The following is a 50,263-nucleotide window of genomic DNA, read 5'->3' on the forward strand; positions in this document are numbered from 1 at the left end:
CCCACAAACCTCTCCCCCCCCCCCCCAAACCCCCTCCCCCCCCTCCCCCCCCCCCCCCCCCACGACCATCTCTCAGCCGTCTGCGTCAGCTGGCGACACCCTGGAGGCACTTGAGCAGTTCCTGGGCTTCGTCACCGGTGAGCTCAACAACCAGCCGACCGCCGCCTTCGACTGGAACGCGCATGATGATGCCACGGCCCTCCTTCGTGACCTCCATGGGACCGTCTCCGGTACGGGGCTTCATAGCTGCCATGTCACTCTTCCTCAATCACTGGGCAGTGGTGCAACTCCTATTATTCCGTATCCGGGGCCTTTCCGTTAAAGGTGCGCTCCTCAGAGTCCGCAGAACCCTCCTTCTGGGATGCCTCCACCTGTGCTGCCATACGGTCGAGCAGCTGATCCACCTGAGACATGGAATAGCCTCTCGGCACCACCGCGAAGCGGGCCGAACGCAGGTCATCGGCGCTCAGATCGCCCTCGGGCAGATCGGGGACGGGACGATCATCAACGACCGCTGGCACCTGCCCGAACTTGCCAGATGCTGCCAGCACCGCCAGCCCGATGATGACGATGACGAGCCCGCACAACGCCCACACCATCAGTGGTCTCCTTCCGAACGTTCACACAACCACGACTCGAGCGCTCGGGCACAATCGTCGAGGCTGGACAACTTGCAACACTCATCGGCCTTGTGGGCGTACATCGCGTCGCCAGGACCGAAGTTGAGGGCTGGCCGCCCCATTTCGAAGAACCGAGCCACATCCGTCCAGCCGTATTTCGGCATCGAGGTCGTGCCGACCGATTGGGCGAAGGACTGGGCCAGAGGCTTGTCCAGGCCAGGTCGCGCCGGGGAGGACAGATCGAGGATCTCCATCGTCCATCCGGCGAACATGGTGCGCATCATCTGTTCGGCCTGCGGGGCGGTCTTGTCAGGGGCGAACCGGTAGTTGATCTGGACCGTGGCCTCCGGGGGGACGACGTTGCCGGCCAGACCACCCTGCACCATCGTCGCGTTGAGTCCCTCGTGGTAGGTCAAACCGTCGACCTCCACGAGGTGGTCGCCGTCGGCCTGCCAGTCCTGCAGGATCTGGAGGATCGGCAGCAGGTCATGAATGGCATTGTGGCCCGCCCAGGATCGGGCGGAGTGGGCAGCTTGCCCCTCGGTCGTCAGGGTGAACCTCATCGTTCCCTGGCAGCCTCCCTCGATGACGGCGTCGGTGGGCTCCATGAGGATGGCCAGGTCGCAGTCGAGCAAGCTCTCGTCATGGGACCGCAACTTGAGCAGCCCGTTGTGTTCGGCGGCGATCTCCTCGGCCTCGTAGAACACCCAGGAGACGTCGTGGCTGGGCGCGGCGAGGGTCGCCGCCAGATGCAGTGCGACGGCCACTCCCCCCTTCATGTCGCAGGTTCCCCTGCCGACCAGGTAGTCACCGTCGTCGCGGGTTTCGATGCGGCTGGGAAGGTTGTCGGCCACCGGAACGGTGTCCAAATGACCAGCGACGAGGACGCGGGAGCCCCGGTGCAGGTTCGTGGCCGCCACGATCGAGTTTCCGATCCTGGTGACCGTCAGATGGTCGAAACCTCGCAGGGATTCCTCGACGGCGTCGGCGAGCTGATCCTCATGGAGGCTTTCGGAGCGAATGTCCACGATGTCGCGAAACAGGTCGCGGAGATCACCGGCGAGATCGAGTTGCATGGTCTTCACTGTACTGAACCGTCTGGCATCCGGGTCTGGACCACCTCGGTGCCGGTGCCGCGGGGATGAGTCTGATCGGCAAGGCTCTCAGCCACGTCGAAAACCTTTTCGGTGTCCAGGGACGGCGTCGGCTCATCGGCCAGGAGGGCGAGGACCAGACCAACCGCCAACCCGACGAGGACCAAGACCATGAGCGGCACTTGTCCACGATGTGTCACCCCACGTGGACGGCGCTGACACCTCCAGGTCGTCGGACCTTGCAACTAAACTCATGGTCATGACGCAGACGACGACTTCACAGACCGTCCAGGCCGACCGTCAGGCATGGGGTTGGGGACTGGCCACCGTCCACGAGGGCGGCGACGTCCTGGACACCTGGTACCCCGAACCCAAATTGGGCACCCCCGACGAGTCCAAGGCCCCTGACGACCTGTACCGGGTCACCGAAACCGGTCGCGACGCCATCCGCAACGTGCACACCGAGGTGGTGCGCACCGTTATCAATCTCGACGAGGCACCGGCTGACGTCCCCGACGCCTACCTGCGGCTGCATCTGCTGTCGTCGCGCATGGCCCAGCCACGCACCATCAACCTCGACGGTATCTTCGGTGTGCTTCCCAACAACGCATGGACGACCATCGGTCCGATCCGGGTGGCCGATCTGGACAGGGCCCGCATGCAGGCGCGCATCGCTCATGCCCCTTTTACCGTCCTCCTCGTCGACAGGTTCCCACGTATGGTCGACTTCGTCGTTCCCACCGGGGTCCGCATCGGTGACGCCGATCGCGTTCGCCTGGGAGCTCACCTAGCCGAGGGAACCACCGTCATGCACGAGGGGTTCGTCAACTTCAACGCCGGTACCCTGGGGCACTCCATGGTCGAGGGACGTATCAGCCAGGGCGTCGTCGTCGGCGACGGCACCGACATCGGCGGCGGAGCGTCCATCATGGGCACCTTGTCGGGCGGTGGTAAGGAACAGGTGACGATCGGTAAGGGTTGCCTGTTGGGCGCCGAGGCCGGAATCGGCATCTCCCTGGGCGACAATTGTGTCGTCGAGGCGGGCCTGTACGTCACTGCCGGGACCAAGGTGACCCTGCCCGACGGCAAGACCGTCAAGGCCTCAGAGCTCTCTGGTGCCGACGACATCCTTTACATCCGCGACTCGACGACCGGCGTCGTCAAAGCTCTCGGACGTGGGGACCACAAGATCGAGCTCAACACGAATCTGCACCAGAACTGACATGACGAAGTCCTCCCCGCGCCGGGCCCGGTCTGCCTCCACACGACGACCCCGGGGTCGACGTAAGCGCCTTTCCACCAGTCCGGCCAGGTCGACAGCTGCACTCGTCGTCGTGTTGGCGATCCTGGCGGGACTGGGCTGGGGAGGCCACGAGGTGTGGAAAGCCGTCGACCCATTCGGCACGGTCGAGCCGGAGGGCTGCCGGGTGACGGTGTCCGGCCAGTCCTACGACCTCGATCTGGAACAGTCCCAGAATGCCGCCATCATCGCCGCCGAGTCGATTCGACGCGGGATGCCGGTCCGCGCGGCCACCATCGCCCTGGCGACCGCCATGCAGGAATCGAGGCTGCGCAACATCGACTACGGCGATCGCGACTCCCTGGGGCTCTTCCAGCAGCGTCCTTCCCAGGGGTGGGGAACTCCCACGCAGATCATGGACCCGTGGTACTCCTCCGGGAAGTTCTACGAGGAGCTGGTGAAGTTCGGAAACTGGAAGGACATCAGCGTCAACGACGCCGCCCAACAGGTGCAACGCTCAGGTTACCCGGAGGCCTACCGCAAGCATGAGCCTCTGGCCGAGGCGTGGGCCTCAACGCTGACAGGGCACTCCCCCTCGGCGTTGTCCTGTGTCAACAGGTCGCCCGAGAAGGCGATCATCAACAAGCTCACCCAGACCGTGCGCACGGGGTTGGCGGACAAGATCGCCATCCAGACCAAGGGATCAACGGTGTCCTTCACCGCGACGGATCTTGTGCTGGCCCGAGCGGCAGTGGCTCTGACGATGGCGAGTACGAATCTGGGGCCGATTGATCGCGCTACCGTGGCGACGACGAGTTGGACCGCTGACCCGGAGCACTACGCCTCGTGGCGTGCAGCCACCGGCCCGTCCGCGAGTCCCGCTACCAGCGGCGCGGGCCGAGTCACCGGCACCGTCACCGCCCACAGCTGACTCTCAGCGAGCCTCGGACAACCTCTCGGCCGCGGCGTTGATCCTCTCGTCGGTGGCCGTCAGCCCGATACGGACGTGGTCAGAGCCACCATCGACGTAGAAATCACCCGGTGAACACAGGATGCCAAGATCAGCCAACCTGTCCAGGGTGGCCCGACAGTCCTCGCCCTCGGTCGCCCACAGGTAGAGCGAACCCTCGGAATGATCGATTCGGAAACCGGCCTGCTCGAGGGCTGGCTTGAGCACCTCACGACGCAGTTGGTAGCGCTTCACCTGCTCCCACACGTGGGAGCGGTCGGCCAGAGCGACCTGCATGGCCGCGGCGACCGGAGCCGACAGCATGAGTCCGGAGTGCTTGCGAAGGGTGAGCAACTCGCTGGTGAGAGCGGAGTCACCGACGACGAATCCCGCACGGTATCCGGCCATGTTCGACCGCTTGGACATCGACAAGCAGGCCAGCAGGCCGGTGACGTCCCCGCCGTTGACCCTCTCGTTGAGGACGGAGACGCACTCCCCCTCCCAGACGAACTCGCCATAGCACTCGTCGGAGGCCAGAACGGCTCCGGTGCTGCGGGCGAACTCCACCCAGGCCTTCATCTCGTCGAGGTCGAGGATGCGTCCTGACGGATTGGCCGGAGAGTTGATCCAGATGAGGTCGGGATGGCCCTCGACCTCATCAGGCTCGTTCACGGCTTGCACGGTGGCTCCGGCAAGCTGGGCGCCAACCTGGTATGTCGGGTAGGCGCAGGCCGGAATGACGATCGTGGAGTCCGGGCCCAGACCAAGCTGGCTGGGCAGCGAGGCCACCAATTCTTTGGTTCCGATGACCGGCAGGACGCTGGTCTCACCAAGCTGCGCGGGCGCCCCCCAGACCTGCTTCATGTGGTCCAGGATGCCGACTCGCAGTGCGGGTGTCCCCCACACCTGCGGGTAGCCGTGGGCGTCACTGGTGGCAGTCAGGGCCTCGGTGACGATCTGGGGAGTTGGATCGACCGGGGTGCCCACTGACACGTCAACGATGCCACCGGGATGGGACTGAGCCTTGACCTTGGCGCCGGCAATGGTGTCCCAGGGGAAGGTGGGCAAACTCTCCGAGACGATTCGGCGGCTCATTCGCCCTGAGGGGGCAGGGCCTCGACGGCCGGGTGGTCCTTGTGGGTCGGGCCGAGACGGGCAGCGCCGCCCGGGGAACCCAGTTCGTTGAAGAACTCGGCGTTGATGTCGAGGAACTGCTCCTGCTCACCGGGCAGGTCATCCTCGTAGTAGATGGCCTCGACGGGGCAGACGGGTTCGCATGCACCACAGTCGACGCACTCCTCAGGATGGATGTAGAGGCTCCGCTCGCCCTCGTAGATACAATCGACGGGGCACTCCTCAACGCAGGCACGATCCTTGACGTCCACGCAGGGCAGACCGATGACGTAGGTCACGTCTTCTCCTTGTTCCGGCCCTGGCAAGGGGCCTGATAGACATTCACCGTCATCATAGTGCCGCGCCGCGACATGCATCCCTCGACATGCACCGGCGCCCACGACCGTCGGACGGCCGTGGGCGCCGGAATCAGGTTGTCAGCGTGCCTCAGAGAGCGGCGACCAGGGCGTCAACACTAGCCTTGGCGTCACCGAAGAGCATCCGCGTGTTGTCGGCGAAGAACAGCGGGTTCTCGACGCCGGCGTAACCAGGCTTCATGGAGCGCTTGAAGACGACGACCTCGTGGCCCTCCCACACGTGGAGAACGGGCATGCCCGAGATCGGGGTGCCGGGATCCATGGCAGCCGGGTTGACGGTGTCGTTGGCTCCGATGACCAGGACGACGTCGGCGTCAGCGAAGTCGTCATTGATCTCGTCCATTTCCATGACGATGTCGTAGGGCACATGAGCCTCGGCAAGCAGCACGTTCATGTGACCGGGCAGACGTCCGGCAACCGGATGGATGGCGAACTTGACGTCCACCCCCTTGTCGCGCAGCTTCTTGGCCAGTTCGGCCACCGGGTACTGGGCCTGGGCCACGGCCATGCCGTAACCGGGAGCGATGATGACCGAGGAGGCATCGGACAGCTGGGAGGCCAGCTCGTCAGCCTTAATCTCGGTGATCTCACCGTCAGGGCCATCACCCTCAGCAGCCGGGGCATCGCCGAAACCGCCCAGGATGACCGACGCGAACGAGCGGTTCATGGCCTTGCACATGATGTAGGACAGGATGGCGCCGGAGAAGCCCACAAGGGCGCCGGTGACGATGAGCACCGGGATGTGGAGGCTGAACCCGGAGAAGGCGGCCGCCCAACCAGAGTAGCTGTTCAGCATTGAGATGACGACCGGCATGTCCGCACCACCGATGGCAGCAACGAGGTGGAAGCCGAGGAACAGCGAGGCCAGCGTCAACAGGGCCAGCGGCAGCCAGGCGATACCGCCGGAGACGTTGGAGAACCAGATGCCGCAGCCGATGATGACGACCAGCAGACCGAGGTTGATCCAGTTGCGGCCCGGCAGGGTCAGCGGCTTCGAGGGAACCTTGCCCGACAACTTGCCCCAGGCCACCAGGGATCCGGTGAAGGTCAGGGCACCGATGAAGATGCCGATCCAGATCTCCGAGAGCTGGAAGGTGCTGGCTCCGGTCCCCTCCTCGGCGAAGGCATTGAAACCAATGAGGACGGCGGCCAGACCGACGAAGGAGTGCAGCTGAGCGATGAGCTCAGGCATTCCGGTCATCTCGACCTTGAGGGCCTTCCACACACCGAAGGCACCACCGATGAGCATCGGGACGAAGAGCAGGACCATGGACACCGGCGAGTATCCCGGCAGCTTCACCAGCGCGACGATCGTCGCGACGATCGCGATGACCATGCCGAGGATGCCGTAGGCGTTGCCCTTCTTGGAGGTCTCGAATTTGGACAGACCGGCGAGGGCGAAGATGAACAGCAGGCCCGCGACGATGAACGAGGCGTTGACGAAGTTCACCAACGACCCGGCCATCGGGGCAATGAGAAGTGTTGACGTCATGGATCAGGCCTTCCTGAACATCTTGAGCATGCGCTGGGTGACTGTGAAACCGCCGAAGATGTTGATACTGGCGATGAGCACGGTCACCGCAGCGACGATCCGGATACCCCACGACTCGCTGCCGAGCTGGGTGATGGCGCCGACGATGATGATGCCGCTGATGGCGTTCGTGACGCTCATGAGCGGGGTGTGGAGGGCGTGGGTGACGTTCCACACGACGTAGTAGCCGACGACCACGGCGATCGCGAAGGTACCGAAGAGGGCGACGAACTCGGTTGGGGAAAAGGTCAGCAGGGCGATGAGGGCGATCGACAACGCCGCGACGATGCTGAAGGTCTGGGGCCACGGACGCGGCTCCTTCTCCGGAGCCACCGGGGTGGCCGGTTCGGCCTTGGCGACCGGTTTGGGCGCAGCGGCGACCTGCACCGGCGGCGGTGGGAAGGCCACCTGACCTTCGTGGCAAACCGTCATAGTGCGGATGACCTCGTCGTCGAAGTTGAGGACGAGCTCACCGTTCTTCTCCGGGGTGGCCAGCTTCAACAGATTGACGAGGTTGGTGCCGTAGAGCTGGCTGGCCTGGCCCGGCAGACGGGACGGCAGGTCGGTGTAGCCGATGATCGTCACGCCGTTCTCGGTGACGTAGGACTCACCGGGATGAGTGAGCTCGCAGTTGCCGCCACCCAGGGCGGCGAGGTCGACGATGACGCTACCGGGCTTCATGGCAGCGACCATCTCGGCGGTGATGAGTTTGGGAGAGGGCTTGCCAGGGATGGCTGCCGTGGTGATGATGACGTCGTCCTTTCCAGCCTGCTCCATGTAGAGCTCGGCAGCGCGGACGTTGTAGTCGTCGCTGGTCTCCTTGGCGTAGCCATCGGAACTGACGCCCTGATCGGAGTCGCCGGTGCGCACGTGCAGGAAGGTGGCACCCATTGACTGGACTTGCTCGGCGGTCTCGGGACGGACATCGGTGGCGTACACCTCGGCGCCCATCGAGTTGGCGGCGCCCAGGGCAGCCAGACCGGCCACACCGGTGCCGATGACGAAGACCTTGGCTGGCGGAACCTTGCCAGCAGCGGTGACCTGGCCACCGAAGGTGCGACCGTACGCGAATGCAGCCTCCACGACGGCCCGGTAACCCGAGATGTTGGCCATTGAGGACAGAGCGTCCATGGACTGCGCACGCGAGATGCGCGGGACCATGTCCATGCTCAGGCCAGTGATACCGGCAGCAGCAAGCTTCTCGGTGAGGGCAAGGTCCTGACGCGGGTGAAGGAAGGTGACGAGAACGGCTCCGGTGTGCATGAGGGCGATCTGGTCGTCGGTGGGCTCGTTGACGGCCAACACGAGGTCAGCGTTCCACGCCTGCCCCGGTCCGACGATCTTGGCACCAGCCTCTTCGTACACGTGGTCAGGCAGAGCGGCGTGCTCGCCGGCTCCGGACTCGACGACCACCTCGTAGCCGAGTTTGAGTAGGGCGGGAACAGTCGTCGGAGTCGCGGCGACCCGATTCTCACCCGGGAGTGATTCCCGTGGGATTCCGATGATCATGATGGTGACTTTACGGCCAAACGTCCTTGGATACGACATCGGGGTTGCACGTTTCCCCATGTTGGGGGTCATCTCTGACGAGAAATGGGGCACCGCCGATTGGCAGTGCCCCATCAGGTCGTCAGTTGCCCGGATGAGGCCCGTTCGGGCCAGGAGCAGGATTCCAGGGCTGCTGCGCGGGGGGTTGCCCCCATGGCCCCTGAGGCGGACCTGCAGGGACTCCGGGCTGTCGGTAACCAGCGATGCCAGACGTAGCCCTTAATGTCAGAACGAGTTGCCACACCTGCGCTGCTGCGGTCAACAGCACGAAGACGAGGAAGAACCACACCCCCGCCCTTGAGTTACCGTTGTTGCCGGTCGAGTTGATAACCCCCCCAGATCATGAACAGGACAAGCACCGCCGCCAGTACCGTCAGCACGATCTCGTAGGTGCGCGAGCGGAGGTGATCAGCCATCATCGCTATGACGGCCATGGCGAGGTACACCACCATCAGCAGGACCGTCAGCCGGACTCTCACCGCCCACTCGCCCATACCGTCAGAGGTGACACCGTTGAGATTCAGCGTTCCGAGACCATTGAGCGATATTTCGAGGCCGGCTCCGAGACCGAGACTGACCCACGGGGCCAGAAGAGCGACGAAGCTCAGCAACAGCCCTACGACAACCGCAACGCGACGCACATTGCCCAACGTGCCTCGAATCAGCCCGAGGATGGGATCAGGTTGCCTCGGCTGGGACGCAAATCCCGGCGGCGGGTATGCGGAAAATCCCTATTGGGGGTTGGGGGTGCACGGGTTGGGATTGTGGGGAGGGAATGGACCTTGTGGTGGATATCCCTGCCCCTGTGGTGGAACAGGCCCTTGCCGAGGAGGTACCGGTCGGCCCCATTCGGGGCCTTGAGGCGATGTGGTGTCCGTCATTCTTGAACCTCTCTGGCTACCGTCGATCGTCACGGCACCCGAAAACGTAGCGATGGTACCCCTCCCGTCGCAAGCGGCATCTACAACGAACACACGGTGGCAACGACGGTGGGTCACGCCACTTGCCACCGTTTCCGCGGGGCGGCGGGTATGACGTCACAGCGGAGGCGACCATCTGGCTCGACACCTCAGCAGGGGGGGAGCAAGGGGTAGGGCGCGCACTCATGACCGAACTCATGCGGCAGGCTCGCCGCGATGATCAGCCTGTCCCTCAACGGTCACGGGAGCGGATGCACGCCACCACCAGGCTCGCGGCGAGGCAGACGATCCCGAACTCCTGAATGAGAACGACGAAGTTGGTGAAGACCTCGGAGAACACCGTCACCCGAATGCCCCCTCTGTGCGCAATCAACTGGGCCGCGGCGGACTGGACAACAAAACCGGCGACAAGACATGTCGCACCGACGATGACCGGAGCCCGCAGCGACCGGGGACCGAGAGCAAGCCGTGGTCGCCCGACACCACAAATGGCAAGAACGAAGGAACCAGCCGAGAACCACAACAGGAGCGTGTAGAGGGCCGCTCCGACGATGCCAACCGCCTGAGAGTAGTACTCGAGCCGGACCCAGGAAACCAGGCATGCCACCACGAAGAACCCGATTCCTGCCAGGATCGCCCGTCCCGTCCAGCTCGGCCTCTCGTCGCGTTTCTGCCCACTGGGCTCAGCCATGATGTCTCCCCCGTTGAAGCGTACCTTCAGCTTGTACTCGGACGCGGGTTCTACGGGGTCGCTAGGGTTGCTCCATGACCGCGTACCATGCTGACGCCAGTGACCTTGAGTGCAAGGAAATCCTCACCTGGGAAACCTTCGGTGCCGCCACCGACGAACTCGCCACCCAGATCCACGATTCGGACTTTGATCCCGAGATCGTGATCGCGGTGGCTCGCGGCGGCATGATCCCGGGCGGAGCTCTCACCTACTCCCTCGGCGTCAAGCTCACCGACGCCATCAACGTCGAATTCTATACCAATGTCGAGGAAACCCTGCCTGATCCGGTGCTGTTGGCCCCGATGCTCGACACCGACTCCATCCGCGGCAAGCGAATCCTCGTCGTCGACGACGTCGCCGATTCCGGCCGCACCCTGGCACTCGTGCTCAAGCTGCTGCGCGGATTCGGCGCCGACGTCCGCTCGGCGGTGCTCTACGCCAAGCCGACCACCGTCATCAACCCGGACTTCGTGTGGAAGGCAACTGACAAGTGGATCGTGTTCCCCTGGAGTGTGAAGCCTCCTGTCGGTCAACGCTGAGTCAGAGCATCGACCCCGCCGCGACGACCACGTCATGGAAGGACACCGCTCCCGGATCGGGCGTGCCCAGGGACTTCTCACCCAATGGGCGCGCCCGACCGACCTTGGCGGTCACCTCGGAAGTGGCCTGAGCCCCTTTCTTCGCAGCCTCACATGCGGACTTCCATGCCTGCGGCAACGGATCCGTTGACGATTCCAAGGTCGCCACGAAGGGATCCATGGCGTCGACCATGGTCTTGTCGCCGACCTTCGCCCCTCCCAACCTGGTGACGGCGTCGAGGGCAGCACGAGCAGCCTGACGAATGGTGCCGTCACTGGCAGGATCCTCGTCCCCCAGGACCGCACCGAATGCGGTCAGCACTGCTCCCCACAGCGCACCCGAGGTGCCGCCAGCGTGCTCGGCCCAGGCTGAACCGGCAGCGTTGAGAGTGGTGGCGGCGCCGGCGCCATCCCCTCTCACCCGCTTTGCCTCGGTGAGTGCAGCCTGGGATCCACGCGTCATGCCGATGCCGTGGTCACCGTCACCGGCAACCGAGTCGAGTCGGCCGAGCTCATCGGCGCGCTCCGACAGGGTCCTCCCCACTTCTTCCAATCCCCTGACGACGACGTCGGCAAGCTCCTGGGACTCTTGCGATCCGGGAGCGGCAACCAAGACATGTTCTGCCTCCTGGGGCAACGCAGTGGTGTCGAGATCAACCTGACCGACAGCCCCACGACGATAGGCGGGGGTGTCGCACGCAGCCAGCCACAGCGGTTCGATGACTTCGTCGAGCCACACCAAGGTCAAGGAGACACCTGCCATGTCGAGGCTGGTGACGAACTCCCCCACCTGCGGGTCGACGATCGTCAGTCCGGCCTCCTCGAGACGACGGCTGATGTCATTCCACAACACGAAGAGTTCCTCGTACTTGGTGGACCCGAGACCGTTGACGATCGGGACGACGCGGGATCCGGAGTCCTCGGGGCGGTCGGCCAGCAAGCCGTCGACGAGCATGGCGGCCACCTCGTCAGCCGTGCCGAGGGTCTCGTCATGGATACCCGGCTCACCATGGATACCCATGCCGACACCCATCTGTCCGTTCTCGACACGGAACAGCGGGTCGTCAGCTCCCGGCAAGGTGCAGCCAGCGAAAGCCACCCCGAAGGAACGGGTGCGTCCGTTGACACGATCGAAGACCTTGACGACCTCGTCGATGTCGCGGCCTTCCTCACAGGCAGCCGCCGTCACCTTGAAGACCGGGAGATCCCCGGCGATGCCACGACGCTTGAGGTGGTCCTCCGGGCCGGCGGAGGCGATGTCGTCGGTGACGAGCAGGCATCGGGTGTCGATGCCCTCGCTGCGCAACCGTTCAGCCGCTTGTCCGAAGTGCAGGACGTCGCCGGCATAGTTGCCGAACCCGATGAGGACTCCGGCCCCCCGATCCGCTGCCTTGCAGACTGAATAGGCCTGTGAGGCCGAGGGCGAGGAGAAGATGTTGCCGCAGACGGCGCCGTCGGCGAATCCCGGGCCGACCCAGCCAGCGAAGGCCGGGTAGTGACCTGATCCGCCGCCCACGACGAGGGCGACCTTGCGATCTGTACGGACGGCACGAACGACTCCACCGAAGACCGGCCTCAGGTGGTTCGGGAAGGCGCTGGCGAGTCCAGCGACTGCCTGGGACGGAAAACCATCGGGGCTGTTCACGAGTCGGGTCATGGTTGGAACTCTCCTGTCATCGCATCATCGTTGATGGTGTTTTCCCATAATCCATGATAATTGGTGTCACCACAGAGTGCCCGGTGTGCCGAAAATGGGACAATGGAGCCGATGAAGGAGATCACATGCCTCACACCATGCCTGCCCTGGTCCTCAACGGCCCCGGAGACGTTCATCTGGCCCAAAAACCCGTTCCTGAGCCGGGCCCCGGCGAGGTGGTCCTGGCCGTTGAGGCGACGACGATCTGCGGCACCGATCTACGCATCATCTCCGGCGAGAAGACCACCGGGGTACGCTCTGGGGTCACCCTCGGCCACGAGATCGCAGGACGTATCGCCTCCCTCGGCGAAGGAGTGGAAGGACTGACCGTCGGGCAGCAGGCGACCGTCTCCATCGTCGTCTCCTGCGGCACCTGCCGAGCCTGCCTGGCAGGACGCGAACATCTGTGCAGCCGCTGCGAGCTCATCGGCTACCGGATCGACGGCGGGTTGGCTCCCTGGCTGTGCGTGCCGGCTCGAGCCGTCTCTCGCGGCAACGTCGTCCCGGTGGCTTCCGAGATGCCAGCCAACCGGCTGGCTCTGGCCGAACCTCTCTCCTGCGTCCTCAACGGGCATCGTCGCCATGGAGGGGTCAATCCCGGAGAGACGGTGGTCATCATCGGTGGCGGAGCCATCGGCCTGCTTCACGCCCAACTCGACCTGGCGTGCGGAGCCGGACAGGTCATCCTCTGCGAGAAGCACGCCGATCGACGCGACCGGGCCACTGCCTTGGGAGCTGTGCCGACTTCCCCCAACCACCTGGTTGAGGACGTTGCCGAACGCACCGACGGTCTTGGTGCCGACCTCGTCATCGTCGCCATCGGACACAATGAACTGGCCGAGCAGTCCCTTGACCTCGCTGCGCCCGGCGGACGGGTGAGCTGGTTCGCCGGCTTTCCCAAGGAATCGACGGCGACGATCACCCCCAACACCGTGCACTATCAGGAGCTCACGGTCTCGGGAGGATCAAATGCCCGACGCGCGGACGTCCACCGAGCAGTCGAGATGCTGGGGCGCGGAAACATTGACGAGACCCCGATCGTCACTCACACCTTCGGCCTGTCCCAGTGGGCTGAGGCCGTCAACGCGGTGCGCGGCCACGCCGGGGTGAAGATCGCCATCAATCCGCGGCACTGAGCCGCATCACTTCACAGCTTCACCGAGCCGGCCCCGGTGTCGGGGTTGCCGAATCGGTGGGTCGCCACCGAGACCGAGCGCCCCCGTGGGAACGGCGGCAGTTTGCGGTACGCTGGTGACGTCGTCGGCCCGCACAGCCAGACTGGTCGCGGTTCATCCGTGCTTCGACACTCCATTGATGTCCTGTTGCCAGGTGTGGACCTGTTAGACGGCCTCGGTGACCAGCTCAGCAGGGCGCGGGGATGCCCAGGTATCAGCGTCGATACTCATGGCACGACCATATTCTTGTCAGGGCAGCAACACGCCGCTCACAAGGGCGTGCAGATTCACCGATCTTCTGATGGTGCAAGAATGCCGCCGCAAAATATCCGAGAGGGCAGCTCATGACGCACACCGCCACCGAATCGAGCGCGGCGACCCACAAGGGCATCGAAACCACCGGAATCGAGGTTGTCGAGGAGTCTCAGCGCACCGCGCGCCCACGGGACCTCTTCCTCCCCTGGTTCGCCTCCAACGTGTCGGTCTTTGGCATGAGCTACGGAGCCTTCATGCTGGGGTTCGGGGTGTCGTTCTGGCAGGCCATGGCCGCCACCCTCATCGGCGTCATCGTCTCCTTCGGTTTCTGCGGGATCATCGCCGTCGCCGGAAAGCGAGGCTCGGCCCCGACCATGGTCCTCTCGGGGGCAGCCTTTGGCACCCAGGGAAACAAGATTCCCGGCGTCATCGCATGGATGACCTCGATCGGCTGGGAGACCTCCTTGGCCATCACGGCCGTCCTCGCGACGACCACGATCTTCCACCGGCTGGGGTGGAGTTCCGGGAACTCCGTCAAGATCGTCGCCGCCATCGTCGTGGCCCTGCTTATCGTGGGCGGTGCTGTGGCCGGCTACCACATCATCATGAAGCTGCAGGCCATCCTGACGTGGATCACCGGCGTCCTGACCGTCATCTATCTCATCATGGCCGTCGGACACATCGACTGGCATGCCGCGATCTGTCTGCCCTCAGCCTCCTTCCCGGCCTTCATCGGCACCCTCACCCTCATCATGACCGGCACCGGTCTGGGATGGACGAGCATTGCCGCCGACTGGTCTCGGTACCAGTCGCGCAAGTCCTCGGGATTCTCCATCGCCTTCTGGAATGTCTTCGGGGCGTCGTTGCCACTCATCATCCTCATCACTGGTGGCCTGCTGCTGGCGGCCTCCTCCAAGGACCTGTCTGACGCCATCGGTGACGACCCCATCGGCGCCCTGGCGACCATCCTGCCGACGTGGTTCCTCATCCCATTCCTGCTGGCGGCGATCCTCTCCCTGCTGGCCGGTGCGATCAACGGCATCTATTCTTCCGGGCTGACCCTGCTGACCCTGGGTATTCGCGTTCCGCGCCCGGCTGCCTCTCTCATCGACGGGACGATCCTCACAATGGGCACCCTCTACGTCGTCTTCGTGGCACCCAACTTCATCTCCCCGTTCCAGTCCTTCCTGGTGACCCTGGGTGTGCCGCTGTCAGCCTGGACCGGCATCATGATGGCTGACATCACTCTTCGCCGTCGGCCCTATGACGAGGCCGATCTGTTCGACGGGGCGGGGCGATACGACCGTTTCGACCTCACCTCGATCATCACCTTCATCGTCGTGACGATCTTGGGCTGGGGCCTGGTCGTCAATACCTATGAGGGAGTCAACTGGAACAACTGGCAGGGTTTCCTCCTCGGCCCTCTCGGCCTGGGAGGGCGTGAGGGTGACTGGGCCTATGCCAACCTCGGCGTGCTCGAGGCCCTCGTCCTCGGGTACGTCGTGACCCTCATTGCCCGACGCGGCACAGTGCGTCGCCAAGAGTCACGATGAGCAAGCCATAGCTGGAACAGCCGACCACCGACCCCATCACCTTCGGCAGGGGCCGCTCGGTGGAAAACCGCGAGTCAGCCTTGACGGTGATGGATCTGTACTCTCCGCGGATTCGGGGCGCCACCAGTCGTGAGGTGCTTTCAAGCCGCTCCCAATGCTCTGTATCGTCCTTTTGTTTGGGTACCCTGCCTTGTTTATGCACTCCCCGGAGACGACAATGGTTCTCACTTGCGTACTGGAAAGGGGAACACCACATGCACCGTCGTCTTCTGGCCATCGCAACCATCAGCGCCTGCGCCCTGGGCATGGCTGGTTGCTCCGGCAACTCTGGTCCCGGATCCTCCACCTCGGGCGCTTCCTCGGCCGCCGCTGCGACTGACAAGGTTGACATCGTCGCCTCGACCAACGTCTGGGGTTCGGTCGCCAAGGCCATCGGTGGAGACAAGGTCAACGTCCACTCCGTCATCGACAACCCCAATCAGGACCCGCACGACTACGACGCCACCGCCAAGGACAAGCTCGCCTTCTCGAAGGCCGAGATCGCCATTGCCAACGGTGGCGGTTACGACGACTGGGCTCCGAAACTCCTCAAGAGCACCGGTTCCAAGGCAACCCTCATCGACGCCGTCGAGACGTCTGGCCTCAAGAAGCCCGGCCAGGAGGAGTTCAACGAGCATGTCTTCTACTCGATCGACAGCGCTCGCAAAGTTGCCAAGGCCGTCGAGTCCGACCTGGTCAAGGCCTCCCCGAACAACAAGGCCACCTTCGAGTCGGGCCTCAAGAACTTCGAGTCCACGCTGGACGATCTCAAGGCTCACGCTGCCAAGGTCGGCGAGAAGCACCCGAACAGCACCGCCATTGCCACCGAGCCGGTGGTTGGCTACCTGCTCGAGGACATGAAGATCAAGAACATCACTCCTGAGGAGTTCATCGAGCAGTCCGAGACCGAGGCAGGCCCGTCGACCAAGGTTGTCCACGAGACCACCAAGCTGATTGCTGACAAGAAGGCCTCCATCCTCCTCGTCAACGGCCAGACCAGTGACGCCGTCACGAAGGAGCTGCAGAAGGCTGCCACGGGCGCCGGAATCCAACAGGTCGGCGTATGGGAGACCTTCCCGGAGGGTGTCGTCACCTACCAGGACTTCATTGGCAAGGCCATCATCGACATTGACAATGGCCTGGCCTGACACCCGTGGCATCACATCGCTGTGACAACTCCGGGACGACGAGGATCGAGCCTGCCAGACTCACCGACGCCAAGGTCGCCTTTGGGGACCGGGTGCTGTGGTCGGGGCTCGACCTCGTCGTGGAACCCGGTGAGTTCATCGCCGTTCTGGGGCCCAACGGGGCGGGAAAGACCACCCTGCTGAGGGTCCTTCTCGGGCAGACTCCGCTGACGGCCGGCACCGCGATGGTGGCCGGTCGTCCGGTGCGTCGTGGCTCGACCCGCATCGGTTACATTCCGCAGCAACGCTCCTTGGAGACGACGGCTCCGATTCGCGGCCGCGATCTGGTGGGCATGGGGATCGACGGCCACAAGTGGGGATGCGGCTGGTTCAGTCGCTCTCGACGTCGTCGCATTGACGAGGCCATCGCCTCAGTGGGTGCCACCGCGTTCGCAGACACCCCGCTGACGATGACCTCCGGTGGCGAGCAGCAACGCCTGCGCATCGCCCAGGCCCTCGTCACCAACCCTGAGTTGTTGCTGTGTGATGAGCCGTTGTCCAGCCTTGACCTGCGTCATCAGCAGGAGGTCACCAAACTCATCGACAACGCGCGTCGAACCCGAGAGCTCGGGGTGCTCTTCGTCACCCACGAGATCAACCCGGTTCTGCCCTATGTCGATCGAGTGGTGTATGTCGCTGGCGGCAAGGTTCGCGTCGGCACCCCCGACGAGGTACTGCGGTCCGAGGTCCTCACCGAGCTCTACGGCTCCCCCGTCGAGGTCTTCCGTCACGACGACCGGATCATCGTGCTGGCCGACGACGAGGGACCGTCGCACCTGCACGGTCCGCAGACCCCCGAGGACGAGAAGATGATCTGACATGGATTTCTCCACCATCATCAACTTCGACAGTTTCAGCCAGCTCATTCCCCTGGTTCACGGCTCGATCATCGCCGGTGTCATCCTCGGGGTCCTGGCAGGTCTCATCGGGCCGATGATCCATGCCCGCGACCTGGCCTTCGCGATTCACGGCACCTCGGAGCTCTCCTTCGCGGGCGCCGCAGTGGCCCTGTTCTTCGATGCATCGGTCACCCAGGGTGCTGTCGTCGGATCCCTGGTAGCCGCCCTCATCCTGGGGCTGTTAGGCGTCAAAGCCGCCGAGCGCAACGCCTCCATAGGCATCATGCTGCCCTTCGGCATGGGCATTGGCGTGCTCTTCCTGAGCCTCTACAAGGGCAGATCGTCCAACAAGTTCGGCCTGCTGACCGGACAGATCGTCGCCGTCAACACCACCGAGCTGAGCACCCTGGTCGCCGTCGCGATCTTCGTTGCAGTGTGCCTGGGCATCATATGGAGACCGCTGTTCTTCGCGTCGGTGGATCCCGAGGCAGCCAAGGCTCGCGGGGTCCCCATGCGGTTCCTGTCGATCGTCTTCATGCTGTTGCTCGGTCTGACCACCGCTATGGCAGTACAGCTCGTCGGTGCCCTGCTGGTGCTGAGCCTGCTCATCACTCCGACAGCTTCCGCCGCCAAGGTGACGGCACATCCGCTGGCCATGTCCCTGCTGTCGATCATCTTCGCGACGGTCTCCGCGGTGGGCGGCATCCTGCTGTCCCTGGGGCCCGGCCTGCCGATCAGCCCCTACGTGACGACGGTGAGCTTCCTCATCTATCTGGTGTGCCTTGTCCTCGGCGCGATTCGTCAGCGCCGCGGTTGGAGCCGTCGGGTCGCTTGAACCGTCGTTCCTCGCACAACGTCTTGTCGACGACTGTTGTCGACAAGACGTTGTGCTGTCATCTCGACGTCACCGTGATATCAACTGGGCACTGTGACCTGGTGCGGTACGCCGTCGAGAGGATGATTCATGCATCGCCACCCGGCCCGAGGCCTGGCCGCCACCGCCTGCGCCGCTGCCCTGATCTGCCCGCTGGCACCAGGGGTTGCTTCCGCCGGACCGATCACGGACGCCATCGAGGTGTACACCGGAGGCGCTCCGGTGCTGTCCACCACGCCGAATGGCGTCAAGATCACCGACAGCGGATTCGGTTCGGCCTTTGCCCATCGCAGCGGCGATCCTGACGACGTCTACTACGGTCTGACCGACCGCGGCCCGAACACTGACTCCGATGCCGACAATGAGAAGATCGAGCCGGTCAAGTTCCAGCCCTCGATTGCCAAGCTCCGTCTGGTCAACAGCCACATGGAGCTCGTCAAGAGGATTGGTCTGGCGACCAAGGACGGCACACCGATGAACGGTGCCGTCAATCCGGAGGCCTCCACCGGGGAGGCGATCGTCTACATCAACGGCTGGACGATCGCTCCTTCGAAGGCCGGCATCGACTCCGAAGGTCTCGTCGTCGCCCCAGACGGCAGCTTCTGGGTCTCCGACGAGTACGGCCCCTATGTCGTTCATTTCGATGCCCAGGGACGCGAGATCTCCCATCTCAAGCCCTTCGACGGCACCCTCCCTCGCGAGCGCACCCCGAGCCGTGGCATGGAAGGTCTCACCCTGACCCTCGACGGCAAGACCCTGGTCGGAACCATACAGTCGGCCCTGGAGACCCCGGATCTGTCCGACAGCTCCAAGAAGGTCCCCTTCGTGCGCATCGTCACCATCGACGTCGCGAGCGGCAGGACCACTGGGCAGTACCTGTACCAGCTGCACCTGAGCCAGGCCAAGACCTCCGTCTCAGAGATCACCGCCCTGGGAAACCACATCCTGCTCGTCGACGAGCGTAACGGCGACCCGGGCAAGGGCACCTTCAAGCGCCTGTACAAGATTGACCTGTCGAAGGCGACCACTGTCAACGACGCGAAGTCGGTCCCGGGGGGCGACCTATGACGCCGCCAAGGGTGGCCTGTTCATCAACGGCGAGTCCCTTGAGGGATTCTTCTCGGCTTCAACGGCTGTTGCTCCGAGCACTTCAGCCCCGGTTGACAACAACGGTCACGGCTTGCCGCACACCGGCGTCTGAACGATGGCGTACCAGACGAAGGTTGCCGGAGCATCGATGGCGGTTTGAGCAGCCAGCCGGATGGCTATCACTCCTTTGTCTACGTACTATCCCTCAAAACCGACAACCGAAAACGGGGCGCACCGGTCGCAAGAGCAGTGACTGTGATGGCGAGCACACTGACTGCCCACATGGCGACGGGTAGCGCCGCAATGGAAAGGTCGAAGGATTGATTCGCGTCGGTCGATCCGATCGCGGCATTGATCGCCCAACCAGCCAGAACTCCAACCACCAGTGACATCGACTGGGCCGGCAGGATCGTGACGATCATCTGCACCAAGAAGGACCTTCGCAGGATATGGGCGGGGGTACCCACGGCTTGTTGAGCAGCAATGGTATGTCGCATTCCCCATCGCAGTTCGACAAACGCGACAGTACATGCCACCAGGATCAGCAGGAATCCGGCCGCCAGGCCGCTACGCACGATTCCATGCTGTTGGATAAACGCCTGTAGGGTGTCGGGGTTCTCAGCCCCGGCATGGGCCGCATAGGACGGCGCGGCGGCGTGGAGTTGATCCACTAGCCGATCAAGATCGCCAGTTGTGGAGTCTGCGGTGAACTCCAAGAAGTCTGGAGTGAGGCCTGCCAGCCTCGGGTCGCTGCGAGCGAGGAGAGCGTCATCACCGTAGGTGACGGGTAGGTAGCTGACGGGCTTGATGGTACGGGCCGTAGTGTGTTTGTCGTAACCAAAGGTCCATGTCGATGGCGCGTCTCGCCTCATTGCCGGCATCCTTGGACAGGGTTGCGGATCGGGATCGAAGGCGGCCAAGTCGGCGCAGGATGCGGCAACAAGGGTATGGCCATCGGTGGTCATGTAGATCATGCGTCGGGGCCGGGTGATGCGCCGGAGGGCTTGCTGTTCGGTGGCGGTCCGATCGGTGAAAGGGACCTGGACGAGGACATGGCGGGGATCCCCCTCGGTGTCGTGGGTACCAGAAATGAGGAATCCCGATCCAAATCCGGCCAGGCCGACCATGATCGTCAATGCGACCACCATCGCAGCGGAATCCGGATAGTGGGCCCGGGCCAGGGCCAAACCGAGACGAGTGGGCAGTCTCAGCTGCTCACGACCGGCGCACCACACGATGACGAGGTGGGCTGACATGACGGCGCCGAGAGTTCCAAGCACAGCCCCACCCATGATGTATCCAGCGCCTCGGTCCCCCAGGCGCTGGCCGTCGTGAGCGAACGCCATCATCAGGCAAATCCAGCCTTCCAGACCGATCGCAGCCACGACGAGGAGAAGACCAACGATCCCGAGCAGATGACGCACCGTCCCAAGCCGGGCGCAGCAGCGCGGGGGGCGGCGTGAAGCCAGCAACCTTCGCAGGGTGCGACGGGCTAACCGACCACTCACGATCACCATGATGACGACGATAGCCAGCCACGCCGGCCATCTCAGCCTCGCCTGCCAAGGCCACCAGGTTAGCCCGAGCACCCCGCTGGTTCCGAGGACGTTTTGAACGGGAACGAACAACGCCAATCCGAGCAGAGCACCCAGGCCAGCGGTCCCGGAAACCTCGGCGGCGAAGACCTGGCCACACCAGTCGGGGTCGCATCCCATGCGCACCAACGTCGTGAACCGGTCGCGACGCGAGGCGGCCGACAGACTCAGCGACGTCCACAACAACATGGCTGCCGGCAGCCCAACCAGTCCGATCACCTCGATCCACGCAGTACGTGACGACACCCCAGAATCATCTATCCCGGTCAAGCCGAAGCCCTTCAGCTCGCGGCAACCAGCCTGATCGGGGGTGGTCGTAACCGAGAACAACTCATCGGGTGAAGCCAAGGCAGCCCGATCCACCACCACCGGATCGACCGTGCCTAAGCTGGAAACTTTCACGACCCCGGCGTCCATCAGCGACTTCAGACGCGGGGAAACGATGGTGTGACCCGGTTGGGGCCAGTGCTTCAGCCCCGGAGGCAGCCAGTCAGCGGGGTGGTTCACCACGAAACTCGTCCAGGGCGTGCCGTCGACCTGTAATTCCTGCACCTTGAAACCGGCATGCCCGCTTGCCGGCCTACCCGGAGCAAGGATAGGGGTCCGCGCATCACGTACCTCCTGCTGCTGGACGGTGACGCGGGGCAGGGTGATACCCACCGCTAACCCCAGTGTTGCCAGGGCCACACCCACAACCATCACCACTGATCGAATCAGCTCATGACGGCTCGCTCCACGGCTCAATCGCAACGCCAGACGCAAGCCTTTCACGCCGCGCCTCCCACGATCCGTCCATCGGCCAGGCGAATGATCCGGGCATTTTCCGGCAACGTGTGCTCATCATGGGTAACCATCACCAAAGTGGAACCTTCAGCGCGAACCAGATCATCCAGCAGACCGATCACGGCATGGCGGTTCGTAGTGTCCAAGGCTCCAGTAGGTTCGTCGGCCAGAACGACCGTCGGATGGTGGGCGAGGGCACGCCCCACGGCAGCACGCTGCGCCTGGCCTCCTGACACTTCGCTGGGCCGTCGCTTGCTGCTCTCACCGAGGTCAAGGATCTCGGCAAGGCGGTCGGCGCGCCTCAGTGCGTCCCGACGCCCAGTGCCAAGGAGCTCAAGAGGCAGGGCAATGTTGTCACGCAACGTGAGCTCGGGAACCAGCCCAGAGTTCTGAAACACCAAGCCGATCGTTCGCAACCGCCACGCCGCACGTTGTCTGTCATCCAGCCCGTACACATCGACATCCCCATGTACGACCCGCCCTTTGGTCGGCGCCTCCAAACCGGCAAGACACATTAACAATGTCGACTTGCCCGAACCAGAAGCACCGACGACCACGTTCACCGATTCCGGAGACATGACCAGCGAGACATCGTCCACTGCGGGTCGACTCGAATGGGGGAACTGCATGAACAAGCCATGACAAGCCAATGAACATCGATTAACCATCAGGTGTCCGATCCATGGGCGCCAGAGCGCGGTCATCACTCGCGGTACAGTCTTTCGACGCAGTGGTCACGATACCAATGTTCGGCGCACACTTGGACACGAAGATCTGCTGCACGCAGAGTATCCCCAGGGCTCACATCAGAATTGACACCCACCTTGCCGCCAATGTTTACGTGCCCGATTCTCCTCCACGAGTACCCTTGCTGGCGAGCATTGACATGGCCTGAGTTAGAACCAGTTGACGCCAAGGTTCCGGTGACCCTCACAGCCTTGCCAACCCAGCCCCGATGTGTCACTCCGTAGGTGTATCGACCATGAAAACTGACATTTTGTCCCGTATCGATCCCTATATTCCCACTAGTGGAAGCAAACGCACCAACAGCCATTCCGAATGTCAATACCACAGTAACCCCGACGACACCTGCAAGTCGCTTCACCACAGCCCCTCCGTTGTCAATTCCACACACCACTCTTGATTCGACTACTCACTATATTCAGCGCATATTATTATAACTCTCATAACCCAAACACAAACAAGTTCTTCGATATTGAATTCCTTCGTCTGCAGCACATTGTCCATTCGTACAACTGACCCCAGAGAACCCCATCTACAGATAGCCTCTCGCTTCTAGCGCCCCTACCCCCTCGACTTGAACTTATGCTCTGATATGCATAATTATGTATCATGCGGTGTTGACCGACACCGCACCTGCGAAGGAACGTCACATGAAATCTCTGCGTCACGCCGCCGGCACTTCACTGGCCGTCGTCGCTCTAGCGGTGAGCGGCTGCACCTATGCCTCTGAGGAGTCCGCGTCCCCCACGGCGGATTCCAGCAAATCCGACACCCCGTCGAATGCCCAGCTCATCGACTCCATCAAGACTGATCCCACCATCGCCGCGATGGTCCCTGACGACATCAAGGAGTCGGGCACCCTTCGCAACGGCGCAGCCGCCAACTACGCACCCGCGGAGTTCATCGACACCGACGGCTCCACCGTTGTCGGCCACGACGTCGACTACATCACCGCTGTCGGAAAGATCCTGGGCCTCAAGGTGACGACCGCCAAGGCAGCCTTCCCCAGCCTCATCCCCGCCGTCGGCTCCAAGTACGACGTCAGCGTCTCCTCCTTCACCATCACCCCAGAGCGTCAGAAGCAGGTCACGATGACCTCCTACTTCAAGGCCGGATTCTCCATGGCCGTCCCGAAGGGAAATCCGAAGAAGGTCTCCCCCGATGACCTGTGCGGCCACTCCGTGGCGGTGCAGACCGGTACTGCCCAGGAGTCCGCTGCCCAGCAGAAGTCGAAGGAGTGCACCGAGGCAGGCAAGAAGCCCATTGACCTGTTGTCCTACGCCTCCCAGTCCGACGCCACCACGAACGTCGTCGGTGGCAAGGCCGACGTCCTCTACGCCGACTCAGTGATTACCGGGTACGCCATCAAGCAGACATCCAAGCTCGAAGCCCTCGGCAACATCACCGATGCATCCATGTTTGGCGTCGTCACCGCCAAGAATGACGGCGGACTGTCCAAGGCCATCCAGGCCGCAACCCAGAAGCTCATCAACGACGGGACCATGAAGAAGCTGCTGGCCTCGTGGGGCACCGAGGACGGTCTCACCGAGACCTCCGAGGTCAATCCCGAGTCCTGATACAACCAACCGAAAGGCATCCAAGGTGGCCAACCACCACGCCGACATCCCCAATCGCATCCGGACCCGCGATGTCGCTCATCCGGGCACCTGGATCGCGGCCGTCATCGTTGCCCTCCTGGTACTGATATTCGTCCAGGGGCTCGTCACGAACCGCAACTACCAGTGGTCGATGGTGTGGCTGTACCTGCGTGATGTCAAGGTCATCACCGGTATCGGTTACACCATTCTGCTGACCTTCTCAGCAATGCTGTTGGGAACGGCGGTGGCACTCCTCATGGCCATCATGAGGCAGTCACGCAACCCGGTGTTGCGCGGTGTCTCCTGGGCCTACATCTTCGTCTTCCGTGGCGTCCCGGTGTACACCCAGTTGGTGTTCTGGGGGCTACTCGCGGTCTTGTACCCCACCTTGTCCGTCGGGGTGCCTTTCGGCGGCCCAACGCTGGCCAGCGTCGAGACCGAGAAGGTCGTCACCGCCCTGGCCGCGGCCATCATTGGTCTGGGCCTCAACGAGGGCGCCTACCTGGCCGAGATCATCCGCTCCGGGCTGGAATCCGTCGACGTCGGCCAGACGGAAGCGGCAAAAGCCCTGGGCATGAAGCCATCGCTCATCATGCGCCGCATCATCATCCCCCAGGCCATGAGGGTAATCATCCCGCCACTGGGCAACGAGACCATCGGCATGCTCAAGACGACCTCCTTGGTGTTGGCCGTACCCTTCACCCTCGACCTCCAGTACGCGACGAACGCGATCGCGAACCGCATTTACGCACCGATTCCGCTGCTCATCGTCGCCGCCTTCTGGTACCTCGTCATGACGAGTGTCCTCATGATCGGGCAACATTTCCTAGAGCAGTACTTCGGACGTGGTGTCAACGGGAAGTCCTCGTCGAAGCGACTGCGTCGCCAGGCCGCCATCCAGGCAGCCGACACCACGCACAAGAACATCGCCCTGGAGGTCGAGCAGTGAGTACATCCGCACCAAAGTCTGCACGCACCGAACCAATGGTGCACATCAAGGGATTGCACAAGGAGTTCGGGCCACTCCACATTCTCAAGGGGATCGACCTCGACGTCGGCTCCGGCGAGGTGTGCGTTCTCCTCGGCCCCTCCGGTTCCGGAAAGTCCACGCTGTTGCGCTGCATCAACCAGCTGGAGACCTTCGAGGCTGGTGAGATCTGGGTCGGCGGGGAGCGCGTCGGCTACGAACACGACCCTCTGCCGGACGGCCGCCTCAAGCGACTTTCTGACAAGGACATCGCTGCTCAGCGGGCACGAGTCGGCATGGTCTTCCAGCGATTCAACCTCTTCCCTCACATGACTGCCCTGAGCAATGTCATGGAAGCACCCATCAAGGTGTCCGGGCTGTCCAAGGAGGAGGCCGAGCCGCTGGGCATGTCCCTGTTGGAGCAAGTCGGAATGGCTGATCGCGCTGACCACTACCCCGCCGAGCTCTCCGGCGGTCAGCAACAGCGCGTCGCCATTGCCCGCGCGATGGCCATGAAACCCGAACTGATGCTTTTCGACGAGCCGACCTCAGCACTCGATCCCGAGCTCGTCGGTGAGGTGCTCAGCGTCCTCAAGGATCTCGCCCGCGATGGTATGACGATGATCGTCGTCACGCACGAGATGGGGTTCGCTCGGGAGGTCGCCGACCATGTCGTCTTCATGGATGGCGGCGTCGTCGTCGAAGCCGGATCACCCGATCAGGTCATTGACAACCCGAAATCTGATCGGCTGCGCGGGTTCATCGATTCAGTGCTGTGAGATGTCGCGGCTTCATGACACAGTGACAGCGTGAATGACGATCAGATGATCAGGCTCGGCCAGTATCTCAAACTCGCCAATCTCGCCGAGACTGGTGGGCAGGCCCGCGATCTCATCGCCTCGGGGATGGTCAGCGTCAACGGCGAGGTGGAGACCCGGCGGGGGCGTCAACTCCATCCCGGAGACGAGGTGAGCGTCACCAGCGGTGGCCAGACCGTCACCGAGACAGTCGATCTCACCGAGCCCGACGTCCCCTGGTAATGCGACGTGTCACCATGACGGGTGGCCTGAACTCATGCTCAGGCCACCCGTCATGTAGGTATGAGCTTTCCTGGGCCGATTTCGCCGCTTCGACCGTCATGCGAGCATCAACGATGCCAGTGCCGCATGCGGATATGCACTTCGCCGGGTTCACCGAACTCTTTAATCTTCGCGGGCGTGAGAGCAACGACACCCGACACGTACGACGTGATGCCACAAAAGTCCATTCCTCTCGCTCTGCTAAAGACAAAACGAACCTACGGCGACGAAGGGTCACTGCCTAGACATGACTCGAAAGCCTCTCACATAGCGATGATGAAACATCCCTGAATCAGGACCAAATTAGTAGCGAAGTGATTGAGTCCGGGACAGCGAGGTCAGGAAGATTCAATGTCCCGTCGCCCTCACTCACACTCATGACCTGCTGGTCATCTCCCCCTGCGCCCATGGCAGCGTGGGAACGGCATGAGCAAAGGCTCGCAAAATCTCCTCAGCACCTTCCAAGGCGTTGGTGGCCTCGGTGCCCAGGCCCGCCTCAATCCGTGCGGCAGTCTGCTGGACGCTGGAGTCGGTATCCAACGACTCCAAAATCTCGTTGCGCACCATGTTCCACAGCCACTCCCGTTGCTGCTCGGTACGACGCACCTGGAGGGAACCATCCTTCTCCAGGTAGGCGCGGTGGTCGACGACGGCCTGCCAGACGTCGTCCAGCCCCTCCTTGGTGTACGAGGAGCAGGTGAGCACCGGAACCCGACGCTTGTCTGCGTCGGAGGAGACAAGCTTCATGGCAATGGAGAGATCCCGAGCCGAGACTCGCGCATTACCCTCGTTGTCGCCATCGGCCTTGTTGACCGCGGCGACGTCAGCAAGTTCCAGAATGCCCTTCTTGATGCCCTGGAGCTGATCGCCAGTACCAGCGACGGTGAGCATGAGGAAGGTGTCAACCATCCCGGAGACCGCAACTTCGGACTGCCCGACGCCCACCGTCTCGACGAGGACGACGTCATAGCCGGCAGCCTCCATGACGATCATGGCCTCGCGTGTGGCTCTGGCAACGCCACCGAGATGACCACCAGAGGGCGACGGACGGACGAATGCCTCGTCACGGTTGCACAGGTCTCCCATCCGGGTGCGGTCGCCGAGGATCGAGCCTCCGGTGCGGGTCGAGGAGGGATCGACAGCGAGGACGGCAACCTTGTAGCTGAACTCGTCGATGAGCTTGGTGCCCATGGCATTGATGAAGGTGGACTTACCGGCACCGGGGACACCCGAGATACCGACGCGGATGGCGTCACCGGTGTGAGGAGCCAACAAGCGCAACATCTCGCGCGCCTTCTCGCGATGCGCCGGTTTGCTCGACTCCACCAGAGTCAGCGCCTTGGCAATGTGCTGGCGGCTCCCGGCCAGGACTTGCTCAACCAGTTCGGGGACGTCGATCGGCATGATCACCATTTCCTTCATCGGGTGGGTATGTCCACCGTACCGTCCACGGACGACGTTTACGCCTGAGGGCTCATACCCGGTGGATTTTGGTAACGAAAACGTTGGCCCCTGGAACCTTGCAAGGTTCCAGGGGCCAGACATCAGGCTCGTGGCCTGCCAGACTCAGTCGTCGTTGTGAGCGGCGAGCAGCTTCTCCATCAGCTCAAGGGCAGCGTCCGGAATGACGGTGCCAGGCGGGTAGATGGCGGCCGCGCCGTCGTCCTGGAGCTCCTGGAAGTCCTGGGTCGGGATGACACCACCGACAACGATCATGATGTCGGAGCGACCGAGCTTGTCCAGCTCCTTGCGCAGGGCGGGCACCAGGGTGAGGTGTCCGGCGGCCAGCGAGGAGACACCGACAACGTGAACGTCACCCTCAACAGCCTGTCGAGCAGTCTCCTCAGGGGTCTGGAACAGCGGGCCGACATCGACGTCCATGCCAAGGTCCGCGTAGGCGGTCGCGACGACCTTCTGGCCACGGTCGTGACCATCCTGGCCCATCTTCGCGATCATGATTCGCGGACGGCGACCTTCCTTCTCCTCGAACTTCTTGATGAGCTCGTGGACCTTCTCCGTCGACTCGGAACTACCGGCTGCCTTGCTGTACACGCCCTCAATAGTACGGATCTGGGCGGTGTAGCGCCCGAAAACCTTCTCCATCGCGTCGGACATCTCGCCGACGGAGGCGTTGGCACGACCGGCGTCGATGCACAGCTTGAGCAGGTTGCGATCGGGATCGCTCGGATCGGGGTTGGCGGCAGCCCAGGTCAGCTTCTCGAGAGCGGCCTGGCAGGCCTCCTCGTCGCGGTTGGCACGCAGCTGCACCAGCTTGGCCTTCTGCTCCTTGAGCACCTGGGTGTTGTCAACCTTGAGGACCTCGAGATCCTCTTCCTCGTCCAGACGGTACTTGTTGACGCCGATGAGGGGCTGACGGCCCGAGTCGATGCGTGCCTGGGTGCGGGCAGCGGCCTCCTCGATGCGCATCTTCGGGATGCCCTTCTCGATGGCCTTCGCCATACCGCCGGCCTTCTCGACCTCCTGGATGTGGGCCCAGGCCTTGCGGGCCAGCTCCAGAGTGAGCTTCTCGACGTAGGCCGAGCCGGTCCAGGGGTCGATGACGCGACAGGTGCCCGACTCCTGCTGGATGAACAGCTGAGTGTTTCGAGCAATACGAGCGGAGAAGTCGGTCGGCAGGGCGATGGCCTCGTCGAGGGAGTTCGTGTGCAGGGACTGGGTGTGCCCCTGGGTGGCCCCCATGGCCTCCACACAGGTGCGGATGACGTTGTTGTAGACGTCCTGGGCGGTCAGCGACCAGCCGGAGGTCTGCGAGTGGGTACGCAGGCTCATCGACTTCGGGTTCTTCGGCCCGAACTGGTGCACGAGCTTGGCCCACAGCATGCGGGCCGCGCGCATCTTGGCGACCTCCATGAAGAAGTTGGTGCCAATGGCCCAGAAGAACGACAGACGCGGGGCGAACTGGTCGACCTGCAGACCCACCGACTCACCGGCACGGATGTAGTCGACACCGTCGGCCAAGGTGTAGGCCATCTCGATGTCGGCGGTCGCGCCAGCCTCCTGCATGTGATAGCCGGAGATCGAGATGGAGTTCCACTTCGGCATGTTCGCACTGGTGTAGGCGAAGATGTCGGAGATGATCCGCATCGAGGGCAGCGGCGGGTAGATGTACGTGTTACGAACCATGAACTCCTTGAGGATGTCATTCTGGATCGTTCCGGCGAGCTGCTCGGGCTTGGCACCCTGCTCCTCGGCGGCCACCACGTACAGGGCCAGAATCGGCAGCACGGCGCCGTTCATCGTCATGGACACAGACATGCGATCCAGCGGGATGCCGGCAAAGAGCTCACGCATGTCGAGGATGGAGTCCACAGCCACGCCGGCCATGCCGACATCACCGGGAACACGGGGATTGTCAGAGTCGTAGCCGCGGTGGGTCGGCAGGTCGAAGGCGACCGACAGACCCTTCTGGCCGGCGGCCAGGTTACGGCGGTAGAAGGCGTTGGACTCCTTGGCGGTGGAGAATCCGGCGTACTGACGAATCGTCCAGGGTCGGAAGGCGTACATGGTGGCGTACGGGCCGTGGGTGAACGGAGGCAGACCGGCGTAGGTGTCCAGCCAGTCCATGTCGGCGTAGACGTCCTCGGAGTACAAATGACCAACCGAAATCTGTTCCGGAGTGGTCCAGGGCTCCTGCTCAGCGGAAGCGGCAGCCAGCTTGGCGAACTGCTCCTGAGCGTCCGCGGGAACCGGAGCGTCTCCCAGGTTGATGGAATCGAAACGGGGCAGGGTGGTCACTTGGCAACTCCCAACGTGTCCAGAGTGGTGGTCAGGACGTCAACGACGTCCATCCCGAGGTAGATGCGACCGTCGATGACCTTCTCGGCCTCGGCAGCGTCATCACCAAATTCCTTGAAGGCACCCGACAGGTAGACCAGCTTGGCGCCGGCCTCCTTGAGGGCCTTGGCGACCTCGAGGCCCTGGGCCGCGTAGGTCTTGGCGTTCGAGCACAGGTCTGCGACCTCGGCACCGGACTCCTTGAAGGCCTTGACGACCTCTTCCGTGGTGCCGCCCTCGCACTCGGGGGTCTCCATGCCGGCGATGTGCCACACCGGGGCGGAGAATCCCTCGCGGGGACCGAAGTCACGACGGGTTCCCAGGCAGGCCAGGAACACCTTCGGACGCTCGGAGCAGGTGGCGGAACGATCGACGAGGGCCTCGAAGACCTCGGCGTCACGGTGCTGTTCGAGACCGTTGCGCTTGGGAGCTTCGGGGTAGGGCCTGGTCTCGACGGTCTTGGCGTCGAGCAGCGGGAACTCGCTGACGGCCGTGATCGGCTGCTTGCGGGTGGCCAGACGCTTGGCGCGCTCGGCGTTGAGCTTGTCGAGCTCGGTGCGAACGTGGTCACCGGTGAGGGCGGCAACCATGCCACCGGCGGCCTCGACAGCCTGGAACTCGGCCCAACCGGCCTCCTCCAGCTTCTTGGTCAGGGCCTCGACGTAGAAGGAACCACCCGCCGGGTCATTGGCGCGGCCGATGTTGGACTCCTCGGCGAGGATAATGCCCGTGTTGCGGGCGATACGACGGGAGAAGTCGCTCTTCGGCAGGCCGATGGCGGCATCGAAGGGCAGGGTCGTGACGGCCTCGGCGCCACCGACAGCAGCACCGAAGGTCGAGATGGTGCCACGCAGGATGTTGACGTAGGGATCATCGCGGGTCAACTCACGCCAGCTCGTCACGGCCTCCTGACGGGCGCCACGCTTGGCAGCCGGAACCTCGAAGACCTCACCGATGCGGTTCCACAGGGTACGCAGGGCACGCAGACGGCAGATGGTCAGGAACTGGTCGTGGGTTGCGGAGACCCGGAAGTTGATGGAATCGAAGGCCTGCTCGGCAGTCAGCCCCTGTTCCATGAGCGCACGGACATACTCGACGCCGGTGGCGATGGCCCAGGCGAGCTCGTGCACGTCGCCGGCACCAGCGTTGTGGTAGACCGTCGCATCAACGACGAAGGCACGAGAATTCTTGTACTTGTCGGTCTTCTTGGCCCACTCGGCCATCGTGGACAGATCCGGGGTGCCGCCGTTGAGAGCGGCGAAACCGATCGGGTCCAGACCGAGATTGAACGACAGCTTGTCGGGATCGATGTCGGAGTCGACATAGACGTCAAGGAGGGCCTGTGCAGCGGCCTCCTGGTCGTCACGGCTCGAGACCTCAACCTTGGCCAGGTCGAGCAACACGTCCTTGAGGTCCCCGGCAATGTCCTCCGGCTTGATGGCGTCGGCACCGACGCGCAGCCACAGGGACATCACACCACGCTCGAGGTCGGCGATGATCGCCTTCCTGGTGAACTGCGGATCCGGATCCTCGTGAAGGGCCCGCACATCCCATGCGTCCATGACGCCAGTCCGGATCGTGGCGCCACGGGTGAAGGGCGGCACACCCGGGGCGCCGAGCTTCTCAGGGGCATCTTGACGCCGGTACATCGGCTCGATCTTGATGCCGTCGACCGTGCTCGGCTCGAGGCGCTTCATTCCTTGCTCAATGTTGAGCTCCTTGCCCTCGGGACGTCCCCGGTTCAAGACCTTGAGGACCGCGTCCTCCCACTGTTCGTGGGTGATCTTCGGAAAGTCCCCGGCCAGGCTCAACTCCTCGGGCATCCTGTCCTCGACGGACTTGGATGCGAGGTTGTCAGCATCAGTCATTCGTCAGACTCCTGCTTCGCTGCGGATGGGTGGACGACCTCGGTCGGCCCTCGAGACCTCGGACGCTGCGGCGCACGCAGGGTACGTCGCAAGCTCTGGCAGGTATTCGGACTCATGGGCACCTCGTCTGCCGACAAGTCCTACGTCACCGCTTCCCAGACCGAAGCCCAGTGCTTGATCGCCATCCGGTCGGACCTAAGACCAACTGGACGTCGATGGTGATGTCGTTCCCACTCACCGCTGCGGGGCAGTTCCGGAATTGCACCGGATTCCCTCTTACCGCCTTGAAACCCCCGGACGGGATTCCTTGGCACCAGCACCTATGATACTAGGCTGCGCACGATCGACTTGGCACAGCGGGGGTGCATGTGCACGATTGTGCGACCGTGCTGTGAACAGACGTTTACCGTGCCTTGCGGACCTGGGGGATTTGAGGCCGGTTTGCGACAGAGTCGATCCACTCTCGTAGGTCGGCATGGACGTGCCTGCGATTGACCTCATTGAGAACCTCATGGCGCCCACCCGGGTACAGGATGACGTCCACCTCCTGGGACCCGGCATCGCGCAATTGGCAAGCTGCGCGACGCACTCCCCTACCGGAGTCGCCCACCGGATCCTTGGCACCGGCCATGAGCAAAACAGGCAGAGCAGGCGGAGTGGCACGTAGAACCTCGGTGGAATTGGCGAGTTCGATGAGTCGTACCAATTCGCGGTAGAAGGCTGCGGTGCAGACGAAACCGCACAGCGGGTCGTTGTTGTAGGCGTCCACGACGCGCACGTCTCGAGACAACCAGTCGTAGTCGGTGCGAGCCGGCTGGAAGGCCCGGTTGAAGGACCCGAAAGACAAGGTGTTGAGCAACGGACTGCGGGAGTCCTCCCCCAACATGAGCACCTGGGAACGGGCAAGCCCGGTGGCGACGGTGCTCAACGGCCCCAAGGAGGAGCCTGTGCCAATGATGACCAGGCCGGTCATCTCGCGTCCCCGGCGAGCGGCCAGAACACGGGCGAGGAACGATCCCATCGAGTGTCCGACGAGGAACCACGGCTTCCCCTCAACCTCGGCCATGAAGTGGTCAGCAACCGCGGAGAGATCGTCGAGCAGTTGGTGGTGGCCCCGATCAGGGGTGGTCCCAAGTTGTCCGGTGGCAGCAGCGCGCGGTCCGTGACCACGGTGATCATTCGCCACGACGAGCCAGCCGTCGTCCGCCAGCGCCCGGGCCACCTCGTCATAGCGGGCCGCGTACTCGGCCATGCCATGACACAACTGCACCAATCCCTTGGTGGGGCGACCCGGCGCAGCCTCCGGACGCCAGACAAGGACGTCGAGGTCGGCTCCGTCGTCAGCGGTGATCGTGATGGTGTCCATGAATCCTCCCGGGGTCGTAGTTCCAGCATATTGAGGTCTCCCAGCCAGCATCTCGGCATCGCGGAAGAAGCGCCCACATCACCATGATCCTGTTCTCGCTCAGGGAGAACACGAGCAGAACAACGAGCCTCTTCAGGCCCGACGCTGTGTAGTGAGGTCAACGCCATGCCCGCGACGCGCCGCGTTACCAGGTTCGCGAGCATCACGTCACCGTCTCGTAAGGTCACCGCCCTAGACTCATGGGGACCCACCGAAAGGACGTCTCGTGAAGATCGCCGTCGCAGGACTGGGCTATGTCGGCATGGCCAATGCCGTGTTGCTTGCCCAGCACAACAGTGTCGTCGCCATTGACATTGACGCCGAGAGGGTCGAGATGGTCAACACCGGACACACGACGATCGTCGATCCCCTCATCGGGGAGTACCTGGCCCACCACGAGCTGGATCTGACGGCCACGACTGATCCGCACAAGGCCTATGACGATGCTGACTTCGTCGTCATCGCCACCCCGACGAACTATGACCCTGACCAGAATTATTTCGACACCTCGAGCGTGGACGGAGTGCTCGACCTGGTGCAGGAGCTCGCCCCCGAGGCGACGATCGTCATCAAGTCAACGATCCCGGTGGGCTTCGTCGAGGGGATTCGCAAGGAGCGCCCCGGCCTTGACGTCATCTTCTCTCCGGAGTTCCTCCGCGAGGGCAAGGCTCTCTACGACAACCTCCATCCGTCACGGATCGTCGTCGGGTCGGACTCGGCCAAGGCCCACCTCTTCGCCGATCTCATGGCCGCCGGGGCGGTCGACACCGGCATCCCGGTGCTCTTCGTCGGGGCCACCGAGGCCGAGGCCATCAAGCTGTTCGCCAACACTTACCTGGCGATGCGGGTCTCCTTCTTCAACGAGCTCGACACCTATGCCTCTCAGCGTGGGCTGTCCACCCGTCAGGTCATTGACGGGGTCTGCCTGGACCCCCGCATCGGCAGCCACTACAACAACCCGTCCTTCGGTTATGGCGGCTACTGCCTGCCCAAGGACACCCGTCAGCTGCTGGCCAACTACCAGGACGTCCCCCAGACCCTCATCCAGGCCATCGTTGACTCCAACACGGTGCGCAAGGACTTCATCGCCTCGGACATCATCGCCAAGGATCCGAGGCGAGTCGGCATCTTCCGTCTGGTCATGAAGGCTGGCTCGGACAACTTCCGCTCCTCGTCGATCCAAGGGGTCATGAAGCGCATCAAGGCCAAGGGCATTGAGGTCGTCGTCTACGAGCCGACCTTCGAGGGCAACGAGTTCTTCCACTCGAAGGTCACCAAAGACCTCGAGACGTTCAAGGCCGGCTGCGACGTCATCATCGCCAATCGAATGTCGCTCGAGCTGGCTGACGTCGCCGAGAAGGTCTACACCCGAGACCTCTTCGGCGGTGACTGAGCCTCAGGCTCGGCTGGACCAGATGACCTCACCAGCCTCGCGAATGAGGGCCGAGCAGCCATCACGCACGTCGAGCTCGACGATGAGGGGCTCGGCCCCGGGGACACCGCTACGGTAGACGTAACGCTCGTTGGTCAGGTCAAGGGACTCGGTACGCGCGTCGACGAGCCAGGGATGACGGCGGCGCAGGCCGAGCAGGTCTTGGTGGGCACGCAGGGTCTCGGCGCCCAGGTTGGACAGCTCCGCCGGGCTGGCCGGGAACACCGGACGGATGTCATCGTCGCCTCCGAGCCTCTTCTCCTTGATCCCGCGGTAGGCCAGCTCGTCCCCGTAGTAGATGAGCGGGATGCCGCCAGTAGTGGCCAGCACCGCTGTCGCGACGATCGCACCATCCTGCTCCACCTTCGAGGCGATGCGGGTGACGTCATGATTGCCGACGAAGGTCATCGGGGTGAAGGAATCGGAGAACTCGTTGTGACGCCCCAGGGCATGATCAAGTTCGAAGAAGTTACGGGATTCGATGGACGACCACGTCGCCTTCCACAATTCGTACTGGGTCACCGAATCCATGCCGGAGGCCTTGACGATCCCCGCGTAATCGCCATGGATGACCTCACCGAAGATCCACACGTCGGGGTGCTTCTTGTGTACCGACGGCAGAACCTCTGCCCAGAACTCCGGAGTGACGGAGTAAGCGGCGTCGAGACGCCAGCCATCCACGCCCCGGTCGCACCAATGGTTCATGACCCGGGCAACGAGGTCACGCACAGCGGGGTCCCCGTGGTTGAACGCGACGAGGTCATCGTGGCCCTCGAACACGTCGAGTTGGCCGTCACACCACCGGACCATCCGTCCAGCATCGGTGTCCGGGCCAGCAGTCAAGGCATCCTGCACGATCTGACTACGACGTGAGACGTGGTTGAACACTCCATCGAGGAGCACCGACAGACCGTGGGAGTGGGCGGCCTGAACAAGATGGTCGAAGTCGGCGTCGTCTCCAAGGCGAGGATCGATGGCGAAGTAGTCCAAGGTGTCGTAACCATGGCTGGTCGAGGCGAAGATCGGCCCCAGGGCCAGGCCGGAGCACCCGAGCGACACCGCATGATCGAGCCAGGCCTCCAGATGTCCGAGACGATGCCTCACCTCGTCGGACTCGAGTCGCATGGGAGCCCCCACGAATCCCAGGGGATAGACGTGCCAACCAATGAGATGGTCAACCCATCCGGGACGTTGAGCCATGATGCCTCCGTTCGCCGTCACCACAGCCGTTCGACTGCAACTGTTCCATCATGTCAGTCGTGGTCGAAGTCTGCGGTGGAAAGGTCTGCACGAGGCGCCTTGGTGACGAGTTTGTGACCAAGCCACAGTGCCAGGAATGCCGGAATGGTGATGTACGCGACAACCATCCCGGTGATATCGCCGCTGAGGACGGCATCACGGCCCTGCCCCAGGGTGACGATGACGCACAGCACACCCGCAACGATCGGACCGGCCGGGTACCAGCGCGCCCGATATGGCAACTCGGACAGGTCATGTCCCTGTGCGAGGAAGGCGCGACGGAACTGCATGTGGCACACCGCGATGCCAATCCACGCGATGAATCCGCACAGCCCGGAGATGTTGACCAACCAGGTGTAGGCCTGGCCAGACCCGACCAAAGACGTGGCGAAGCAGGCCGCACCGACGAGCGTGGTGACGATGAGTGCCGGGACCGGGACACCGCGTCGATTCGTGGTGGCGAGGACGTGTGGAGCCTTACCCTCTCGCGCCAATGCGTAGAGCATCCGCGTCGATGCGTACAGGCCGGAGTTTCCGGCCGAGAGCACCGAGGTGAGGATGACGGCGTTCATAACGGCTGCAGCCGCGGCCACTCCGGCTCGCTTGAGCACAAGGGTGAAGGGACTGACGGCGACGTCAGTGACCTCACCGGCGAGCAGGTTCGGATCGGTGTAAGGCAGCAGCACACCGATGACCGCGATGGCGCCGATGTAGAAGATCATGATTCGCCAGAAGATCTGCTTGGTGGCCTGGGGAACTGCCGTGCCCGGGTCCTTCGCCTCCCCCGCCGCGATGCCGATGAGCTCGGTGCCCTGGAACGAGAATCCAGCAACGAGGAACACCGTCATGATGCCGCCGAAGCCGTTGACGAAGGGGGCATCACCGTGATGCCAATTGGAGACTCCCGGGGAGTTCCCCATGATCCCCGCGATCATGAGGATGCCGAGGACCAGGAAGACGAGGACTGCCGTCACCTTGATGATGGCGAACCAGAACTCTCCCTCGCCGTAGGCCCGCGCGGACAGCACGTTCAGCAGGAAGAGTAGGGCCAGGAATCCGGCTGACCATATCCACGACGGCACATTCGGGCACCAATACGCCATGACGATCGAGGCGGCAGCGAGCTCGGCGGCCACCGTGATGGCCCAGTTGAACCAGTAGTTCCAGCCCAGCGCGAAGCCGAAGGACGGTGAGACGAATCTGGTCGCGTAGGTCTCGAAGGCGCCCGGTACCGGAAGATAGGAACTCATCTCCCCCAAGGACTGCATGAGCAGGAAGACCATCAGTCCCATGGCCAGGTAAGCCACGAGGGCGCCTCCTGGACCCGCCTGGGAGATGGTGGCACCGGATGCCACGAAGAGCCCGGTGCCGATGGCTCCGCCAATCGCGATCATGTTCATGTGACGCGAGGAGAGCCCGCGCTTCAATTCGCCGTCCATGGTGGTCCTCAGTTAGGAGCGCCCCGCCCTTCTGGACGCGGTTTTGGTCACTGTACCGCCCTCAGACGCCCCCATGCCCCATACTCCGTATGTTGGTACATGACACAAAGCAGAGGGCGCCCGACATCTCGTCGGAACACCCCCTGGAATGGGCTGTGGCTCAGACCTTCTTGGCGGCCTCGAGAGCAGCGTCGTAATCGGGCTCGGTGGTGATCTCGTCCACCAGCTGGGTGTAGGTCACCTTACCCTCGGGGTCCACGACGATGACGGCGCGGGCGAGCAGATGACGCATCGGACTGTCGGCGAGGGTGACGCCGAGATCCTTGCCGAAATGGGAGCGGAAGGCCGAGGCGACGACGACGTTCTCAATGCCCTCGGCGCCGCAGAAGCGGGCCTGGGCGAAGGGAAGGTCACGGGACACGCACAGCACGGTGGTGTCGTCGAGTCCGGCAGCCTTCTCGTTGAAGGTGCGCACACTCTTCGCGCAGACACCAGTGTCGAGGCTCGGGAAGATGTTGAGGACGAGCTTGTTACCCTTGAGCTCGTCGCTGGTCAGCTCCGACAGATCGGTCTTGACAAGGGTGAACGATGGGAGATCGGATCCAACTCGAGGCAGGTCGGCGACGGTGTTGACGGTTTGTCCCTTGAAAGCAGTAGTGGCCATATTCACACTTTATGCGGATACCGTCCCCAACCACGACGTTCTGAGAGGCATTCAGTCCCGAGTGAACAACTCCGACGCCGCATCCAGGACACACACCTCATCATGGGACAAGGTGAGATCGGTGGCCGCGAGCAGTGGCCCAAGCTGATCCACGGTGCGCGCCGAGGCAATGGGGGCGGTGACCCCCTTGGCAATCAACCACGCCAGCGAGACCGACGCCACCTCGACGCCGTGGTCACCGGCGATTTCTCGCAGCTGATCGAGGACCGCGAAGGCCGCCTGCGCATGCTCGTCGTCAGGCAGATAGGCCGCCATCATCGATTCCCGGGCGACGCCGTGGAGATCGTCACGAGTGGAGTACTTGCCCGTCAGGAAGCCCGATGCCAGCGAGAAGTACGGAAAGAGAGCCAGGTTGTACTCGCTGGCGAGCTGGCCGTAACCCTGAGGGGCCTCAACGTCGGCGCGGTGCAGCAGGTTGTACTGAGGCTGCAGGGCTACCGGACTCGCCAGTCCCTCATGCTCGGCCACCTCGAGCCACTTCTGCTCCCGGCTCACCGAGAAGTTCGACAGACCGACCCAACGCACCTTGCCGGCCTTGACGAGCTTGTCGAAGGCCCTTGCCATGTCCTCGATCTGCTGGTTGTCGTCGTCGTAATGGGCGTAGTAGAGATCGATGTGGTCGGTGTGGAGCCTCACCAGGGAGGCATCGACAGCAGCCGAGATGTTCTCAGCGGACAGCCCCCTGAACTCGGGGTGGGTGGCCACCTTCGTCGCGATGAGGATGTCGTCGCGATGGCCGCCTTTCTCGAGCCATGATCCGATGATCGTCTCTGATTCACCGCCCACATTCCCCTCGGCCCAGTGGGAATAGCCGTCAGCGGTGTCGACCAGCGAGCCCCCGGCGCCGAGGAAGGCGTCCAGGATGGCGTGGGAGTCGTGCTCGTCGGCAGTCCAGCCGAAGGTATTGGCTCCCAACACCAGCGGCCTGATGTCCAGATCGGTGCCAGGGATGCGAGTCATGAGGCCTCCTCGTCGGCCCCGGGATCAGGAACGGTCGACCAGATCGATGTCGACCATGATCTCGGTGGCAATGGATTCCAATTCCGAGCGTAGGTCCTCAAGGGTCGTCGCGTTGGTGATTCGGCATTGCACCCTCGCCTCGAAGAGAATTCCGTCACCCATCGGGGCCTCGCGCAGGCCTGTGGACATGTCGTCAATGGTGACACCGAGACGGGCCATGGTGGCCGTCACCTTGTGAATGATTCCTGGATGGTCGTGACCGACGAGATGAACCACCAAGATGGCCTCGTTCTCGTCGTCTTGTGGGGTGGTGTCGGTGACGGTGAGACGGAGACCCCTGGCCTCCAGGCTTCCAAGATCAGCCTTGAGGGGCTCAACCTTGGACGCGTCGACGTCGACGAGGACGATTCCGGCGAAGGCGCCGGCGAGTCGGGCCATACGGCTATCGAGCCAGTTACCGTCGTAGTTGGCAATGGTTTCTGACAGATCGGAGACAAGCCCGGCACGGTCCGCGCCGACCGCAGTGAGAAGGAGCTGAGTCATGGCTCAAGTCTACGCGACCCCGGTCACCAGCGGGCCCTGGTGGTGGCAGTGGGGCCGTCAAACTCTGTGAAACCGGCGTCAACAACCCTCACACGAGCAACATCGGCGTCCCAATGTTCAACTGTGGGCGTGACGACGCGAACTCGGAACCCGTCACGGCGCCAGCTCTCCAAGGCCTGGCGGTCATCGTCACTGCCGGAGCTCATGGCCTCATGGGCGAGCTGCCCAGCGTGACCACACTGCGCACATGCCTTACCGGTCGTCATCTCGATGCGCGGATTGATTTCTATCGTGACAATGGCTCCAGTCGTGGCGGAATCGCCATTGGAAGGAAGATGGGTGCCAGCTACCTGAAGTTTGTCGATCTGCTTGGGCTGGGGGTGCACCCGGGCCGGGACGAAGGCCCGCACCTTCGCTGGACCTGTTTCGGCTGGCGCGTCAACGGGTGGGTCCTGGCAGACGGTGATGCCGTCAAGGACCTGGACGTCGTCCCACCTCTTGCCGGAAGCACGCCGAACGATCTTACGGATGCGCTTGTCGGACCACTGTTGCACGGCGTCATACCACGGGCCTCCCGGTTGAGCACGGGGGTCGTCGAGGAGGGAGACGACGGCGCGCGCCGCCGCCTCGCAAGCATCTACTTCGCGCGCCGGATGGCGTTTGTCACGAAGCAATACCAGCTGCATAGCCCAAGGATCGGGTTCGTGAGCGGGTGTGGTCACTCGTGGCAGGCTACTCGCCTGATCCTGCGAGACGCGAAGGTGGTCGTCGCCACCGCCACACATCTGCAAGACTCGACGACGTGCGGAGCATTGTCTGGGACATGGGCGGAACGCTCATCGACACGTACCCGGAGGTCGATCAGACCCTTGCGGATGTCGTGTGGGCCGAGCCGAACAGGGAGCAACTAGCAGAGGTGGCACAGCTGAGGTCGGAGTCGATAGCCCACGCCATCGAGGTCTTAGCCGAACAGTATGACGTCTCTTCCGAGCTGCTCGACGATGCCTACACCTTGTTGAAGAAGAAGTGGGCGCACGATCCCGCCCCGCTGATGGCTGGAGCAGCAGAGGTCATGGCGGCCGTGCGGCGCGGTGGTGGCCTCAACCTCGTCGCCACCCATCGTGATCGCGCCAGCGCCGAGAACCTCTTCCACGCCCTGGGAGTGCAGGTGGACGACCTCGTGTGCGCCCCTGATGGTTTCGCACGCAAACCTGACCCCCAGATGAATCTGGTACTCATGGAGCGTCATGGGCTGGATCCGTCCGAGGTCATCGCAGTGGGCGATCGTCCCATTGACATCGACGCCGCGCGAGCCGCAGGGATCGAGGGATTCCTGCTGTCCTCCGAGCCTTACCCGAGCACTACGACGATCAGTAGCTTGACGGAGCTGCTGGATCGTCCGCGAACGGATCACGGTCGGGGTCCGTCTGGACCTCCAGCTCGACCTCTCGAAGCACCCTTTCGGCAGTCTCCTTGCCCTCCAGATGTGCGATGAGGGCTGCGGTCATGTCCATACCTGCAGCAACCCCTGACGATGTCCACCGGTCACGATCATGCACCCATCGTGCTCGTGGCTCCCACCTGACGTCCCGGCCATGGGAGGACGCCCAGGTGAAGGCCCGCTTGTTCGAGGTTGCCCGGTAGCCCTCCAGCAGGCCAGCTGCGGCCAGCAAGGCGGATCCGGTGCACACCGCCGAGATGATGGATGCGGGAGCAGTCCATCCACGCAGCCGGGTCAGGAAGGAGCGATCGTCAACCAGGGATCGCGTCCCCATTCCACCTGGGATCAGGACGATGTCGTGACCGGCGGAGGCATCCATGTCCTCGGTGGCCATGACCACCGCCCCCTGACTGCTGCGAACCGGGCCAGGTTCGACGGCGCAGAACGTCACCTCGTACCGGTCCGACAACCGACTCCACAGTTCAACCGGGCCGAAGACGTCGAGGAGTTCGAAGCCGTCGAAAAGGAGGACACCGACCTGTCGACTCATGCGATAAGGATATCTTCACCGCAAGCGTGTCGGCGGTGACGTCATCTGCTGCTGAGGGGTTTTCCGCCTCAGCGTGCACATCCATGCCGCTCCCAAGGCGGTCGTGAGGACCAGCGTGACGGTAGGAAAGACCGATACCAGCAGCACTTATGCTTGTTCGTAAGCTTCGCCTACGACAGGGTGATGCCATGCGTGTACTCATCATTGGTGGCACTGGAACTATTGGCTCCAAGGCAGCTGCGGCATTTGAGGAGCGAGGCGATGAGGTAATTACCGTCGGTCGTAGTACCGAAGTATCAGTAGATCTATCCTCTATCACTGAGATGTTCAACAAAGTAGGTAGGGTTGATGCTGTTGTGACAACCATGGGATCGGCCCCGTTTGTTTCCATCGAGGATGCCACAGCGGACGATTTCCAGGCGGGAATCAGCAGCAAGATGCTTGCTCAACTCAATGCCGTGGTCTATTGCCTTCCGTACCTCAATGACGGTGGCTCGATTACCATGACGACAGGCATCTTGACCCAACACCCTGTCCCAGGGAGCCTGATTGCTACCGCGGCGAACGCAGGGGTTGAGGGTTTCGTCAGGGCTGCGGTGTCGTCCTTACCGCGGAGCATCAGGATTAATGCTGTGAGTCCGACGATGCTCGAGGAAGCTCGTGAGGCATTCGGACCCTCTTTTGTCGGCTTTAAGCCAGTGTCTGGCACCGAGGTGGCCCAGGGCTACGTTCGTAGTGCTCATGGAATTGAAAGTGGGCAGATTTTCCAGATCTGGGGTTGATTCTTTTTACCAGCGTTGTTCAAGAACTATTCCACACCACCAGGTGTACTGATCAGAGACGCGATTTGAACCCTTTGCCTGCTCGACAAATGCTCTGACAACAAGGCTCGAATTGACGTTGTCCCCGGCGAACTCGGTACGAGCAGGCCTCCCGCCCACAGTGCTACCGCACGCCCTCGTCGTGGCCCGGAGACACTTAGCTTCCTGCAGCATCTCGAACGAGTTGTCATCTGGCTCCTTGCCTGCCTTCTCACTGGGGGCGGAACGATCATCTGGGGATCTCATCAGACCTGGCCCGAGCTCGGCGATCTGGTCGGCACCTCTACGAAGGAGACCGATCTTCGTGTCGTGAAGTCGATGGAGCTCAGGGGGGACGTCCTCCTGCTCGGCATGCGGATGCAGGGCATCGCATCCTGCAGAAGGGCCAGGCCGGCCCCTCGGTGGTCCTGAGACTTGGGGCACCAAGAAGACCCCGTTCATTCAGCATGCCCATGACACTCACCCTCGCGTCGACGGCAAAGCTGTCGAGATCACGCGCGAGAGCCCCACCCCCGCCAAGGTGACGGTGTCCCCGTTCAAGTTCATCAACCACAGCAATGAGAAGTTCTACCGCGGCATTGCGGAAGGTATTGACCCCAACATCAAGGTCGAGTTCGTGTACAAGGACGCCAGCTGACGGATACTGACGCGGTAGATGGCGGCATCTTAGGCGTTGACGTAGCCTTGAAGAATGTTCTGCAAGTGCGCACACAAATCCTCTGACAAGGCCACACACGCTCATCGCACCGCTCGCCTCCTGACGGCGCTGTGTGCTGGAGCGGGAACCTTGCACTTCCTCAAGCCGGAACCCTTCGACAGCATCATTCCGCCTGAAATCCCGGGTAAGCCACGCAACTGGACGTATGGGTCCGGCGCTGCCGAACTGACGACGGCGGCCCTGCTGGCATGTCCGCGGACCCGCCGCCTGGGCGGACGGGCTGCTGGAGCCCTGTTCGTCGCAGTGTTCCCCGGAAATCTGGAGATGGCGCGCCAGTGGCGTGACCGCGAGCCCAAGTGGCAAGTGATCTCCTTGGGTCGGCTGCCGCTGCAGGCCTTGTTGGTCAAGCAGGCCCGGGAAGTGGCGAAGAACTGCTGAGAACGTGGCCCCAGATACCGCGCCGTTGTGAGACGGTATCGTGACAGACGTCATCCCCGAGGAATGCCAACGGTAGGGCTGCCAGCCGGTATGCGACCTACTCAGTAGGCCCGCGTTACAACAGAGCCTGGGAAGCCTCGACCGCTATACCGCCATCGGCCGTCGAGTACACGGTCGCGTTGACGCCGTAAACCTCGCGGAGCATGTCCTGCGTGATGACGTCACGAGGGTCCCCCACGGAGTGAACGCGACCGCCGGACAGGACCACCACCTGGTCACTGAAACGGGCCACCTGCCCCAGGTCGTGGACGGTCATGATGACGGCTGCGGGAACGTCCTTGGCCGCCTGACGGATGCGATCCAACAGCAACAGCTGATTTCGCAGGTCGAGCGCACTCGTGGGCTCGTCAAGCAGGAGAGCCGATGGTCTGCGAATCACAGCCTGGGCGAAACTCACCAATTGTCGCTGCCCTCCCGACAGCTGCGCCATGGTTCGCGCGGCCAGTGAGCCTAGGCCCAGCACCTCGATGATCTCGGAGACATCGCGTAGTGCCGCGGATGTGACGCGCAAACCACAGAGTCCTTTGAAGACCTGCTGGCGAGCGACCATGACGCTCTCAAACACGGTGAGTGAGCTCGCTGGTGGAGGGTCCTGCGGCAGATACAGGACCCGATCTGTGACGACTTCGCCGCCGCATTCTTCCAGCCCCGCGATACAGCGAAGCAGCGTCGACTTGCCAGCACCGTTGGGGCCGATCAGCGACGTGATGCTACCCGCGTCCATGTCGGGAAGCGTGATACCGGTCAACACCGGATCCTGCCCGTGGCCGTACGAAAAGTCGATCCCACACACACGAATCGCTGGCGCATGGACCGGAGCCGACATCACGTCCCGACTGGACTGGCCGGATCGTACCGGAGCGGCCTCGATCGTCGCAGAGTTTGAACCTAAGAGGCCCACAGCGTCCCCCTTTTACTGGTGATGATCAGGACGTAGACGGGCACACCGACGATCGCGGTGATGATCCCGACGGGAAGGATCACCCCAGGTTGGATGACCTTCGAGACGGCGGACGCGCCGACGAGGAGCAGCGATCCCGCGATGGCCGAGGTCGTCAAGAAGTAACGCTGGTCTTCTCCGACGATCATGCGCGCGACGTGGGGCCCCACGAGCCCAATGAACCCGATGGTTCCGGCCATGGCGACGGCAGTAGCGGCGATGAAAGACACGACGACGAGAGTGAGGGTCCGCATCGCATGGACGCGCACACCGAGAGCGCGGGCGCGATCATCCCCCATCCGGAAAGCCGTGAGGCTCCACGCATTGCGATAGAAGAACACCAGCCCCGCAACTGTCACCACGGAAAGCAGCGCGATTTGCGGCCATGTTGCGCGCGTGAGGCTGCCCATCGTCCAGAAAACCACCTGTTCGAGCTGAGTCTCGGAGGCAAGGTACTGCATGAGAGCCAGGAGCGCATCGAAGAAGAAGACGATGGCGATGCCGAGCAAGATCATAGTTTCCGCACCGGGCCCGCGAAATCGGGAGAACAACAGGATGATTCCGCACGCGAGCATCGCAAAGAGCCACGCTGTGCCCGCCATGCCCAGTGCGGCACCTATACCGGTCGCCGCGAACCCGGACACGGTTGCCAGTGCGGCACCGAAACCGGCGGCGGACACACCCAGGGTGTAGGGCTCTGCGAGTGGGTTGCCGAGAATCGTCTGCATTTGGGACCCGGCAGCCGCGAGAGCGCCTCCGACAAGCACCGCGGTGAGGGTCATGGGTAGGCGAATATCGAAGACGATCTCGTGATCTATGGGACGAGACTGTGCCGGATGCACCACCGTGGCCAGCACATCCCGAGCTGGCATCGAGCCGCCACCGAGGAGGAAATCCACGAGGGACACTGCGACCAGGAGGACGACAAGACACGCAATGATGCCCGTCTTGCGGCGTCCCCTGTGCCGGTACCACTGCGCGGTTGCGCTGGCGCTGCCCTCCGGGGCTGCGCCGAACATCCGGGTGCCGCCGTCAGCGCACGTCATGATCATTTCAGACCTGTCCAGAACGTGCCGGTCGCCGCGACGGGGAGGAACTTGTCATGCAGTTCGCGAATCTCCGCGTGCGGATCGATGTCGGAAAACAGCTCCGGATGCATCGCCTTGGCAAACATCTCCACCGCAAGGTAGTTGTACGGCGAGTCGTAGTAGTGATGCCACGCGGCATAGATTCGCTTATTCGCGACGGCAGTCGTTTTTCGCACGGCGGCCTGCTTGTCGACGACCGCGCGCAGGTCACGCGCGGCGGCCTCCGGGGACTCGTCATAGCCCAGCGGGACATATATGCCGGGCTTGACCGGGGTCTTGCCCTGAGCCCAGTCCGCGCCGGTCGCGATGATGACCTGCGGGTTTTTGCCGGCGAGAGCCTCTGGGGACACCTGGCCCTGCTTCGCCTTGATCATGCTGTAGCCCAGGTTGTCCCCGCCGGCCAGATTGACAATTTGCGCGAGGTTGGATTTGGCGAAAGTGGAGCAGCAGTCGAAGTATCCGGGGGCGCGCCACAGGAACGTGGGCGTGCGCTTGGCCTTCGCCTTCTTCAGACGCGAGGTCACCGTCGAGACCTTGGATTCGTAGTATGTGATGAACTCTTCGGCCTTGTCTTCGCGATTCAGGAGTTTGCCCATGAGACGGATGCTCGGGACGGTGTTTTTCACGGGGTCGATGAAGTAGTCGACGGCCACCGTCGGCACCCCAGCCTTCTCGAGCCCATCGATGATTCCCGCGTCCTTGGCGGCGTCAAACACGCCCGCGTTCACCACGAAGACATCGGGACGCGATTCGAGAGCCTGTTCGAGGGACATCGTGTTGTTGTAGATCTCGCCGGTAGTAGGGATGGTGCTAATCGTGGGGAACTTTTTCGAGTAACGCTTATAGGTGGCGAAGTCGTTTTCCTTAAGATCTTCTGGCCACGCGGCAATCTTGTCCGTCGGATTGTCTAGGTTGAGTAGCGCTGTGGTGTACAGCAGCTTTTGGCCACCCATGAGGATGCGATTGACGTCTTGAGGGACCTTGACCTTCCTGCCTAAAGCGTCCGTCACCGTCTCGGTCGGCATGTTTTGCCCCGTGTCCTGCGTACCTGCACTGGTGCACGCAGAGAGGAATACGACAGCCGCCACAACGAGGGCGACGAGAGCTGTGAACGTCCTCGACCGGAGAGGCAAGGGGTACGCGATGGTGGTCATGCTATGTCTTCTTTCGGTAGTGGGGGATGTGCCGACCCTCTGGACGGAGTTGAGAAAAAGTTGGATGAGAAGCGGGGGCGATGGGTGTTCAGGATGCGGCCACCACCGTCTCGCCGGGTTGGTCCAGCTGCGAGATACGGCTCGTGAGGGTGCGGGCCAGAAGGACGGTGGTCGTCCCAAACCCCAGGATCAGACCGATCCACACGCCGTAGGCAGCCCAGTGGGCGACCAAACTCAGGAGGACCACAGCCGGGACCCCGACCGCCCAGTAACCCCACAGGGTTGCCTTGAGCCCAGAGGTGGTGTCTTTCAGGCCACGAAGCAGGCCGACCAGGACGTTCTGACTACCCTTGGCGAATTGTTGGAGCACAGCGATGCACAGCAGCACCGTGGCGATACGAAGGGTGTCCGGAGAGGCACCGCCGAGAAAGAGCTTCACGAAGAACGAACCCAGGGTGAGCCAGATCACAGCGATGAGGGCGAGATAGGCCCACACCGGCAGCAGAACCCTCCGCGTCACCAGCGAGACGCTGTCGCGGCCTTGGCCTTTGACTCCGCTGACGAGCACGGATCCACCGTGCGAGAAGCCAATGCACACTTGGTAGACGATATAGGCGAGTTGGTTGACTACCATGTGGGCGGCAAGCGCTACGGGTCCGACGACACCCATGACGAGGCCAGCGATGGTAGTGATCGCGGCCTCTGATCCATAGGTGAGGGACACCGGGATCCCGAGCCGCACCAGTTCGCGAATATAATCCTGGTCTCCCTTGCGAGGCAGGAAAGCGAACAGCTGACCTAGTTCGCTGTCGCGGCGCAACGTCCACGCGAAGGCACACAGGGCGAACACCTGGACGAATGCGGTGGATGCGCCGATGCCGGCCGTGCCCCAGGCCGCGGACCACCCCAGGGCCGAGACCGCCCACAGGAAGAAGGCGTTGGCGCCGGCGTTTACCCCGATGGAGATGAGCGTGACCACGAGCAATGAGCCGGGTCCCCGCATTCCCACGGCGAACTGTCTGAGGACGTTGAGCCAGACCATGGGTAGCAAACCAGGGCCCAAGGTGAGGGTCATCGCGAAGGTGAGATGCGCAACGCTCTGATCCACCGGGAGGACGAGCACGAACGCCCCGAGCGCGATCACGAGGATGACGCCCAGGATGGCCGACGTGGTTCCCACCGCCATGCCACTGCGCACTGCCCGACGGACCTCGTGGGCCACCCGTTCGTCGTGTTCGCCTCGCTTCCACGGCACCGCCGCCTCCGCGAGGAGATTGCCTGCGGCTGTCACCATTCCGACGCACATCGTCCGGATCTGGTTGTAGAACTGCATGGCCAAGCCGCCGCCAGCGATAGCGGCCACACCAAGGGTCTGCAGCATCAGCACGTCCGCCGTCGTCAGGGCTACCCCTGCAAGTTGTACACCGGCGATGGGCAGCGCAAGGGAGCAGACCTCGCCGTAGCCGATCGCCTCACGCTGTTGCGTGACGGTCACGCCGCGTGCCCCAATACAGGCAGGGCTGACCAGGTCAGGTGTCTGTGACGCAGTTGGTACACGGGGATCTCTCTGTCGATGGACGCCCGGGGCCACCCACGTGGGGGCATTGGAACGCAACGGAACAATCTTTAGGTACGCTTTAGGTAAGCCTTACCTTTATTGTAAAGTTACCGTACACTGAAGGCCGACAACGCGCACCTTCCACCGTCGACACCATGACCATGGCCAGCTCCGGCGGAGGCACAACGGATACCGGCATCCAGCGCCCACACAGACCCGCCGATAAAGAAACACGACCTCTAGTTCGGGGAAACCGAGCCCACCTTCGCCCAAGACATGGTCATGCACCCAACATTCACGACCAGCGCCAACAGCCAGCAGGACTAAGCATTGAGGCGCCATTCAACATCTCTTCAGTAGTTTTTCATTGACGGCGTCACCAGTTAGTTCTCTTTAGAACTCGCCCATTCACAAGTTCCCATCCCCTCTTGCTAGCATCGGTAAACGCTACATGGGTGATCATTTTTCCCGCATTTCCCTTCGCAAATAGAGAAATGGGCTCCTGGACAACCTCCCGATCGATTACCGAACCCCATTTGAATTCAGGATGGGCAGGAACGACAAACCTCCCAGGAGGCACTATTTCTAAACGCAATGTGGGGTTATCGGCACTCCGGTCCAATTTTTGACTGCGGATCTCCACCTCAAAAATTGGCGCAGTAGAGCCGTTAACGACCATGATCCCGTATTTCTCAACACCCTTACGATTAGAAAGCTCAACACCGACCACGAAAATAAGCTCCGCCTGACGACGTTCTTCAGAGATTTGTTGTTGCAGGTCGCGATTTTTCTCGATTCTCTCCATGTTCCTGCTGGTCTGCCACGACACCACAGCGGCGATAACCGCGAGAAGGTCGCTAGGTGTAACCACCACACAGGTTAGGTACATCGGGCTGGTCAGAGACAGCTCTGGCTGGACACGGGCGAGGGCCTCTGGGTGGAGTGTGTTGCTACCACACAAAGCACGACTCCCAAGAGGCCCTCATGACCCACCGTAATGCCCCGTTGTCCGAAACCGGACGTTTGCGCCTGGCCTGCTGCATCGTCGAGGATGGCTGGCCCCTGCGTCGGGCCGCCGAACGCTTCAACGTCAGCGTCACCACGGCCCAACGCTGGGCACAGCGCTACCGCGCCCACGGGCCGGCCGGAATGCGTGATCACTCCAGCCGACCCCACCACCAGCCCCGACGGGTCTGCCGTCGCACGCAACGACGGGTGGTGGGATTGCGCATCACCCACCAGTGGGGCCCAGCACGCATCGCCTACCACCTACGCCACCAACACCTCAGCGTCTCGACCGTCGGCAAGATCCTGCAACGCTACGGATGCCCACCCCTGACCTGGATCGACAAGGCCACCGGCGCCCGGCTACGCGCCCAACCCACACCCGTCCGCTACGAACACGACACCCCCGGTTCACTGGTCCACCTCGACATCAAGAAGCTGGGCCGGATCCCCGACGGCGGCGGCCACCGCATGGTCGGACGCGCCCAAGGAGTACGCAACCGTGGCCGATCCGCCAGCGGGGGTGGGTATCACTACATCCACAACGCCGTCGACGACCACTCCCGCCTGGCCTACGTCGAGGTCCTCAGCGATGAGCGCAAGGACACCGCCGCCGGGTTGTGGACCAGGGCCCAGGCCTGGTTCGCCAGCCAGGCCATCACCGTCAAGCGGGTCCTGACCGACAACGGCTCCTGCTACCGGTCCAAAGCCTTCAACAAGGCACTCAAAGACACCCACATCACGCACAAGTACACCCGGCCCTACACGCCCAAGACCAACGGCAAGGTCGAGCGGTTCAACAGGACCCTGGTCGCCGAGTGGGCCTACGCACGGCCCTACGCCAGCGAGACCGACCGCCTGGCCGAACTCCCCGGCTGGCTGCACCACTACAATCACCACCGCGGACACACCGCGCTCAAAGGCAAATCACCCGCCGACCGCGTACCTAACCTGTCCGGCGATTACACCTAG

At 62.9% G+C, this 50,263-nt stretch carries 46 protein-coding genes, 2 pseudogenes and 1 riboswitch; of the genes and pseudogenes, 19 read left to right on the top strand and 29 right to left on the bottom strand.

The window, feature by feature from the left end:
- Positions 1 to 85: 85 nt before the first annotated feature.
- From ACSJJT_RS03505 to ACSJJT_RS03520, 4 genes are read right to left on the bottom strand one after another with little or no spacing between them, the layout of a single operon-like run.
- A complete protein-coding gene (locus ACSJJT_RS03505; RefSeq protein WP_435916940.1) occupies positions 86 to 253 on the bottom strand; it encodes a DUF3117 domain-containing protein in 168 nt (55 codons plus the stop codon).
- A gap of 40 nt (positions 254 to 293) precedes the next feature.
- The gene (locus ACSJJT_RS03510; protein WP_435916941.1) at positions 294 to 599 is read right to left on the bottom strand and encodes a DivIVA domain-containing protein; all 306 of its coding nucleotides are present in this window, start codon (positions 597 to 599) and stop codon (positions 294 to 296) included.
- Positions 599 to 1,696: a succinyl-diaminopimelate desuccinylase gene (gene dapE / locus ACSJJT_RS03515; RefSeq protein ID WP_435916942.1), complete on the bottom strand. Its 1,098-nt coding sequence runs from the start codon at positions 1,694 to 1,696 to the stop codon at positions 599 to 601. The genes ACSJJT_RS03510 and dapE overlap by 1 nt, the downstream gene beginning before the upstream one ends.
- Positions 1,697 to 1,701: 5 nt before the next feature.
- Positions 1,702 to 1,896: a hypothetical protein gene (locus tag ACSJJT_RS03520; RefSeq protein WP_435916943.1), complete on the bottom strand. Its 195-nt coding sequence runs from the start codon at positions 1,894 to 1,896 to the stop codon at positions 1,702 to 1,704.
- A 77-nt stretch (positions 1,897 to 1,973) separates the two neighbouring features.
- Between ACSJJT_RS03520 and dapD the strand changes: the two genes are divergently transcribed.
- Positions 1,974 to 2,936 (top strand): 2,3,4,5-tetrahydropyridine-2,6-dicarboxylate N-succinyltransferase, encoded by a 963-nt coding sequence (dapD, locus tag ACSJJT_RS03525; protein WP_435916944.1) that lies wholly within the window; start codon positions 1,974 to 1,976, stop codon positions 2,934 to 2,936.
- 1 nt (position 2,937) lies between these two features.
- Positions 2,938 to 3,885, top strand: coding sequence for a hypothetical protein (locus tag ACSJJT_RS03530; protein WP_435916945.1), 948 nt, complete (start codon positions 2,938 to 2,940; stop codon positions 3,883 to 3,885).
- Between the two features lie 3 nt (positions 3,886 to 3,888).
- Here ACSJJT_RS03530 and dapC read toward each other — a convergent pair whose 3' ends face one another.
- From dapC to ACSJJT_RS03555, 5 genes are all read right to left on the bottom strand, one after another.
- Entirely contained in the window at positions 3,889 to 4,998 is a 1,110-nt protein-coding gene (gene dapC / locus ACSJJT_RS03535) for a succinyldiaminopimelate transaminase (RefSeq protein ID WP_435916946.1), read from the bottom strand.
- Positions 4,995 to 5,315, bottom strand: coding sequence for a ferredoxin (gene fdxA, locus ACSJJT_RS03540; RefSeq protein WP_435916947.1), 321 nt, complete (start codon positions 5,313 to 5,315; stop codon positions 4,995 to 4,997). The genes dapC and fdxA overlap by 4 nt, the downstream gene beginning before the upstream one ends.
- 148 nt (positions 5,316 to 5,463) lie before the next feature.
- A complete protein-coding gene (locus ACSJJT_RS03545) occupies positions 5,464 to 6,885 on the bottom strand; it encodes an NAD(P)(+) transhydrogenase (Re/Si-specific) subunit beta (RefSeq protein ID WP_435916948.1) in 1,422 nt (473 codons plus the stop codon).
- A 3-nt stretch (positions 6,886 to 6,888) separates the two neighbouring features.
- A complete protein-coding gene (locus ACSJJT_RS03550) occupies positions 6,889 to 8,433 on the bottom strand; it encodes a Re/Si-specific NAD(P)(+) transhydrogenase subunit alpha (protein ID WP_435916949.1) in 1,545 nt (514 codons plus the stop codon).
- Positions 8,434 to 8,774: 341 nt separating this feature from the next.
- Complete coding sequence (locus ACSJJT_RS03555) at positions 8,775 to 9,113, bottom strand: hypothetical protein (RefSeq protein ID WP_435916950.1); 339 nt, start codon at positions 9,111 to 9,113, stop codon at positions 8,775 to 8,777.
- Positions 9,114 to 9,470: 357 nt separating this feature from the next.
- Between ACSJJT_RS03555 and ACSJJT_RS03560 the strand changes: the two are divergent.
- Positions 9,471 to 9,616 (top strand): annotated as a pseudogene (locus ACSJJT_RS03560) (GNAT family N-acetyltransferase); the annotation flags it as partial.
- An 8-nt stretch (positions 9,617 to 9,624) separates the two neighbouring features.
- Here the strand turns inward: ACSJJT_RS03560 and ACSJJT_RS03565 are convergent.
- On the bottom strand, positions 9,625 to 10,083 hold the full coding sequence (locus ACSJJT_RS03565; RefSeq protein ID WP_435916951.1) for a hypothetical protein: 459 nt from the start codon (positions 10,081 to 10,083) through the stop codon (positions 9,625 to 9,627).
- A 74-nt stretch (positions 10,084 to 10,157) separates the two neighbouring features.
- Here ACSJJT_RS03565 and ACSJJT_RS03570 point away from each other — a divergent pair, with 74 nt between their 5' ends.
- Positions 10,158 to 10,661 (top strand): phosphoribosyltransferase, encoded by a 504-nt coding sequence (locus ACSJJT_RS03570; RefSeq protein ID WP_435916952.1) that lies wholly within the window; start codon positions 10,158 to 10,160, stop codon positions 10,659 to 10,661.
- Position 10,662: 1 nt separating this feature from the next.
- Here ACSJJT_RS03570 and ACSJJT_RS03575 read toward each other — a convergent pair whose 3' ends face one another.
- Complete coding sequence (locus ACSJJT_RS03575; protein WP_435916953.1) at positions 10,663 to 12,357, bottom strand: dihydroxyacetone kinase family protein; 1,695 nt, start codon at positions 12,355 to 12,357, stop codon at positions 10,663 to 10,665.
- Positions 12,358 to 12,482: 125 nt separating this feature from the next.
- Between ACSJJT_RS03575 and ACSJJT_RS03580 the strand changes: the two genes are divergently transcribed.
- The 6 genes from ACSJJT_RS03580 to ACSJJT_RS03605 all read left to right on the top strand — a co-directional run bounded on the left by ACSJJT_RS03580 (position 12,483) and on the right by ACSJJT_RS03605 (position 19,386).
- A complete protein-coding gene (locus ACSJJT_RS03580; RefSeq protein ID WP_435916954.1) occupies positions 12,483 to 13,532 on the top strand; it encodes an alcohol dehydrogenase catalytic domain-containing protein in 1,050 nt (349 codons plus the stop codon).
- A 383-nt stretch (positions 13,533 to 13,915) separates the two neighbouring features.
- Positions 13,916 to 15,379: a purine-cytosine permease family protein gene (locus ACSJJT_RS03585; protein ID WP_435916955.1), complete on the top strand. Its 1,464-nt coding sequence runs from the start codon at positions 13,916 to 13,918 to the stop codon at positions 15,377 to 15,379.
- A gap of 254 nt (positions 15,380 to 15,633) precedes the next feature.
- Entirely contained in the window at positions 15,634 to 16,566 is a 933-nt protein-coding gene (locus tag ACSJJT_RS03590; RefSeq protein ID WP_435916956.1) for a metal ABC transporter solute-binding protein, Zn/Mn family, read from the top strand.
- A 5-nt stretch (positions 16,567 to 16,571) separates the two neighbouring features.
- A complete protein-coding gene (locus ACSJJT_RS03595) occupies positions 16,572 to 17,423 on the top strand; it encodes a metal ABC transporter ATP-binding protein (RefSeq protein ID WP_435916957.1) in 852 nt (283 codons plus the stop codon).
- 1 nt (position 17,424) lies between these two features.
- Positions 17,425 to 18,279: a metal ABC transporter permease gene (locus ACSJJT_RS03600; RefSeq protein WP_435916958.1), complete on the top strand. Its 855-nt coding sequence runs from the start codon at positions 17,425 to 17,427 to the stop codon at positions 18,277 to 18,279.
- 129 nt (positions 18,280 to 18,408) lie between these two features.
- Positions 18,409 to 19,386, top strand: coding sequence for an esterase-like activity of phytase family protein (locus tag ACSJJT_RS03605; protein ID WP_435916959.1), 978 nt, complete (start codon positions 18,409 to 18,411; stop codon positions 19,384 to 19,386).
- Positions 19,387 to 19,598: 212 nt separating this feature from the next.
- On the opposite strand, the gene ACSJJT_RS03610 is transcribed toward ACSJJT_RS03605, so the two are convergent.
- Positions 19,599 to 21,701, bottom strand: a complete 2,103-nt coding sequence (locus ACSJJT_RS03610) for an ABC transporter permease family protein (RefSeq protein ID WP_435917064.1) — start codon at positions 21,699 to 21,701, stop codon at positions 19,599 to 19,601.
- A 68-nt stretch (positions 21,702 to 21,769) separates the two neighbouring features.
- Positions 21,770 to 22,453, bottom strand: coding sequence for an ABC transporter ATP-binding protein (locus ACSJJT_RS03615; RefSeq protein WP_171023495.1), 684 nt, complete (start codon positions 22,451 to 22,453; stop codon positions 21,770 to 21,772).
- 726 nt (positions 22,454 to 23,179) lie between these two features.
- Between ACSJJT_RS03615 and ACSJJT_RS03620 the strand changes: the two genes are divergently transcribed.
- The 4 genes from ACSJJT_RS03620 to ACSJJT_RS03635 all read left to right on the top strand — a co-directional run bounded on the left by ACSJJT_RS03620 (position 23,180) and on the right by ACSJJT_RS03635 (position 26,134).
- On the top strand, positions 23,180 to 24,106 hold the full coding sequence (locus ACSJJT_RS03620; RefSeq protein ID WP_435917066.1) for an ABC transporter substrate-binding protein: 927 nt from the start codon (positions 23,180 to 23,182) through the stop codon (positions 24,104 to 24,106).
- A gap of 286 nt (positions 24,107 to 24,392) precedes the next feature.
- A complete protein-coding gene (locus tag ACSJJT_RS03625; protein WP_435917067.1) occupies positions 24,393 to 25,076 on the top strand; it encodes an amino acid ABC transporter permease in 684 nt (227 codons plus the stop codon).
- 35 nt (positions 25,077 to 25,111) lie between these two features.
- Positions 25,112 to 25,873, top strand: a complete 762-nt coding sequence (locus ACSJJT_RS03630; protein WP_435917068.1) for an amino acid ABC transporter ATP-binding protein — start codon at positions 25,112 to 25,114, stop codon at positions 25,871 to 25,873.
- Between the two features lie 45 nt (positions 25,874 to 25,918).
- Positions 25,919 to 26,134 (top strand): RNA-binding S4 domain-containing protein, encoded by a 216-nt coding sequence (locus ACSJJT_RS03635; RefSeq protein ID WP_435917069.1) that lies wholly within the window; start codon positions 25,919 to 25,921, stop codon positions 26,132 to 26,134.
- A gap of 414 nt (positions 26,135 to 26,548) precedes the next feature.
- Here the strand turns inward: ACSJJT_RS03635 and meaB are convergent, their stop codons facing one another.
- The 4 genes from meaB to ACSJJT_RS03655 form a co-directional block, all read right to left on the bottom strand.
- Positions 26,549 to 27,595 carry a methylmalonyl Co-A mutase-associated GTPase MeaB gene (gene meaB, locus ACSJJT_RS03640; protein WP_435916960.1) on the bottom strand — a complete coding sequence of 349 codons (1,047 nt, stop codon included), beginning with the start codon at positions 27,593 to 27,595 and terminating at the stop codon, positions 26,549 to 26,551.
- A 144-nt stretch (positions 27,596 to 27,739) separates the two neighbouring features.
- Positions 27,740 to 29,929 carry a methylmalonyl-CoA mutase gene (scpA, locus tag ACSJJT_RS03645; protein ID WP_435916961.1) on the bottom strand — a complete coding sequence of 730 codons (2,190 nt, stop codon included), beginning with the start codon at positions 29,927 to 29,929 and terminating at the stop codon, positions 27,740 to 27,742.
- Positions 29,926 to 31,836: a methylmalonyl-CoA mutase small subunit gene (gene mutA / locus ACSJJT_RS03650; protein ID WP_435916962.1), complete on the bottom strand. Its 1,911-nt coding sequence runs from the start codon at positions 31,834 to 31,836 to the stop codon at positions 29,926 to 29,928. The genes scpA and mutA overlap by 4 nt, the downstream gene beginning before the upstream one ends.
- An 80-nt stretch (positions 31,837 to 31,916) precedes the next feature.
- Positions 31,917 to 32,169, bottom strand: a riboswitch (cobalamin riboswitch).
- Positions 32,170 to 32,239: 70 nt separating this feature from the next.
- Complete coding sequence (locus tag ACSJJT_RS03655) at positions 32,240 to 33,202, bottom strand: alpha/beta fold hydrolase (protein WP_435916963.1); 963 nt, start codon at positions 33,200 to 33,202, stop codon at positions 32,240 to 32,242.
- A 301-nt stretch (positions 33,203 to 33,503) separates the two neighbouring features.
- On the opposite strand from ACSJJT_RS03655, the gene ACSJJT_RS03660 reads away from it, so the two are divergent.
- Positions 33,504 to 34,634 carry a nucleotide sugar dehydrogenase gene (locus tag ACSJJT_RS03660; protein ID WP_435917070.1) on the top strand — a complete coding sequence of 377 codons (1,131 nt, stop codon included), beginning with the start codon at positions 33,504 to 33,506 and terminating at the stop codon, positions 34,632 to 34,634.
- Between the two features lie 3 nt (positions 34,635 to 34,637).
- Here ACSJJT_RS03660 and ACSJJT_RS03665 read toward each other — a convergent pair whose 3' ends face one another.
- The 6 genes from ACSJJT_RS03665 to ACSJJT_RS03690 form a co-directional block, all read right to left on the bottom strand.
- Positions 34,638 to 35,873 (bottom strand): alpha-amylase family protein, encoded by a 1,236-nt coding sequence (locus tag ACSJJT_RS03665; RefSeq protein ID WP_435916965.1) that lies wholly within the window; start codon positions 35,871 to 35,873, stop codon positions 34,638 to 34,640.
- A gap of 53 nt (positions 35,874 to 35,926) precedes the next feature.
- Positions 35,927 to 37,351, bottom strand: coding sequence for an amino acid permease (locus ACSJJT_RS03670; protein ID WP_435916966.1), 1,425 nt, complete (start codon positions 37,349 to 37,351; stop codon positions 35,927 to 35,929).
- 160 nt (positions 37,352 to 37,511) lie between these two features.
- On the bottom strand, positions 37,512 to 38,015 hold the full coding sequence (gene tpx / locus ACSJJT_RS03675; RefSeq protein WP_435916967.1) for a thiol peroxidase: 504 nt from the start codon (positions 38,013 to 38,015) through the stop codon (positions 37,512 to 37,514).
- 51 nt (positions 38,016 to 38,066) lie between these two features.
- Entirely contained in the window at positions 38,067 to 39,035 is a 969-nt protein-coding gene (locus ACSJJT_RS03680; RefSeq protein ID WP_435916968.1) for an aldo/keto reductase, read from the bottom strand.
- A gap of 24 nt (positions 39,036 to 39,059) precedes the next feature.
- Complete coding sequence (locus ACSJJT_RS03685) at positions 39,060 to 39,578, bottom strand: glycine cleavage system transcriptional repressor (protein ID WP_435916969.1); 519 nt, start codon at positions 39,576 to 39,578, stop codon at positions 39,060 to 39,062.
- A 23-nt stretch (positions 39,579 to 39,601) separates the two neighbouring features.
- Positions 39,602 to 40,264, bottom strand: a complete 663-nt coding sequence (locus ACSJJT_RS03690) for a peptidyl-tRNA hydrolase (protein ID WP_435917071.1) — start codon at positions 40,262 to 40,264, stop codon at positions 39,602 to 39,604.
- A 116-nt stretch (positions 40,265 to 40,380) separates the two neighbouring features.
- On the opposite strand from ACSJJT_RS03690, the pseudogene ACSJJT_RS03695 reads away from it, so the two are divergent.
- A pseudogene (locus tag ACSJJT_RS03695) lies at positions 40,381 to 40,911 on the top strand (HAD-IA family hydrolase); the annotation flags it as partial.
- Between the two features lie 37 nt (positions 40,912 to 40,948).
- On the opposite strand, the gene ACSJJT_RS03700 reads toward ACSJJT_RS03695, so the two are convergent.
- Complete coding sequence (locus ACSJJT_RS03700) at positions 40,949 to 41,569, bottom strand: DJ-1/PfpI family protein (RefSeq protein WP_435916970.1); 621 nt, start codon at positions 41,567 to 41,569, stop codon at positions 40,949 to 40,951.
- Positions 41,570 to 41,757: 188 nt separating this feature from the next.
- Between ACSJJT_RS03700 and ACSJJT_RS03705 the strand changes: the two genes are divergently transcribed.
- Together ACSJJT_RS03705 and ACSJJT_RS03710 are read left to right on the top strand one after the other, a co-directional pair.
- Positions 41,758 to 42,351: a short chain dehydrogenase gene (locus ACSJJT_RS03705; RefSeq protein ID WP_435916971.1), complete on the top strand. Its 594-nt coding sequence runs from the start codon at positions 41,758 to 41,760 to the stop codon at positions 42,349 to 42,351.
- A 730-nt stretch (positions 42,352 to 43,081) separates the two neighbouring features.
- Positions 43,082 to 43,486, top strand: coding sequence for a DoxX family protein (locus ACSJJT_RS03710; RefSeq protein ID WP_435916972.1), 405 nt, complete (start codon positions 43,082 to 43,084; stop codon positions 43,484 to 43,486).
- A gap of 115 nt (positions 43,487 to 43,601) precedes the next feature.
- Here the strand turns inward: ACSJJT_RS03710 and ACSJJT_RS03715 are convergent, their stop codons facing one another.
- The 5 genes from ACSJJT_RS03715 to ACSJJT_RS03735 form a co-directional block, all read right to left on the bottom strand.
- The gene (locus tag ACSJJT_RS03715) at positions 43,602 to 44,294 is read right to left on the bottom strand and encodes an ABC transporter ATP-binding protein (RefSeq protein WP_435916973.1); all 693 of its coding nucleotides are present in this window, start codon (positions 44,292 to 44,294) and stop codon (positions 43,602 to 43,604) included.
- 140 nt (positions 44,295 to 44,434) lie between these two features.
- Positions 44,435 to 45,532, bottom strand: a complete 1,098-nt coding sequence (locus tag ACSJJT_RS03720) for a FecCD family ABC transporter permease (protein WP_286320914.1) — start codon at positions 45,530 to 45,532, stop codon at positions 44,435 to 44,437.
- Positions 45,533 to 45,534: 2 nt separating this feature from the next.
- Positions 45,535 to 46,728 carry an ABC transporter substrate-binding protein gene (locus tag ACSJJT_RS03725; RefSeq protein WP_435916974.1) on the bottom strand — a complete coding sequence of 398 codons (1,194 nt, stop codon included), beginning with the start codon at positions 46,726 to 46,728 and terminating at the stop codon, positions 45,535 to 45,537.
- Positions 46,729 to 46,816: 88 nt separating this feature from the next.
- Positions 46,817 to 48,223 (bottom strand): MATE family efflux transporter, encoded by a 1,407-nt coding sequence (locus ACSJJT_RS03730; RefSeq protein WP_435916975.1) that lies wholly within the window; start codon positions 48,221 to 48,223, stop codon positions 46,817 to 46,819.
- A 439-nt stretch (positions 48,224 to 48,662) separates the two neighbouring features.
- Positions 48,663 to 49,091 (bottom strand): hypothetical protein, encoded by a 429-nt coding sequence (locus tag ACSJJT_RS03735; RefSeq protein ID WP_435916976.1) that lies wholly within the window; start codon positions 49,089 to 49,091, stop codon positions 48,663 to 48,665.
- Between the two features lie 179 nt (positions 49,092 to 49,270).
- Here ACSJJT_RS03735 and ACSJJT_RS03740 point away from each other — a divergent pair, with 179 nt between their 5' ends.
- Entirely contained in the window at positions 49,271 to 50,263 is a 993-nt protein-coding gene (locus tag ACSJJT_RS03740; RefSeq protein ID WP_435916977.1) for an IS481 family transposase, read from the top strand.

Source organism: Cutibacterium nasicola (assembly GCF_051303185.1).
Classification (GTDB): Bacteria; Actinomycetota; Actinomycetes; order Propionibacteriales; family Propionibacteriaceae; genus Cutibacterium.

Bases quoted from the DNA above. Each gene is read 5' to 3' on its own strand.
- ACSJJT_RS03505 (WP_435916940.1), bottom strand. From the start codon at position 253: ATGGCAGCTATGAAGCCCCGTACCGGAGACGGTCCCATGGAGGTCACG.
- ACSJJT_RS03510 (WP_435916941.1), bottom strand. From the start codon at position 599: ATGGTGTGGGCGTTGTGCGGGCTCGTCATCGTCATCATCGGGCTGGCG.
- dapE (WP_435916942.1), bottom strand. From the start codon at position 1,696: ATGCAACTCGATCTCGCCGGTGATCTCCGCGACCTGTTTCGCGACATC.
- dapD (WP_435916944.1), top strand. From the start codon at position 1,974: ATGACGCAGACGACGACTTCACAGACCGTCCAGGCCGACCGTCAGGCA.
- ACSJJT_RS03530 (WP_435916945.1), top strand. From the start codon at position 2,938: ATGACGAAGTCCTCCCCGCGCCGGGCCCGGTCTGCCTCCACACGACGA.
- dapC (WP_435916946.1), bottom strand. From the start codon at position 4,998: ATGAGCCGCCGAATCGTCTCGGAGAGTTTGCCCACCTTCCCCTGGGAC.
- ACSJJT_RS03545 (WP_435916948.1), bottom strand. From the start codon at position 6,885: ATGACGTCAACACTTCTCATTGCCCCGATGGCCGGGTCGTTGGTGAAC.
- ACSJJT_RS03550 (WP_435916949.1), bottom strand. From the start codon at position 8,433: ATGATCATCGGAATCCCACGGGAATCACTCCCGGGTGAGAATCGGGTC.
- ACSJJT_RS03565 (WP_435916951.1), bottom strand. From the start codon at position 10,083: ATGGCTGAGCCCAGTGGGCAGAAACGCGACGAGAGGCCGAGCTGGACG.
- ACSJJT_RS03570 (WP_435916952.1), top strand. From the start codon at position 10,158: ATGACCGCGTACCATGCTGACGCCAGTGACCTTGAGTGCAAGGAAATC.
- ACSJJT_RS03575 (WP_435916953.1), bottom strand. From the start codon at position 12,357: ATGACCCGACTCGTGAACAGCCCCGATGGTTTTCCGTCCCAGGCAGTC.
- ACSJJT_RS03580 (WP_435916954.1), top strand. From the start codon at position 12,483: ATGCCTCACACCATGCCTGCCCTGGTCCTCAACGGCCCCGGAGACGTT.
- ACSJJT_RS03585 (WP_435916955.1), top strand. From the start codon at position 13,916: ATGACGCACACCGCCACCGAATCGAGCGCGGCGACCCACAAGGGCATC.
- ACSJJT_RS03590 (WP_435916956.1), top strand. From the start codon at position 15,634: ATGCACCGTCGTCTTCTGGCCATCGCAACCATCAGCGCCTGCGCCCTG.
- ACSJJT_RS03600 (WP_435916958.1), top strand. From the start codon at position 17,425: ATGGATTTCTCCACCATCATCAACTTCGACAGTTTCAGCCAGCTCATT.
- ACSJJT_RS03605 (WP_435916959.1), top strand. From the start codon at position 18,409: ATGCATCGCCACCCGGCCCGAGGCCTGGCCGCCACCGCCTGCGCCGCT.
- ACSJJT_RS03610 (WP_435917064.1), bottom strand. From the start codon at position 21,701: ATGGTTGTGGGTGTGGCCCTGGCAACACTGGGGTTAGCGGTGGGTATC.
- ACSJJT_RS03615 (WP_171023495.1), bottom strand. From the start codon at position 22,453: ATGGTTAATCGATGTTCATTGGCTTGTCATGGCTTGTTCATGCAGTTC.
- ACSJJT_RS03620 (WP_435917066.1), top strand. From the start codon at position 23,180: ATGAAATCTCTGCGTCACGCCGCCGGCACTTCACTGGCCGTCGTCGCT.
- ACSJJT_RS03625 (WP_435917067.1), top strand. From the start codon at position 24,393: ATGAGGCAGTCACGCAACCCGGTGTTGCGCGGTGTCTCCTGGGCCTAC.
- ACSJJT_RS03630 (WP_435917068.1), top strand. From the start codon at position 25,112: ATGGTGCACATCAAGGGATTGCACAAGGAGTTCGGGCCACTCCACATT.
- ACSJJT_RS03635 (WP_435917069.1), top strand. From the start codon at position 25,919: ATGATCAGGCTCGGCCAGTATCTCAAACTCGCCAATCTCGCCGAGACT.
- meaB (WP_435916960.1), bottom strand. From the start codon at position 27,595: ATGAAGGAAATGGTGATCATGCCGATCGACGTCCCCGAACTGGTTGAG.
- mutA (WP_435916962.1), bottom strand. From the start codon at position 31,836: ATGACTGATGCTGACAACCTCGCATCCAAGTCCGTCGAGGACAGGATG.
- ACSJJT_RS03655 (WP_435916963.1), bottom strand. From the start codon at position 33,202: ATGGACACCATCACGATCACCGCTGACGACGGAGCCGACCTCGACGTC.
- ACSJJT_RS03660 (WP_435917070.1), top strand. From the start codon at position 33,504: ATGGCCAATGCCGTGTTGCTTGCCCAGCACAACAGTGTCGTCGCCATT.
- ACSJJT_RS03665 (WP_435916965.1), bottom strand. From the start codon at position 35,873: ATGGCTCAACGTCCCGGATGGGTTGACCATCTCATTGGTTGGCACGTC.
- ACSJJT_RS03670 (WP_435916966.1), bottom strand. From the start codon at position 37,351: ATGGACGGCGAATTGAAGCGCGGGCTCTCCTCGCGTCACATGAACATG.
- tpx (WP_435916967.1), bottom strand. From the start codon at position 38,015: ATGGCCACTACTGCTTTCAAGGGACAAACCGTCAACACCGTCGCCGAC.
- ACSJJT_RS03680 (WP_435916968.1), bottom strand. From the start codon at position 39,035: ATGACTCGCATCCCTGGCACCGATCTGGACATCAGGCCGCTGGTGTTG.
- ACSJJT_RS03685 (WP_435916969.1), bottom strand. From the start codon at position 39,578: ATGACTCAGCTCCTTCTCACTGCGGTCGGCGCGGACCGTGCCGGGCTT.
- ACSJJT_RS03690 (WP_435917071.1), bottom strand. From the start codon at position 40,264: ATGCAGCTGGTATTGCTTCGTGACAAACGCCATCCGGCGCGCGAAGTA.
- ACSJJT_RS03700 (WP_435916970.1), bottom strand. From the start codon at position 41,569: ATGAGTCGACAGGTCGGTGTCCTCCTTTTCGACGGCTTCGAACTCCTC.
- ACSJJT_RS03705 (WP_435916971.1), top strand. From the start codon at position 41,758: ATGCGTGTACTCATCATTGGTGGCACTGGAACTATTGGCTCCAAGGCA.
- ACSJJT_RS03710 (WP_435916972.1), top strand. From the start codon at position 43,082: ATGTTCTGCAAGTGCGCACACAAATCCTCTGACAAGGCCACACACGCT.
- ACSJJT_RS03720 (WP_286320914.1), bottom strand. From the start codon at position 45,532: ATGACGTGCGCTGACGGCGGCACCCGGATGTTCGGCGCAGCCCCGGAG.
- ACSJJT_RS03725 (WP_435916974.1), bottom strand. From the start codon at position 46,728: ATGACCACCATCGCGTACCCCTTGCCTCTCCGGTCGAGGACGTTCACA.
- ACSJJT_RS03735 (WP_435916976.1), bottom strand. From the start codon at position 49,091: ATGGAGAGAATCGAGAAAAATCGCGACCTGCAACAACAAATCTCTGAA.
- ACSJJT_RS03740 (WP_435916977.1), top strand. From the start codon at position 49,271: ATGACCCACCGTAATGCCCCGTTGTCCGAAACCGGACGTTTGCGCCTG.